Annotated in this window: 43 protein-coding genes and 3 pseudogenes (1 of these 46 running past the window's edge); 17 read left to right on the forward strand and 29 right to left on the reverse strand. The window is 69.6% G+C overall.

What is annotated here, in order from left to right; translation table 11 throughout:
- The 4 genes and pseudogenes from ND747_RS18155 to ND747_RS18170 all read right to left on the reverse strand — a co-directional run.
- A pseudogene (locus ND747_RS18155) lies at positions 1-223 on the reverse strand (transposase); the annotation flags it as partial.
- Between the two features lie 924 nt (positions 224-1147).
- Positions 1148-1987, reverse strand: coding sequence for a hypothetical protein (locus ND747_RS18160; RefSeq protein ID WP_251734822.1), 840 nt, complete (start codon positions 1985-1987; stop codon positions 1148-1150).
- Between the two features lie 214 nt (positions 1988-2201).
- Positions 2202-2696, reverse strand: a complete 495-nt coding sequence (locus ND747_RS18165) for a Pycsar system effector family protein (RefSeq protein WP_251734823.1) — start codon at positions 2694-2696, stop codon at positions 2202-2204.
- Positions 2697-2903: 207 nt separating this feature from the next.
- Positions 2904-3590 (reverse strand): Crp/Fnr family transcriptional regulator, encoded by a 687-nt coding sequence (locus ND747_RS18170; protein ID WP_251734889.1) that lies wholly within the window; start codon positions 3588-3590, stop codon positions 2904-2906.
- A gap of 1066 nt (positions 3591-4656) precedes the next feature.
- Between ND747_RS18170 and ND747_RS18175 the strand changes: the two genes are divergently transcribed.
- Positions 4657-6624, forward strand: coding sequence for a recombinase family protein (locus ND747_RS18175; protein ID WP_251734824.1), 1968 nt, complete (start codon positions 4657-4659; stop codon positions 6622-6624).
- A 17-nt stretch (positions 6625-6641) separates the two neighbouring features.
- On the opposite strand, the pseudogene ND747_RS18180 reads toward ND747_RS18175, so the two are convergent.
- The 9 genes and pseudogenes from ND747_RS18180 to ND747_RS18220 form a co-directional block, all read right to left on the reverse strand.
- Positions 6642-8126: pseudogene (locus ND747_RS18180) on the reverse strand (AMP-binding protein); the annotation flags it as partial.
- Positions 8127-8177: 51 nt separating this feature from the next.
- Positions 8178-9374, reverse strand: coding sequence for a Rieske 2Fe-2S domain-containing protein (locus ND747_RS18185; protein WP_251734826.1), 1197 nt, complete (start codon positions 9372-9374; stop codon positions 8178-8180).
- A gap of 29 nt (positions 9375-9403) precedes the next feature.
- Entirely contained in the window at positions 9404-10564 is a 1161-nt protein-coding gene (locus ND747_RS18190; RefSeq protein ID WP_251734827.1) for a thiolase domain-containing protein, read from the reverse strand.
- Positions 10561-11616 (reverse strand): lipid-transfer protein, encoded by a 1056-nt coding sequence (locus ND747_RS18195; protein WP_251734829.1) that lies wholly within the window; start codon positions 11614-11616, stop codon positions 10561-10563. The genes ND747_RS18190 and ND747_RS18195 overlap by 4 nt, the downstream gene beginning before the upstream one ends.
- Entirely contained in the window at positions 11616-12605 is a 990-nt protein-coding gene (locus ND747_RS18200; RefSeq protein ID WP_251734831.1) for an OB-fold domain-containing protein, read from the reverse strand. Before ND747_RS18200 ends, ND747_RS18195 begins: the two co-directional genes overlap by 1 nt.
- 73 nt (positions 12606-12678) lie before the next feature.
- On the reverse strand, positions 12679-14127 hold the full coding sequence (locus ND747_RS18205; protein WP_251734832.1) for an aldehyde dehydrogenase: 1449 nt from the start codon (positions 14125-14127) through the stop codon (positions 12679-12681).
- 64 nt (positions 14128-14191) lie between these two features.
- A complete protein-coding gene (locus ND747_RS18210) occupies positions 14192-15751 on the reverse strand; it encodes an AMP-binding protein (protein WP_251734833.1) in 1560 nt (519 codons plus the stop codon).
- Between the two features lie 104 nt (positions 15752-15855).
- Complete coding sequence (locus tag ND747_RS18215; RefSeq protein WP_251734834.1) at positions 15856-16755, reverse strand: SDR family NAD(P)-dependent oxidoreductase; 900 nt, start codon at positions 16753-16755, stop codon at positions 15856-15858.
- Positions 16756-16855: 100 nt separating this feature from the next.
- Positions 16856-17494 carry an aromatic ring-hydroxylating dioxygenase subunit alpha gene (locus ND747_RS18220; protein WP_251734835.1) on the reverse strand — a complete coding sequence of 213 codons (639 nt, stop codon included), beginning with the start codon at positions 17492-17494 and terminating at the stop codon, positions 16856-16858.
- Between ND747_RS18220 and ND747_RS29440 the strand changes: the two genes are divergently transcribed.
- Complete coding sequence (locus ND747_RS29440; protein ID WP_285900734.1) at positions 17493-17621, forward strand: hypothetical protein; 129 nt, start codon at positions 17493-17495, stop codon at positions 17619-17621. The genes ND747_RS18220 and ND747_RS29440 overlap by 2 nt on opposite strands.
- A gap of 72 nt (positions 17622-17693) precedes the next feature.
- Here ND747_RS29440 and ND747_RS18225 read toward each other — a convergent pair whose 3' ends face one another.
- Positions 17694-18491: a crotonase/enoyl-CoA hydratase family protein gene (locus ND747_RS18225; protein ID WP_251734837.1), complete on the reverse strand. Its 798-nt coding sequence runs from the start codon at positions 18489-18491 to the stop codon at positions 17694-17696.
- A 75-nt stretch (positions 18492-18566) separates the two neighbouring features.
- Positions 18567-19781: a cytochrome P450 gene (locus tag ND747_RS18230; protein WP_251734839.1), complete on the reverse strand. Its 1215-nt coding sequence runs from the start codon at positions 19779-19781 to the stop codon at positions 18567-18569.
- A 139-nt stretch (positions 19782-19920) separates the two neighbouring features.
- On the opposite strand from ND747_RS18230, the gene ND747_RS18235 reads away from it, so the two are divergent.
- Together ND747_RS18235 and ND747_RS18240 are read left to right on the forward strand one after the other, a co-directional pair.
- The gene (locus ND747_RS18235; protein ID WP_251734841.1) at positions 19921-20574 is read left to right on the forward strand and encodes a TetR/AcrR family transcriptional regulator; all 654 of its coding nucleotides are present in this window, start codon (positions 19921-19923) and stop codon (positions 20572-20574) included.
- 29 nt (positions 20575-20603) lie between these two features.
- The gene (locus tag ND747_RS18240) at positions 20604-21752 is read left to right on the forward strand and encodes a CaiB/BaiF CoA-transferase family protein (protein WP_285900739.1); all 1149 of its coding nucleotides are present in this window, start codon (positions 20604-20606) and stop codon (positions 21750-21752) included.
- Positions 21753-21882: 130 nt separating this feature from the next.
- On the opposite strand, the gene ND747_RS18245 is transcribed toward ND747_RS18240, so the two are convergent.
- A complete protein-coding gene (locus tag ND747_RS18245; RefSeq protein ID WP_251734844.1) occupies positions 21883-23325 on the reverse strand; it encodes a xylulokinase in 1443 nt (480 codons plus the stop codon).
- A gap of 13 nt (positions 23326-23338) precedes the next feature.
- Positions 23339-24517, reverse strand: coding sequence for a xylose isomerase (gene xylA / locus ND747_RS18250; RefSeq protein WP_251734846.1), 1179 nt, complete (start codon positions 24515-24517; stop codon positions 23339-23341).
- A gap of 114 nt (positions 24518-24631) precedes the next feature.
- Between xylA and ND747_RS18255 the strand changes: the two genes are divergently transcribed.
- Positions 24632-25867: an ROK family protein gene (locus tag ND747_RS18255; RefSeq protein WP_374216263.1), complete on the forward strand. Its 1236-nt coding sequence runs from the start codon at positions 24632-24634 to the stop codon at positions 25865-25867.
- Between the two features lie 101 nt (positions 25868-25968).
- Here the strand turns inward: ND747_RS18255 and ND747_RS29855 are convergent.
- A pseudogene (locus ND747_RS29855) lies at positions 25969-27815 on the reverse strand (MMPL family transporter).
- Positions 27812-28159, reverse strand: coding sequence for a hypothetical protein (locus tag ND747_RS18270; RefSeq protein WP_251734851.1), 348 nt, complete (start codon positions 28157-28159; stop codon positions 27812-27814). Before ND747_RS18270 ends, ND747_RS29855 begins: the two are co-directional and overlap by 4 nt.
- A 209-nt stretch (positions 28160-28368) precedes the next feature.
- Here ND747_RS18270 and ND747_RS18275 point away from each other — a divergent pair, with 209 nt between their 5' ends.
- The gene (locus ND747_RS18275; RefSeq protein ID WP_251734852.1) at positions 28369-29253 is read left to right on the forward strand and encodes an alpha/beta hydrolase; all 885 of its coding nucleotides are present in this window, start codon (positions 28369-28371) and stop codon (positions 29251-29253) included.
- A 25-nt stretch (positions 29254-29278) separates the two neighbouring features.
- On the opposite strand, the gene galK is transcribed toward ND747_RS18275, so the two are convergent.
- Genes galK through ND747_RS18290 form a run of 3 tightly spaced genes read right to left on the reverse strand, consistent with a single transcriptional unit; the run spans position 29279 to position 31691 of the window.
- Complete coding sequence (galK, locus tag ND747_RS18280; RefSeq protein ID WP_251734853.1) at positions 29279-30430, reverse strand: galactokinase; 1152 nt, start codon at positions 30428-30430, stop codon at positions 29279-29281.
- The gene (gene galT / locus ND747_RS18285) at positions 30427-31401 is read right to left on the reverse strand and encodes a galactose-1-phosphate uridylyltransferase (RefSeq protein WP_251734854.1); all 975 of its coding nucleotides are present in this window, start codon (positions 31399-31401) and stop codon (positions 30427-30429) included. Before galT ends, galK begins: the two co-directional genes overlap by 4 nt.
- Positions 31401-31691 (reverse strand): hypothetical protein, encoded by a 291-nt coding sequence (locus ND747_RS18290; RefSeq protein ID WP_251734855.1) that lies wholly within the window; start codon positions 31689-31691, stop codon positions 31401-31403. The genes galT and ND747_RS18290 overlap by 1 nt, the downstream gene beginning before the upstream one ends.
- Positions 31692-32206: 515 nt before the next feature.
- On the opposite strand from ND747_RS18290, the gene ND747_RS18295 reads away from it, so the two are divergent.
- From ND747_RS18295 to ND747_RS18320, 6 genes are all read left to right on the forward strand, one after another.
- Positions 32207-34693: a glycoside hydrolase family 2 TIM barrel-domain containing protein gene (locus ND747_RS18295; RefSeq protein ID WP_251734856.1), complete on the forward strand. Its 2487-nt coding sequence runs from the start codon at positions 32207-32209 to the stop codon at positions 34691-34693.
- 126 nt (positions 34694-34819) lie between these two features.
- On the forward strand, positions 34820-36088 hold the full coding sequence (locus ND747_RS18300) for an ABC transporter substrate-binding protein (RefSeq protein WP_251734858.1): 1269 nt from the start codon (positions 34820-34822) through the stop codon (positions 36086-36088).
- A gap of 87 nt (positions 36089-36175) precedes the next feature.
- Positions 36176-38893, forward strand: coding sequence for an ATP-binding cassette domain-containing protein (locus tag ND747_RS18305; protein ID WP_251734860.1), 2718 nt, complete (start codon positions 36176-36178; stop codon positions 38891-38893).
- The gene (locus ND747_RS18310) at positions 38890-39618 is read left to right on the forward strand and encodes an ABC transporter ATP-binding protein (RefSeq protein WP_251734862.1); all 729 of its coding nucleotides are present in this window, start codon (positions 38890-38892) and stop codon (positions 39616-39618) included. Before ND747_RS18305 ends, ND747_RS18310 begins: the two co-directional genes overlap by 4 nt.
- 263 nt (positions 39619-39881) lie before the next feature.
- On the forward strand, positions 39882-41111 hold the full coding sequence (locus ND747_RS18315; protein WP_251734864.1) for an ABC transporter substrate-binding protein: 1230 nt from the start codon (positions 39882-39884) through the stop codon (positions 41109-41111).
- 910 nt (positions 41112-42021) lie between these two features.
- Positions 42022-43239 (forward strand): ABC transporter substrate-binding protein, encoded by a 1218-nt coding sequence (locus tag ND747_RS18320; RefSeq protein ID WP_251734866.1) that lies wholly within the window; start codon positions 42022-42024, stop codon positions 43237-43239.
- 148 nt (positions 43240-43387) lie between these two features.
- On the opposite strand, the gene ND747_RS18325 is transcribed toward ND747_RS18320, so the two are convergent.
- Complete coding sequence (locus ND747_RS18325; protein WP_251734868.1) at positions 43388-43978, reverse strand: TetR/AcrR family transcriptional regulator; 591 nt, start codon at positions 43976-43978, stop codon at positions 43388-43390.
- A 410-nt stretch (positions 43979-44388) separates the two neighbouring features.
- Between ND747_RS18325 and ND747_RS18330 the strand changes: the two genes are divergently transcribed.
- The 3 genes from ND747_RS18330 to ND747_RS29860 are packed head-to-tail and all read left to right on the forward strand — an operon-like array spanning position 44389 to position 47082.
- Positions 44389-46125: a glycoside hydrolase family 3 N-terminal domain-containing protein gene (locus ND747_RS18330; RefSeq protein WP_251734870.1), complete on the forward strand. Its 1737-nt coding sequence runs from the start codon at positions 44389-44391 to the stop codon at positions 46123-46125.
- Positions 46126-46183: 58 nt separating this feature from the next.
- A complete protein-coding gene (locus tag ND747_RS18335; RefSeq protein ID WP_251734872.1) occupies positions 46184-46363 on the forward strand; it encodes a hypothetical protein in 180 nt (59 codons plus the stop codon).
- Entirely contained in the window at positions 46360-47082 is a 723-nt protein-coding gene (locus ND747_RS29860) for a TetR/AcrR family transcriptional regulator C-terminal domain-containing protein (RefSeq protein ID WP_251734874.1), read from the forward strand. The genes ND747_RS18335 and ND747_RS29860 overlap by 4 nt, the downstream gene beginning before the upstream one ends.
- A 95-nt stretch (positions 47083-47177) precedes the next feature.
- Here ND747_RS29860 and ND747_RS18345 read toward each other — a convergent pair whose 3' ends face one another.
- From ND747_RS18345 to ND747_RS18370, 6 genes are all read right to left on the reverse strand, one after another.
- The gene (locus ND747_RS18345) at positions 47178-49592 is read right to left on the reverse strand and encodes a glycoside hydrolase family 3 N-terminal domain-containing protein (RefSeq protein WP_251734875.1); all 2415 of its coding nucleotides are present in this window, start codon (positions 49590-49592) and stop codon (positions 47178-47180) included.
- Positions 49593-49691: 99 nt separating this feature from the next.
- Positions 49692-50648 (reverse strand): SMP-30/gluconolactonase/LRE family protein, encoded by a 957-nt coding sequence (locus tag ND747_RS18350; RefSeq protein ID WP_251734877.1) that lies wholly within the window; start codon positions 50646-50648, stop codon positions 49692-49694.
- Between the two features lie 26 nt (positions 50649-50674).
- Positions 50675-52234: an aldehyde dehydrogenase (NADP(+)) gene (locus tag ND747_RS18355; RefSeq protein ID WP_251734879.1), complete on the reverse strand. Its 1560-nt coding sequence runs from the start codon at positions 52232-52234 to the stop codon at positions 50675-50677.
- Positions 52235-52277: 43 nt separating this feature from the next.
- Positions 52278-53300 (reverse strand): alcohol dehydrogenase catalytic domain-containing protein, encoded by a 1023-nt coding sequence (locus ND747_RS18360; RefSeq protein ID WP_251734881.1) that lies wholly within the window; start codon positions 53298-53300, stop codon positions 52278-52280.
- Positions 53301-53363: 63 nt separating this feature from the next.
- A complete protein-coding gene (locus ND747_RS18365; RefSeq protein ID WP_251734882.1) occupies positions 53364-54545 on the reverse strand; it encodes a mandelate racemase/muconate lactonizing enzyme family protein in 1182 nt (393 codons plus the stop codon).
- Positions 54542-55528 (reverse strand): U32 family peptidase, encoded by a 987-nt coding sequence (locus ND747_RS18370; protein ID WP_374216264.1) that lies wholly within the window; start codon positions 55526-55528, stop codon positions 54542-54544. Before ND747_RS18370 ends, ND747_RS18365 begins: the two co-directional genes overlap by 4 nt.
- Positions 55529-55885: 357 nt before the next feature.
- Here ND747_RS18370 and ND747_RS18375 point away from each other — a divergent pair, with 357 nt between their 5' ends.
- Together ND747_RS18375 and ND747_RS18380 are read left to right on the forward strand one after the other, a co-directional pair.
- A complete protein-coding gene (locus ND747_RS18375) occupies positions 55886-56917 on the forward strand; it encodes a LacI family DNA-binding transcriptional regulator (RefSeq protein ID WP_285900749.1) in 1032 nt (343 codons plus the stop codon).
- Positions 56918-57267: 350 nt separating this feature from the next.
- Positions 57268-57671, forward strand: the 5' portion of a protein-coding gene (locus ND747_RS18380) for a helix-turn-helix domain-containing protein (protein WP_251734887.1). It continues 67 nt past the right edge of the window; only the first 404 of its 471 coding nucleotides appear in the window; its start codon is at positions 57268-57270; its stop codon lies off the right edge, out of view.

A 57671-nucleotide genomic window follows, 5' to 3' on the forward strand; every position in this document is an offset into this window, starting at 1 on the left:
TCTCCAGCTCGACCTGCTCCGCCGACTTCCCCGGCTTTCTCTCCGGAGCACCCGCCGGAGAGCCTGCTCTTCCCAGAGCTCCCGCGTCACGCGCCCGGGTCCACTCCACCACATGCGAGGAGAACAATCCCTCCCGCCGCAGGACCGCGCCTTTCTCGCCGTGCGGGGCGTTCTCATACTCCGCGACGATCCGCAGCTTGTACTCCGCGGTGAACACCCGCCGCGACGGACGCGGCGCCGGATCACGCGACGCCGGCGACCCGCCGGGATCCTCCTGCGACTCAGACTCCACGAACATCAGGATCTCCGATCACGCCCTCCATAGCCAGCTCACACCCGCGAGGGTGTCTCACTCGACTCTGACAGAGAGGGTCCGGCCGAGTCATCGTGGCGCGAAGAGCTCTGATCTCCGCCGTAAGCGACCGGTCTATCTGCTCCGATGCCGTGACAGCGAGCCACGCCTCATTTTCCCGCACGGCGTGCATAAGATCAACTAGTCTCTCGACGTTGTCACGGGTGAGGTTTTGAGCCAGAGTGAGATCTAGCCGGAGGCATTCTCCCCGCGCGATGCCATCAACCAGCGGCCAGCTGTGAACCGTGAATCCGGAGTGCCCCGGACCCGGCAGATCCCGGATCCGGCCTACCGTTATGTCGACCGGTGTCCCTGCCTGCTCGCTGCTGCGCCCACTCTCCGCAGCGGCTGCCCCGGTGCTCGCCGCTGCGGTGCTAGCGGCGTCAAGGATCATGAGTGCGGCCGATGACCGTCCACTCCCGGCGGAGCCGGTCAACAGAACGAAGTGGTTCCGGGTGAGGATCTCCACCGCCGAGGGAAAGCCACCCGGAGACACGAAACGTGGGCCAAGCCAACGGGGGTCGCGCCAACGCGCCTGGTGTCGGCCAGGCAACAGACTCCGGGTAACGGCATCAAAACTAGCCTCGGTTACCAAATACTGGTTGTATACGCCGATCTCCCTGGCCATGGGTCCAATGTTATTTCCCCCGGCCACGTTTGAGTGATCACCCACGTTTTTGACGCCGGCAACCCGGAGAGATTTGCGCTTGTTCCCCGTCGGGTCGTCGGAATATCCATCCATCTCGTTCGGTTCGTCCTCGAAGCGGTTCGCACTGCGGTCGGAGCCCCGCTTTGTCATCGGCTCTGGCCCCGGGGAGGCTGGCCGGAGCGTCGTGGCCGATCGCGGCGCCCGCCGAAATCACGCGAGTTCGCGACCATTGGCCCTACGTGGTCACCACCAACCACGTTGGACCCGCTGCCGACGCTGCCCACCCCTCCGATACGAATGCTGCGAAAAGTGGAGGCGTCGCGGTTTTCGGAGCTGCCGGGGAGATCCACGGGGTCGCCGGCCGAGGCTACACCCGGTACAGGGAAGCCCTCGGTCAGCAATTGCCCGGACGATCGAGGTACATGAATATATGCAACAGATTGGTATGACTTGACCGTGATGTCCATGCGGTGGAACAGGCTCTCGGGCAGCGCCGCATATCCGGAAACAACCGTATCTTCATAGGCCCGTGCCGACACGACCGCGACAACGTGGGTTGCGGCCGGATCAGACCGGTCAAGAATCCGTCGTGCCGGTTCGCTGTCCACCAGCCGGTGCACGGCGACGCGTGCGTCGCCGCTACCGTCCTCAGGGAGGTTCTGCCCTGAATCTTCCACCGGGCCTACATGTAGGCTCACCCGCATCCGCAGGTTGTGTGTAGGGACATGGCCCGGTGATGCCTGCCGGTCGCGTTCGGCGAGTTCCTCCTCCAGCGCGCGAAGAAAAGGATTTACAAGCAGTGGCGCGACGGCCGGCTTGTAGCCGCGCACCCAGCCATCTCCGGTCGAATGGTCGAACCGGGATCGGCCGACTGATCCATCAATCCCGGCACGCCGAAGTGCGGCGTCCAGAATAGCCGGAATTGACGCTGTGACGGACTGGTGATAGACGCCGCGCCTACCGCTGAAGTCTTCGAGGTCGACCACGAGCAACGCTGTGTACGGTGGTAGTTTCCGTGGCTCGCCGGGAACTGGTGCGCCATATTTCCCCCGCAAATTCGCGCTCATTCCACCCTCTCATTGTTCAGATATACTCCGAGCAGCCTCAGGCTGCCAGCATCCGTGCACTGCCCAGCCGTGGATCGTCTCGGCGTGCCGTGAATCACACCGAAGGCGTCCGGCGGGTCGACCGTCCGCTCGGTCAGAGCCCTCTGGTCAGCCAGGCCGCGAGCTCGAGGACGACCGACGCCAGCAGCGCCCACAATGCGACCCGGATCAGCACATACTTACGTTCGGCCAGCTGAGACATCATCCGGAGCTGACGGCTGCGGCCAGCGAAGTCGCCCTCGGCGGATCGGCGTAGTGAGTCCTGCAGGTCGGTGAGGCTCGGCTGCCGGTTGACTTCCAAGAAGTTCACGACGGTGGTGTCCCACGGCTCGGAGGGACCTGGCCCCAACCGCGGATAGACCGCCGCTGCCAGTAGAGCAACCCCGCAGGTCAGCGCGGCGGCCCCGAGCCACCAGAGCGCCGCGCCCGCAGGCGTGAGCCGTGTTGGCGTCCATGAGCCCGCCAGCACGGCACCAGTCCCCACACTGATGGCAACCCCGATCGTTGCCAGCAGCAGAGAGGCTTTGCTGTCGGCGAGAGCTCGCTCCTCCCGCGCAGCTTCGAGAAGCTCCCGCGCGTATTCGGCCACGGCTCGGTCAGTGGCCGGTGCACCGGGGGGCGACATCAGCGGGTCTTCCAGGCATCGACGGAACGGGCTGGCACGGCAGGTTCACGCATGACTCACTCCTGACGAAGGGTGAGTCCATGATTTAGCCGAGGCCGCGGCCAAACCCGCCAGAAGTCGCGGATCGCGGCTCCTGGATGCATGGCGGCGGTCACATCAATGGACAGCACTTCACCCGACCGGTGCAGCCCGGCGCGTCAGCTCGGCCGGGTCTAGGATGACGTAGCGGCGATAGCCCGTCGCCAGAACGGACGCCTCGCGCAGCTCCTTGAGAATCTCGCGCAGCAGCGCCTCACTGCAGCCAGCTGCCCCGGCTAGCTCTGCCTGAGTGAGCGCCACGTCGATTCGAAGCCCACGGCCGTCCGGGCGACCGTAGGCGCTGGTCAGTTCGGCCAGAATCCGAACCACTCGCACGGCAGGCCGGTCACCGCTCAGCTCAACCTGACGTCGCGTCGCGGTGGCGAGCCGGTCAGCGAGAACCCCGGCCAACGCCGTGCGCGCGGGCGGATTGCGCTGCAAGAAGGCCTCCCAGGCAGTGATGGATATCCGTCGGGTGACCACCACGTGGCAGGCGACCACCGTGGCGATCCGAACGGTGTTACCCAGCCCGGCCAACTCGCCGATGACGTCCCCGGCCACCCGAAGCGCGAGGAGGACGTCCCCCGAGCTGGACCCACCGAGCACCTTCACCATGCCACCAAGGACCAACAGCACATGGTCGCTGGTCTCGCCTTCCTGAAGCAGGTGCTCCGCGGAATCGAACCGGCGCGGGCTGCCCAGCCCAACCGCCTCGGCCGCAACCGCCTCCTCCAAACGGCCGAGGAAAGTGTGCCCCGGCCATCGTGGATGTCTGGGCATCCTCACGACCCCCTCCTCGTCGCCCGGACGAATCTCGACTGCTGAGGATAATGGAGAGCGGCTTAGTCTTGATAGCTGGATCAGCCGTCCAGCCTACGCGCTGGCCCAATCCGTTCCCGTGATCGCGGCCATGATTCCGGGAGCAAGTCGATTCGCCGTCGCCACGCACGGCGCAGATATTTCAGTAGACAGCCTTGATGGAGAAAATTTTCGCGTGACGCCAGATAGCCCTACCCGTTTACCTGCCGATTCGTTAGTAGTCGAGTTCTGAGCTTTTTCTAACGTCGTTCCCAGTCGTGTCGCTGTAGCATCGGCCGGCCGTAATAATATTCCCCGACTGCGAAGGCCATTAGGTGTGAGATCATGCCGCCACTTGCCGACTGAGATCGTGGTGGGTAGTTGGAGCAGGAGGGAGGCCCGGTGCACCCCGATCTGCAAGACCGCCAGGCCTCGCCTGATCAACACGGCGATCAGCTGACAGCGCCCGCGTTACCACCCGATCGCGTCGCCCGTATGCGAACCGCCTGATCTTGCCGAGATTTTCGGCGAACTTGGTGGAGAGGGAATTCGCCGCAACGGACCTGGTCGTCGCTATGCACATGTGCCCGCGTTATTGATGGCCACGCGGGCGGTGGTGGGCGATGCTCGGATGTTCCTGATGACGGCTGCGATGGCTTCGGTGAGGGCTGGGGCGATGTCTCGGTTGTCGAAGCTGCCCGTTATGCCAACGTCAGAGGCCCCACTACCGCCTGCCGCAGTGTCGTCGGTTTCCAGCATGCCGAGATCCGCGGTAGACCGGACTCGAGCCGAGGGAGAGAAGGGCGAGGGGCCCATCGAGGGTTCCTCGTCGGACGCGGACGGTGCGCCAGCTGGCGGGGGGCCGCTTCGGGTGATCTCACCGGACACCATGCCTGTGATCACGCCAGATGTCGCGCGGCTTCTGTTGCGTATCCTGTATACAACGCAGGCTTACCGCTCCGCCGCCGGTAACGAAGCGAGCAGCGGGCAGCCCCGTGATACGTCATCCTGATCAGTTTGCGCGCAACTACCTCAAAGGACGGCGCCCATGATCCGGTTTGCCTTCTATGGTCGGGTATCGACCGAGGACCAGCAGGACCCGGAAGCGTCCCGTAACTGGCAACTCGCCCGAGCCCGCGCTCTGATCGAGGGACACGGACAGATCACAACCGAATATTTTGACGTCGGTAAGTCTCGTTCCCTGCCCTGGAAGCGACGCCCCCAGGCCGCGCTGCTGCTACAGGCACTCCCGGATGCTGACCGTGGTTTCGAAGCGGTGGTGATTGGTGAGCCCCATCGGGCGTTTTACGGCAATCAGTTCGGCCTGACCATGCCCGTCCTCGACCATTACAAGGTCGACCTGTGGGTGCCGGAAGTCGGCGGATGTATCGACCCGACCTCCGAAGCCCACGACATGATCATGTCCGTGTTCGGGGGCATGTCGAAGGCCGAACGGAACCGGATCAAGGTTCGGGTCCGGTCGGCGATGAAGTCCCAGGCCAAAGTCGAAGGCCGCTTCCTCGGCGGCCGGCCACCCTATGGCTACCGGCTCGCCGATGCCGGGCCCCACCCCAACCCGGCCAAGGCCGCCGACGGGAAGCGTCTGCACGTTCTGGAGAAGGACCCGGTCACGGCACCCGTCGTCGAACGGATCTTCCGGTTGTATCTCAACGGTATGGGAATCTTCCTGATCGCCCAGACACTGACCGGCGAGGGCATCCTCTCACCCTCCGGCCACGACCGGCCGCGGAACTCCCACCGCGAAGGCATCGGATGGTCCAAGAGCGCTGTGCGCGCGATCCTGGACAACCCGCGGTACACCGGCCGGCAGGTGTGGAACAAGCAGCGCAAGGAAGAAGTCCTGCTCGACGTCGACGACGTCGCCCTCGGCCACGAGACCAAGCTTGCCTGGAACCAGCGGGACCAGTGGGTCTGGTCCGACCGTCCCGCCCATCCGGCGATCATCAGCGAAGCGACGTTCCTCTCCGCCCAGCAGCGGATCAAGCACCGTGGCCCGGCAGCCGAGCGCATCGGCAGTCCCGACACCCGCCATCCCTACGCGCTGCGCAGCCTGCTGTTCCACGAACAGTGCGGCCGGCGGATGCAGGGCAACTGGAACCACGGCCATGCCCACTACCGCTGCCGGTACCCGCAGGAGTACGCCCTGGCCAACCACATCGACCATCCCCTGACCGTCTACGTCCGCGAGGACAGCGTGGTCCCCGCACTCGACGACTGGCTCGCCTCCGCTTTCGACCCCGACCGGGTCGAGGCCACCCTCGCCGCACTGGAACAGGCCCAGCCCGACGACACCCCCGCCGCGGACCCGTTGCGCCAGGCGGTCGCCGCCTGCGACCGGAAGCTCACCCGCCACCGGGCGGCGCTCGAAGCCGGGGCCGACCCGGTCATCGTCACGGGCTGGATCGCCGAGGTCCAAGCCGAACGGGCCGCTGCCATAGCCGCCCTCGAACGCCAAGGCCGCCGCACCCCAGCCCGACCACGACTCACCCGCCCCCAGATCAAGAGCCTGATCGACGGACTTGGCGGGCTGCTGAAGGTCCTACGCGAGGCCGACCCGGCGGACAAGGCGGAGATCTACCGTGAGCTTGGCCTGAAGCTGACCTATGATCATGAAACCGAGATGATCACGGCCGAGGCCGCACCGAGATCATCGGTGTGCGTAGTGTCTGTGTCCGAGGGGGGAGTCGAACCATTACCCCACCACCGGTCACCCTCTCCGATGAGCTCATTCTCGCAGGTCACGTGGGAGCCCAGTGAACGACGTGTCTGCCTCTTCACCGGCGAGCCAGCAGACAGGGCCGCCCGACCCCGAACCTACGGAACCAGCTTCGGCCACGGCGTCTTCGTCCATGGCGCTTCTCCGCGGTCTCGTCGCTACTCGGCCGGCTCGGCGGACAGCTGCTGCGCGGACTGCTTGGCCCAGCGCAGGTCGACCTTGCCGGTCGGGGTCCGGGTGAGCGTGTCGACGATGTGGATCTCCCTCGGCACCTTGTAGCCGGCCACGAGGGCGACGACCCGCTCACCGTAGCGCGGGTCGGGTGCCCCGACGACCACGGCGTCCGCGACGGCGCTGTGGTCGGTGAGCGCGTTCTCGACCTCCTCGGGGAAGACCTTCTCCCCGCCGGTGTTGACGACCGAGTTCGCCCGGCCCAGCAGCACGGCCGTGCCGTCCGCCGCGATGGTGGCCAGGTCGCCCGGCAGGACCCAACGCACGCCGTCGGCGTCGGTGCGGAACGTGGCCGCCGTCTTGACCGGGTCGTTGTAGTAGCCGAGTGGGATCCGGCCGCGCCGGGCGATGCGCCCGATGGCGCCGGACCCGGGGACGACCGGACGCAGGTCGGTGTCGTCGAGAACCGCGGCGTCCTCGGCGAGGCGGAACGTGCGCGACCGACGGGACCCGCCGGTCTCGGTGCCGGTGTGGGCCGTCTCCGAACCACCGAAGACGTTGAAGATCCGCACACCGGGCAGCAGCTCACCGATCCGGTCGCGCGTCGGCTCCGACAACGGGGTGCCGCTGTTGACCAGTACGGTCAGCGCGGACAGGTCGTAGCAGTCGTGGCCGCGATCGTAGGCGTCCAGGACCGGGGCCGCCATCGCGTCGCCGACCATGGCGATGGGGTTGACCTGCTCGGCGGCGGCGATCGTCAGGATCAGGGTGGCGTCGAAGCGGCGGCCGGTCCACAGCACCACCGTGCCCGCGGCCGTGAAGGCGGTGAGGATGGCCATCGCGGCGGTGCCGTGCATCAGCGGCCCGAGCACGAAGCTGCGGGTGGGCGGCGCGGCCACGTGCCGGGTCAGGAACTCCTCGAGCGGCTCCGGGATCGACCCGTCCGGCAGTGGGCGGCGACAGCCGGCGAAGAACATGTCCTCGCCGCGCCAGATCACGCCCTCGGGCATCCCGGTCGTGCCGCCGGTGTAGATGATGAACTGGTCGTCCCCCGAGCGCGGGATGCGCACCGGTGCGGTGTCGGCGGGCTCCCGCTCGTACGCGAGCAGCGTGTACCCGGCCAGGCCGGTCCCGGTGGCGGTGGCCCCGCCTCCCTCACCCCCCTCACCCGCGGGAGCCCCGTCCTCGAGCACGACGGAGCGCACGCTGGAGACGTCCGGCAGCACGTCGGTCAGGGTGGGCAGGTAACGCCGTTCGACGACGACGCTGACCAGGTCGGCGTCGTCGAGCAGGTGACGCAGCTCCGCGGCGACGTAGCGGAAGTTGACGTTGACCGGGACCGCCCGCAGCTTCAGGCAGGCGATCATGGCCTCGACCCATTCCGCCCGGTTCATCGCGTACAGGCCGACGTGGTCGCCCGGCCCGGCCCCGGCCCCGCGCAGCAGACGCGCGGCCCGGTCGGCCCGCGCGTCCAGCTCGGCGTAGGTCAGCCGCACGTCCCCGGCCACGAGGAAGAGCTGCTCGGGCACGGCGTCGGCGACGAACTCGAAAATGTCCGCGAAGTTGACCGTCAGATCTCCGGCGTCGCTCATAAGCCCCCTGGTGGTCATGACGCACGGTGTCCGCCGGCTCCCGACAGCCGGCGACGGGCACCACGACGCTCAGCCGCTCGTAGTGGAGGTGAGGGTGCGCTGGGCCGCCGTCTCCTTTTCCGACGGGTGGGCGTCGGCGAGGTCGGCGAGGATCTGGCGGTGCGCGGCCTGACAGCCGATCTCGTTGCGGCCGAGCACGACATCGGAGTAGCCCGCGACGATGCCCTTCCCGGAGCGTTCCAGGACGACCGCGTCCTCGTCCCGGACGACGGCCTGAATCTGCGGGGTGTAATCCTTGAAGAAGGCAGCCACCTCGTCGTCGGCCAGCGGGAACCGGGACAGGACGGTGTGGCGGATGGTGCTGCTCGCCGGGCTCGGTCCGGGATAGAACTGCAGCAGCTCGCCGCCGAGCGGCGACGTGGCGATCACCGAGCACGGGTGGATGTAGTAGATGCAGGTCAGATTCTCACCGGGAAGCGGTTCCGGTTCCGCACCGAGCATCTTCAGCGGCACTCCCAGCCGGTGATGGCGGCCGAACTGGTCGAACGTCACGATGTTGGCGACGGTGCCATGGCCGACGAGTGACTGGGCATGGACATACGGGAAGTGGTACGTCTCCTGGAACGCCTCCAGGGCGCATTTCCAGTTCGCCTCGACCTTCATCTCCATCGTCGCTACGACGTCGTGGTGCTCGTAGTCCCAGCGCGCGAGCTCGGCATCCAGCGGTCCGAGCTGCCGGTGCACGTGGATCACCCCGTGCGGATCACGGACGGCCCAGACGAAACCGTTGCGTTCCTCGCTCGGGAGTTCGACGAGCCCGCGGGCGGCGGGGTCGAGGTTGTCGAACCCCTTGCGCCGGTCGGGTATCCCGACGAGGGAGCCGTCGCTGTCATAGGACCAGCCGTGGTAGGGGCAGGTGAAGCGGCGGGTACAGCCCGATCCCTCGGCAACCGTCGCGCCCCGGTGTCGGCAGGCGTTGACCAGCACGCGGACCCGCCCGTCGCCACCTCGGGAGACGATCACCGGCGTGCCCATCAGGTCGAGCGTGAGAAAGCTGCCCGGTTCGCGGACTGCCCCGCTCGGCGTCACCAGCAGCGGCGCGGAGAACGTCGTGCGCAGCTCCGCCGCCGCGATCTGCGGATCGGTGTAGTTCGCGTTCGGGATGCGCATCGTCGTCGGGGCGCGATCCCCCACTCCGGCGAGAACGGCGGCGTGCACCCGCGGGGTGAGTTCCAGGATCGGAGCCGGAATCGCGCTGGCATTCATGGCTGCACCTTTCGGGGCTGGCAACCTTCCTAGCCGAAGGGCTGGAGGTTGTTGGCGACGATCCACATGGAGAAGTACTGGCTCTGCGCGCCGTAGGCCATTCCCAGCGCGACCCTGGCGCCGTCGACCTGATGCTCACCGGCAGCGCCTCGCACCTGGTTGGCCGCCTCGGCGAACCGCAGCAGGCCCGAGGCGCCGATCGGGTTGGTCGAAAGCACCCCGCCGGAGGGGTTGATCGGGAACGACCCGCCGAGCTCGGTCTGGCCCTTGTCGACCAGCTGCCAGCCCGCTCCCTCGTCGGCGAGGTGGTGGGCCTCCAGCCACAGCGGCTCGTGCCAGGAGAACGGGACGTAGAGCTCGGCGGTGTCGATCTGCTCGCGCGGATTCGTGATGCCGGCCTCCTGGTACACGTCCTGCGCGCACTGCAGGCAGGCCTGCGGGCGCACCGGGTCACGCCCGGGGAAGCCACCGGCCTCGCTGCGCGAGGACATGCCGAGGATCCACGCCGGCGGGCGGCCGTCGGCCGCGGCGGCCCGGCCACCCTCCTCGTCGGTGATGACGACCGCGCAGGCCCCGTCGGAGGACGGGCAGGACTCCAGGTAGCGGATCGGGTCCCACATCATCGGCGAGTCGCGGACCTTGTCGATCGAGATGTCGGCGATCTTCAGGTGCGCGTAGGGGTTCTTCAGCGCGTTGAGCCGGTCCTTGACCGCCACCGTCCAGCCGATGTGCTCGGGCGCCCCGCTGCGGTGGATGTACGCGCGGACGAAGGGGGCGAAGGAGCCGCCGGCCCCCAGCGACGCACCCCGCCCACTGCCCAGGGCGAACTGGGCGTTGCCCTCGGACTGCTTCTCGAAGGCCACCGCGAGCACGGTGCGGTGCTTGCCGGCCCGCACGTGTGAGGCCGCGACCAGTCCGGTCGTGCCGCCCACGGAGCCGGCGGTGTGCACCCGGAACATCGGCTTGCCCACCGCGCCGAGCGCGTCGGACAGGTACAGCTCCGGCTTCATCACCCCCTCGAACAGGTCCGGCGCCTTGCCGAGGACGACCGCGTCGATGTCGGCCATCGTCATCCGGGCGTCGTCGAGGGCGCGGAACACCGCCTCGCGCACCAGGCCGCCGAACGACACGTCGCGCCGCTTCGACCTGTGATGGGTCTGGCCGACGCCGACCACCGCGCAGGGAATCATGACCGGCCCTCCAGCACACAGATCAGGTTTTGTTGCAGACACGGCCCGCTCGTCGCGTGAGCCAGCGCCCGGGTACCGCCGGCGAAGACGTGGTCGGCCGCATAGCCGATGCGGGCGAGCCCCGTGGCCATGATCGGGTTGGCCCGCAGGGCGCCGCCCGACGGGTTGACCGCCACCTCGTCGCCCAGCTCCAGCACGTGGCGCAGCAGCAGCTCCTCGTGCGTGAACGAGGCCTGCAGTTCGGCGACCTCGATCGGGGCACCCGTACCGAGCCCGGCCTCCCGGGCCGCGATCCGGGTGGACGGAGAGTCGTCGAGGCGGCGAAACGCCGGGTTGTGGCATTCGGTCCGGTGGTCGAAACCGGTGATGTAGGCGGGACGCTCGACGAGCTGGCGGGCCCGCTCCCCGGTCGCCAGCACCATGGCCACCGCACCGTCGGTGATGGGCGGCAGGTCATGGCGGCGCAACGGCTCGCGGACGTACTCGCCGGCCAGCAGCTCCTCGACGCTGCCCTTGCCCCGGCTGCGCACCGCCACCTCGGCCATGGCCTTCTCGTCAGCCAGACCCGCGGAGATCACCGCCCGGGCCTGCAACGCGGCGAAGGTGACCAGGTCGGCCCCCAGCGGCGCCAGGACGTAGGGATCCATCTCCATCGGGTAGATCAGCGACGGGTCGCCGGTGGACGTGCGACCCGAGCCGGTCACGACCGCGATCTCGATGTCACCCTCGTGCAGGCGCAGCCACGCCTCGTAGAGCGCCCAGGCGCCGTCCATCTCGACGTGCGAGTCGCGCTTGGGCGGCCAGGCGCCGATCGCGTCGAGGTTCGCGACGAACGAGAACGCCTGCCCGGTGATGTAGTCGCACGACCCCAGGCAGGTGAAGTCGACATCGGACCGGGTCAGGCCCAACGGCGTCAACGCGTCGGTGATGGAGGTCATGAGCATCTGGGTCTCGGTCTGGTCGGTCCGCCGCGAGATCGCGGCCTGCGCCCATCCGATGACGGCGATGTCCGTGCTCGTCCTCGCCGTTGTGGTCGTCAGCCCTGTGGTCATCAGTAGATCCGATTCACGAGGTCGGGGTCGTGGACGTCCGACTCACCACTCGGGGTCCACCCGAGCAGGCTGCCCATCGGACGGCCGATGCCACTGAACGTGTCGACCGGTGTGTCCCTGGGCGCCCACACGGCCGAGACCCGGACGCCCACGTGGATGTCGCCGACTGGCAGATCGATCACGGGCTGGTAGGTGAGCACCACATCGGTGCCGTCGAGCAGGACGAACACCCGCGCGAACTGCTCGGTGACGGTCTGCCCCGGATACTGCACCGGTTCGACCACGATGAAGTTGGTGATGGTTCCCGCGTTCGGCAGCTCGACCTCCGCGTCCGCACCGAGCTCGAGGGCGTCGACCGGGCAGTACGGCCGGTCACCTCCCACGTACACCCGGTCGCAGGTCGGGCAGCGCAGGCCGATCAACCGGTGCTCCCGGGTCGCCGCCAGGGCGTGGTCGGCCATCGCCAGCACCGGCGTGCTGTAGGTGATCGCGGCCGTGTAGTCCATCAGCTCGACCGGCTGCCCCGGCCCGCCGACATCGGTGCCGTCGACCTCGGACCGCACACCGGGCACGAAGCACGCGATGTCGGTGATGTGGCCGATGCGCTCCTCCCGCCAGCGCGGCGCCACGCGCATCCCCGCGGACACCGCTGCGGGCGATCCGGCGTCCAGCGCATGCAGCAGCGGGTTGGCGGCGCCGTCAAGGCGGATGAACGCGAACGCGAACGGCCGGTCGAGCGGATGCTGCTCGGTCGGCTCCGGTACCCAGGTCCACGACTCGACGGTGCCCGCCGGCCCGACCTCCACCAGATCCGCGGCCAGCTCGGCGCCGGTGGCGGGATCCCACTCCATCGGCGGCACCAGCACATCCGTACCGTTGCGGACGCCCAGAATGCGCTTGTCCGCGAGCGCGGTCATGAACGCACCCGTCACGGGCCCCAGCGATCGCTTGTACGGGAACGTGATGGTGCTCTCGACAAACCTGGTCACAGAACTCCTCGACCATCGACGGCGAGACGAAAAAGGCCCCGCGAAATCATTGGCTTAGCCCACCGGGTTCCGCTCAGCCCATCGGCGGAATGATGGTCTGGGTCTCGAGGAACGCCTCAAGGCCCTCGCGGCCGAGCTCACGGCCGAGCCCCGACTGCTTGAAACCGCCGAACGGGTTCAACAGGTCGAGCACCGCCCCGGAGTTGATCGCGAAGGACCCGGTCCGGATGCGCCGGCCCAGGGCGATGCCGTGCTTCACGTCGCCGGTCCAGACCGAGCCGGAAAGCCCGTAGTCCGAGTCGTTGGCGATGCGGACGGCCTCGTCCTCACCGTCGTAGGGGAGCACGGCCAACACCGGGCCGAAGACCTCCTCGCGGGCGATCCGCATCTGGTTGTCGACGTCGGCGAACAGGGTCGGCTCGACATACCAGCCCCGGTCGAGGTCAGCGGGTCGGCCACCGCCGCGGACCAGCCGGGCGCCCTCGCCGACACCGGCCTCGATGAGCCCCTCGACCCGGGTTCGCTGACGTTCGGCCACGAGCGGTCCGACGAACGTCTCCGGATCCGCGGGATCGCCGACCCTGAGCGCGCCGATCGCCGCGTCGAGCGCCGCCACCATCTCGTCATGGCGGTGGCGGGGCACGAGCACCCGGGTCTGCGCGACGCAGGCCTGGCCGCTGTTCATGAACGCCGCCGGCAGCAGACCGGGGATGGCCGTGGCCAAGTCGGCGTCGTCGAGCAGGATCGACGCCGACTTGCCGCCGAGTTCGAGCGTGCACCGCTTGAGCTGCTCGCCGCAGATCGCCCCGATCCGGCGGCCCACGGCGGTGCTGCCTGTGAACGACACCTTGTCGACTCCAGGGTGGCGGACCAGCGCCTCGCTCGCCTCCCGGTCGGCGGCGATCACGCTGACGACGCCGGGGGGCAGCCCGACCGAGTCGAGGATCTCGGCCAACAGATAGCCGGTGAGCGGCGCCTCGGGCGCCGACTTGATGACCAGGGTGGCGCCGGCGGCCAGAGCGGCACCGAGCTTCATCGCGATGATGAACAGCGGCACGTTCCACGGCGCGATGGCGGCGGCCACCCCGACCGGCTGCTTCACGACCCGGCAGGTCCGTCCGCCGAAGCCCGGCCGTCCCTCCTCGAAGGCGAAGCCGTCGGTCAGGGTGGCGAACCCGTCCAGCACGAGCGCGGACGCGTAGGTGTTGCCCGCCAGGGCGAAGCTGCGCGGCGCCCCCATCTCGGCGGTCGTCGTGTCGGCGATCTCCTGCGCCCGCGCCTTGATGGCCGCGCTGACGGCGCGGAGCACCTCGGCGCGGTCCTTGGGCGACGTATGCGGCCACGGGCCCTCGTCGAAGGCCCGGCGGGCGGCGGCGACGGCGCGGTCGACGTCGCCGCTGTCGGCCGCCGGCACTGTTGCGAGCAGGTTCTCGGTGTGCGGGGAGATGACGTCGATCGTGCGGGAACTGTGCGGGTGCACCCACGCGCCGCCGATGTACAGGGTGTCCTTCGTGATGGTCATACTTCCTCCTTCACCGAGCGCGCGGGCGCCGGCGGGACGCGGTTGGCCTCAGCGGTGGTCGTTCTCAGTGGACAAGCCGGTCGGCACCGGCCCAGTACTGTGCGCGCAGCGCCTTCTTGTCCGGCTTGCCCAACGGGCTGACCGGAATCGCCTCGACGAGGTCGATCGACTTGGGCGCGTGGTGCGAGCCCTTGTGCTGCTTCACCAGCGCGATGAGCTCCGCGGTATCCACAGTCTGCCCCGGCCGGGGCACCACGACGGCCTTCACCGCCTCGCCCCACTTGTCGTCCGGGACGCCGACGACGGCCACCGCGGCCACCGCGGGGTGCCGGGAGATCACATCCTCGATCTCGCGCGGGAACAGGTTGAACCCACCCGAGACGATCATGTCCTTCTTGCGGTCGACGATGGTCAAAAAACCCTGCTCGTCCTCGCGGCACACGTCCCCGGTGTGCAGCCACCCGCCCTCGAGCGCCTGCGCTGTCTCGTCCGGCTTGTTCCAGTAGCCCCGCATCACCAGCGGACCGCGCACGCACAGCTCACCGGGCTCGCCTCGGGCCACCTCGTGGCCGTCGTCGTCGAGCAGCGCGACCCGCGCCCAGGGGACGGACCGGCCGCAGGAGGCCAGCCTCGCCAGATCGTCGCTGAGATGCTCCTCCTTACGCAGCACGGAGACGGTCATCGGACATTCCGTCTGCCCGAAGAACTGGACGAAGATCGGGCCGAACTTCTCGATCGCCTCCCGCAGCCGGGAGGGCGACATCGCCGACCCCCCGTAGTAGATCGACTCCAGGCTTGACAGGTCCGTCTCGGCGAACCGCGGATGATCGAGCAGTGCGTAGATCATCGAGGGGACGAACATCGCGGTCGTGATGCGGTGGCGCTCGATCGCCTCGAGCACGACACCTGCCTCGAACGTCGGCAGCACGAACATCGCCGCGCCCTGCAGCTGCAACGGCACGAAGATCGACGAACCGGCGTGACTCAGCGGGGTGCACACCAGATGGCGGACCTCGTCGGGCCACTGCCACTCCGTCATCATGATCTGCGCCATCGCGGCGCTGCTGCGGTAGGTGGCCATCACGCCCTTGGGCCGACCGGTGGTGCCACCGGTGTAGGCCAGCGCCGAGATGTCCTCGGCGTCCACCTCCGGTGCCACGAGTGGCTCCGGTTCGAACGCCGCCGCGAGGCTCAGCAGGTCCTCACCGACGGCCGCCTCGCCGTAGGAGAGCAACCGCAGATCGGGCAGGCGCTCGCCAAGCGCGCGCACATGCTCGGTGAAGGACGGGTCGAACAGCAACGCCTCGATACCGGCATCGGCGAGAACATAGGCATGGTCGGCAAGCGAGCCGAGGGGATGCAGTGCGGTGTTACGGCACCCGGACACCATCACCGCACCCATCGAGAACAGCACCTCGACGCGGTTCTTCGACAGCGTCGCCACACCGGTGCCCCGCACCATCCCCCGGGACCGGAATGCCTGCACGTAGCGGCTGATCTCATCGCGCATCTGGTGGGAGGACAGCATCTCCCCACCGATGTACACCGCCGGTCGGCGGCCGTTTCTCTCCAGGGCCCTGATCAGGAGATCAGGCAGAAACATGGGACGGTACAGGTCTGTCATGGCGCGGCATCCTCCCGGCGGCGACGACATCAACGCACCCGAAGGTGCAGGTCATGCGGGTCGGGAGCCGCGAACCGGCCACCGCCCGCGGCTCCCGGAAACCGTCAACCGAGCAGGTGGCCGGGGACGAACTGGTCGAGCTCCTCCAGAGACCACGGCGGGGACGTCCGGGCGTCGCCGCGGTAGATCGCGCGGATCTCCTCGTAGTCCGACCACACGCTGATCTTGCCGCCCCGGGCGTTGAACACCCGGCCGGTGACGTTCGCGGCGGCATCCGTGCACAGCCACGTCACGATCGGTGGCACATGTGTCACCGGACCCGGGCCCGCCTTGGCACCCTCGAACACCTCATCGCTGATCTTTCCCTCCCGATGCGCCTGCTCCAGCTGGGGGACGATCACCTGGGACAGTCGCGTGGTCGCGCCGGGTGCCAGGCAGTTGGCGGTGACGCCGGCGCCCCGGTAGTCGTTCGCGATCCCCTTGACCAGGGAGACCACACCGCCCATCGCCGCCGCGAAGATCGGGTTGCCGACGGTGCCTCGCGCGCCCTCGGACGTGGCGGCGATGAACCGCCCCCATCCACGCTCGGCCATGCCCGGAACGGTTGCCCGCGCCAGCCAGAACTTCTGGGACAGGAACAGGTCGATGAACCTGTGGTAGGACTCGTCCGACGCGTGAAGATCACCGGGCAGGATCGCCCCCGCGCAGCCGACGACGATGTCGACCGGGCCGAACGCCTGCTCGGCGATACTCACCGCGTTCGCCACCCCGACCGAGCTCGCCACCGAGTCGTAGCTGGGCTCCGCCCGGCCACCCGCGGACCGGATCTCCTGCGCCGTCGCGTCCGCGGCGGACGTGCTCTCACCCTGGGCGAACTCGCTGGTCCCCAGATCGTTCACGACCACCGAGGCACCCTCGGCCGCCAGCGCGAGCGCACAGGCCTTTCCCACCCCGTTACCGGCCCCCGTCACCAGGGCGACCCTGCCCTTCAACCGGTCACTCATTCATATCTCCTCGCCATTGCGGGCCGCGAGCGAGCGCCACCCGTTTCGACATTGATCTGCATTGAGTTTCCTTCGGCCCGCCCGGCAGCGCACGCGCGTGTCAGCCGGAATGGGCGCTGAAGGCGTCGAACGACACGATGTTGCCGATCGAACCCTGCCCCACCATCGAGTTTCCGTGCACGAACGGGAAATGGTACGTCTCGAAGAAGGCCTCGAGCAGACACTTCCAGTTGGCCGCCAGCTCCACCTCCATCGGCGGGTTGGCCTGGAAGGAGGCGTAGTCGTAGCTCGCGAGCGGCTCCGCGAAACCACCCAGATGCGCCGTGACTCCCGGCGAACCGGCTGGCACCAGCCAGACGAAGCCGAAGCTCTCCGCGCTGGGCAGCTCGGCCAGGCTGAGATCGGCTGTCTGGACGTCGTCGAAACCCGGCCGGCCGGGCTGACCGACGAGCGCGCCCGCGGTGTCGTAGCTCCAGCCGTGGTAGGCGCAGGTGAACCGGCGGGTGCAGCCCGAGCCCTCGGCCACGCGGGCTCCGCGGTATCGACAGGTGTTCACCAGGACGCGGACGGTGCCGTCCTTGCCGTGGGAGATGATGACCGACCGCCCGTCGGGTAGCTGCCGGGTGAGATAGGCGCCTTCGCCACGTATGGCGGCGCTCGGGGCGAGTACGAGCGGGCTGGCACCGAGGACGTGCTGCAGCTCGGCCTGGAGAACCTCGGGGTCGCGATAGTTCCGCATGGGAATCTTCATCGTCGACTCGGCGAATTCCGTGCGACGTGCTCTCACCAGTGCGGATACCCGCGGAAAAAGCTCGGACACCGGCTTCGACGAGGTGGTCAACATGGACATAAGCATCGCCCCGTGATGTTGTGGCAGATTGTCTGCACCCGAGGAACTCCGGACCTGTGCCGCTTGCCGGTCATGGTGATGGCCTCTGTCATCGGCGTTGAAAAGTCGGTGTGCGCTTCTCGGCGAACGCCCGCGGGCCCTCTTTGGCATCCTCGGAGGCGAACACCGCGCGGCTTCGCTCCAGCTCCCTGGCGAAGCCCTCGTCTTCGGTCAGACCCGACGACTCCCGGATCGTCGCCAGGATCGCCTCGACGGCCAGGGGACCGTTCGCGCTGATCTGGTCGGCGATCTCGCGCGCTGCGGCGAGTGCCTCGCCGTCCTCGACGACGCGCCCGATCAGCCCGATGCGTTCGGCCTCCTCGGCGTGGAGGTGCCGGCCGGTCAGCAGGATCTCGGCTGCTCTGGTGTAGGAGATCTGCCGTGGCAGGCGGACCGGTGAGCCCATGTTCGGATACAGCGACCAGCGGGCCTCGGACAGGCCGAAGCGGGCGCTGCGGCCGGCCACCCGAATGTCGGTGCCGAGCAGGATCTCGGTTCCGCCGGCGATGCACACGCCCTCGACCGCCGCGATGATCGGCTTGGGTGGCCGGCCGATCTTCAGGAAGCCCCGTTCGACGTACCGCGAGTCGGTGATCCGCCGCTGGGCGAGGTCGGCGGCGCCCTCGTCGTCGGGATCGCCCGCCATCGCCCGCAGGTCGGCGCCCGCGGAGAAGTTCCCCTCGGCCCCGGTGATCACGATGCAGCGGATGGCGTCGTCGGCGGCGGCCTCGGTACACGCGTCGACGATGGTGGCGAGCATCGTGCTGGTGATGGCGTTGAGCCGTCGGGGGCGGTTCAACGTGAGCTGCATGACCGCACCGTCACGCTCGACGAGCACCTGCGCCATGGCAGTCCCCTCTCGGAATCTGGTCGACCTCGGGTTCGCGAATGCTGACGGCGCCACTCGCCGTGCCGGGTCCGGTCATGGACGGACCTCCTGGGCCCCGATCGGCCGGGTGGGGGTGAAGCGCACCGGCACACTCTCGTAGCCACTGACGAAGTTCGCGGCCCGGTGCTTCGGCTCCTCGGTGCCGACCAGCGTGAGATCGGGCAGGCGGTCGAGGAGCCGATCGAGCACCGAGCGCAGCTCGAGGCGGGCAAGGCTCGTGCCGAGGCAGTAATGGGGACCGAAGCCGAAGGCCACATGTTCGTTCGGGCTGCGCCGGATGTCGAACGTGAACGGGTCCTCGAACGCGGTCTCGTCCCGGTTGGCCGACGGGTAGAGCAGCAGGAGCTTGTCCCCGGCGGCGATCTGCTGACCGGCGAGCTCGACGTCGGTGGTCGCGGTCCGGGCCATGTTCCTGATCGGGCTGACCCAGCGCAGCATCTCCTCGATGGCCGAGGGGATCAGGTCCCGGTCGCGGCGCAGCGCCGCCCAGGTCTCGGGCGTGCGCAGCAGCTCGTAGACGCCGCCGGAGATGACGTGCCGCGTCGTCTCGTCACCGCCGTTGAGGATCAGCAGGGACTCGCTGATGATCCCGGCGTCGTCGAGGCGGTCGCCGTCGACCTCGGCATGCACCAGGATGCTCATCAGGTCGTCGGTCGGGCGCTCACGCCGGGCGTTGATGACCCGCTGAGCATAGGCGTAGTACCCGCCGCCCGCCGCGGCAGCGATCTTCATCGCCTCCTCGTCGGCCTGCCCGAGCGCCCCCATCATGGCCTCGCTCCACCGCAGCAGCTGCTCGCGATCGGCCGGGTCGACGCCCAGCTCGTTAGCGATGACGATCAACGGCAGCCAGGCCGCGATGTCCCAGACCAGGTCGCACTCGCCGCGCTCGCACACCCGGTCGAGAATCGTGTCGACGATGTTGCGGATCGACGTTTCCTTCTCCCGCACCCGCCTGGGCGTGAACCCCTTGTTCACCACCTTGCGCCGCTGCCAGTGCTCCGGATCGTCCATGTCGATCATCATGGGCATGGCCGCGTGGTCCGGCCGGATCCCGCCTGCACTGCTGAACAGCTGCGGATGGGTGGCCACGTGCTTGACCAGGTCGTAGGTGGCCACCCCCCACACCCCGGTGCGCGGGTCGCGCCACACCGGCGCGTTCGCCCGTAACCAGGTCAGCTCCTCATGCGGGTTGCGCCCCCAGAAGAAACCATCCACAAGATCAATGCGCGCTTCGATGCTGCTGCCCATGGAGCCTCCGGGTGGGTCTGGGCCGCCAGGGTGAGTCGCGATGTCGGACGTTGGGTCCGAGCTCACCTGATTACACACATGCTCACTTCGTGTATCTTGAGATAGGATTAGACCATGGATCAGCGAAAGTCAACCGGCGTTGGGGCGTAGGGGCTGGGGTGGTTCGCCGCCCAGGGACGACAGCGACGCGCGACAGCGGATCCTCGCAGCGGCCATCCGGTGCATCGAGCAGCAGGGGCCGGCCGGGACCACGCTGTCCGGCGTCGCCCTGGAGCTCGGCATCACCCGTAGGACCATCTACCGCTACTTCACCAGCACCGAGGACCTGTTCGGTGGCGTCACGGACCTCGTGCTCGACGACTGGGTTGAGCGCACGCGTGCCGTTGCCGAGCAGGCCGGCAACCCGGCCGACGTGGTGGTCGAGTCGGTGGCCTTCGTCATCGAGGGGCTGCCGAGCGAGGTCTTTCTGACGCTCCTGCTCGGCAGCGGACGGGCGGAGCTGTTCAGCCGGCGGATGTTGACGCCCACGGTCATCGTGCGATGCCGGAGGATCCTCCTGGGTGGTCGCGTCGACTGGGCCGCTCTCGGCTACGACGACGTGGCGCTCGACGAGTTCGTCGAGTTCCTGCTGCGGATCATCCAGTCCATGGTCGTGGCCCCACCCGAGCGACCTCGTTCCGGCGATGACCTACGCAGGTATCTCCGACGCTGGGTCGCGCCGGCGCTGTACGGCGCTGCGACGGACGCACCGGCCGACGGCTCGACGCGGAGTCCGGCTGAACCCCGCGGGTAGCACCACGAGAGCACGAGAGAAGGGTGACCATGACCGAAGCCCCGCAGCAGGCGACCGTCTCCGCAGGTGTCCCACCAGGTGGAGGGACGGCGCGGTCCGGTCAGGGGCCGCTTGCCGGGCTGCGGGTCGTCGAGCTGGCGGGCATCGGGCCGGGGCCGCACGCCGCCATGGTGCTCGCCGACCTCGGTGCCGACGTCGTGCGGGTGGAACGGCCGGGGACGGGGCAGCCGACGGACCAAACGCTGCGTAACCGGCGTTGGATCCGTGTGGATCTCAAGGATCCGGCCGGTCGCACGACCGTGCTGGACCTGCTAGACCGTGCGGACGTGCTGCTGGAGGGCTACCGGCCCGGTGTCGCCGAGCGGCTCGGGCTTGGGCCGCCCATCTGCCTGGCCCGTAACCCACGCCTGGTGTACGGACGCATGACCGGGTGGGGCCAGGCCGGGCCGCTCGCCGACCGGGCGGGGCATGACATCAACTACCTCTCCCTGACGGGACTGCTGCACGCCATCGGCCCGGCGGACCGGCCCCCGGTGCCGCCGCTCAACCTCGTGGGCGACTTCGGGGGCGGATCGATGTTGCTGGTGTGCGGGGTGCTCGCGGCGTTGTGGCAGCGATCGGTCTCCGGGGTCGGGCAGGTGGTCGACGCGGCCATGGTCGACGGTGCCAGCGTCCTCGCGCAGCCGATGTGGGCCTTGCGGGGAACGGGCCTCTGGACTGACGACCGGGAGGCGAACACCCTCGACGGCGCCGCCCCCTTCTACTCGACCTACACCTGCTCCGACAGCCGGTATGTCGCCGTGGGGGCCCTCGAACCGCAGTTCTACGCACTGCTGCTGGCGGGCCTCGACCTGGTTGGCGAAACCCTTCCGGGTCAGTACGACCGGGCCGGCTGGCCCGTGCTCCGAGCCCGGTTCGCCGGGGCCTTCGCCAGCCGGACCCGCGACGAGTGGGCGGCGGTCTTCGACGGTACCGATGCCTGCGTCACCCCCGTCCTGACGTTCGCCGAAGCGGGTAGTCATCCGCACCTGGCCGCCCGGTCGACGATCGTGACCGTCGGTGGGGTCGAGCAGGCGGCGCCGGCACCCAGGTTCTCCAGAACACCTTCGGCGCCGCCCCGCGCACCCGATCCCGGTGCCACCGACGCTTCGGCGGTCCTGCGCGCCTGGGCTTCATGACCAGGCTTTCCGCATGGAGGTCTACCGGCTTTCGTCGCAGGGTCGGCCGTGTACGATTTCGCCTCGCGATGCCATGCGCCTCGCGCCTGTGGCAGGCCGAGGCTGGCGTCGTGTCCTGGGTTGCCCGCGATCAGGTCTCATAGGAGGCGGCTGCGGCGCGGTACTGCTCGAGGACCGCGCGGCGGGGTTCGGCGGTGTGGGTGATCGTGTCCGGCTCGGGCCAGGCCGGTGGTCGACCCCCGCCCAGCAGGACGGTCGCAGCCTGTCGCGCGGCGCCGTCGGCGACGTACTCGCCGGGCGCCGGCGCCGCCACGGGCACACCGAGCAGGGCTGGCGCGAGGGCGCGGACCGCGGGGGAGCGTGCACCGCCGCCGACGAGGGTGACCTGGTCGATGGGCGGCCCCTGGACGCGGACCGCGGCCAGGCATCCGGCCATGAGGCACAGCACGCCCTCGACCGCAGCGCGGGCCAGGTTCGGACGTGTCATGGACGCGAGCGTCAGGCCGTGGAGCGAGCCGGTCGCGGTGGGCAGGTTGGGGGTCCGTTCACCGTCCAGGTAGGGCACGAGGACCAGGCCCTGCGCGCCTGGTCGCGCGATCAGGGCCAGGCGGCTGAGCTCGTTGTGGTCGACGCCGAGGAGCCTGCGGGTCGCGTCGAGGACGCGGCTGGCGTTGAGGGTGCAGGCGAGGGGGAGGTGGTGTCCCGTCGCGTCGGCGAAGCCGGCGACGGCCCCGGTGGCGTCGTGGGTGCCCACGGGGGAGACCACCGCGACGACACCGGAGGTCCCGAGTGAGACAAGAGCCCCGCCCGGTCGCAGGTGCAGGCCCAGTGCGGCGCCCGCGTTGTCGCCGCAGCCAGGGCCCAGGACGATGTGGCCCCAGCCGGCGGTGGGGTCACCGGACCCGATCGCCTCGTCGGGCGCCGCGACCCGCGGAAGAACGATGCCGTCGACGTCGGTGGGGTCCCGGCGCAGCGCGAGCGCAAGCAGGTCGCGGCGGTAGGTGTTGGTCCCGGCGTCGAAGTAGCCGGTGCCGGAGGCATCGGAGCGGTCGGTGCGCAGCGTGGCCAACGACGCCGCGCCGGACAGGCGCCACGTCAGCCAGTCGTGCGGCAGGGCGACCGCCGCGATGCGGGCGGCCGCGGCCGGTTCGTGTTCGGCGAGCCAGCGCAGTTTGGTGACGGTGAACGAGGCGACCGGCACCGAGCCGACCGCGGTCGCCCACCGGCGGGCTCCCTGGCCGCGGTCGCCGTCGCCGAGGTCGGCGACGAGATCGTCGGCCGCCCGGGCCGATCGGGTGTCGTTCCAGAGCAGTGCCGGTCGGATGACGTGTCCGTCGCCGTCGAGGGCGATCATGGCGTGCTGCTGGCCGGCGACCGCGACGGCCTCGACGTCAGCGAGGCCACCGGCCCGTTCGAGTGCGGTCCGCAGGGCCGTCCACCAGTGTTCGGGGTCGATCTCGGTTCCGCCGGGATGTGGCGCGGATCCCCGGCGTACGAGTGCGCCGGTGTCGGCGTCCCGGATGACGACCTTGCATGACTGGGTGGAGGAGTCGATACCCGCGACGAGTGCCATGGCGGTGGCCGGCTCAGCCGATGAGGTGCTCGATGGCCAGTTGTTGGAGCGCGACGAACCCGAAGTCCCGTTCGGCGGCCTTGTCGGGGTCGAACGGGTCGTCCGAGGCGAGCAGGTCCGCAGCGGTCTCCCCGGGGTCGAGGGTGGGTTCGGCCAGCTCGAACACGCCGGCGTAGGCCAGTGCCGCCCGCACGCGGGGGTCGGCACGAAACGCGGCCGCCTTTTCGGCCAGCAGCAGGTAACTGGACATGCAGGCCTGGGCCGATGCCCAGACTCCGGCCATGCCCTCCGTGCGGGATGGCTTGTAGTCGAAGTGGCGCGGCCCGGTGTAGCGGGGGCCGTCCGGGTAGCCGGGGAAGCCGTTCTCGAGCAGGTCGACGGTGAAGAACGCCGAGACGAGGTCACCGTGTCCGAAGACGAGGTCCTGGTCGTACTTCAGGCCCCGTTGGCCGTTCAGGTCGAGATGGAACAGTTTTCCGCTCCACAGGGCCTGCCCCAAGGCGTGGGTGTAGTTGAGATTGGCCATCTGCTCGTGCCCGGTCTCCGGGTTGAGCCCGACGATGTCGCCGTGCTCGAGCTGCGCGATCAGCGCCAGCGCATGCCCGACGGTGGGCAGGAAGATATCCCCGCGCGGCTCGTTCGGCTTCGGCTCGAGCCCGATCCGCAGATCATAGCCTTGGGCCTTGATATGGCCGGCGACGGTGTCGATGCCTTCCCGGTAGCGCTCCAGCGCGGCGAAGACGTCCTTCGACCCGTCGTACTCGCTGCCCTCCCGGCCGCCCCACATCACGAAGGTGGTCGCGCCGAGCTCGGCGGCGAGGTCGACCGCCCGCAGCACCTTGCGCAGACCGAACCGGCGTACGCCCCGGTCGTTCGAGGTCAGTCCGCCGTCCTTGAAGACCGGATGGGTGAACGTGTTGGTGGTGACCATCTCGATGACGAGACCGGCCGCGTCGGTGGCGTCCTTCAACCGGCGGCACCGGCCTCGCGCGGTGGCGTCATCGGCGTCGAAGGGGAAGACGTCGTTGTCGTGCAGGGTGATGCCCCAGGCGCCGATCTCGGCGAGCCGGTCGGCGTACTCCCATGGGTCCAGGGCCGCTCGGGTGGCGAGCCCGAACGGGTCGGTCCCGGTCCAGCCCACCGTCCACAGCCCGAAGGAGAACCTGTCGTCGCGGCTCGGCTGACGCGGCATTCCATGCTCCGATCTTCGTTTTCCCCATTTTGTATTTTCATAAAACATAATCACGCTGGTCGGTAGTGTCAACGTGTGTCCACCGTGCCGCCGCATGCCGGGCCCGCCCGTCCCGTGGCGCCGCGCCTCGCGCTGACCGGGCCTTCGTCGCCTGGCGGGGCACCGGGCGGCGCCCGCCAGGCGACGCTACGAAGGAGCAACCTGGCCCTGGTCGCCCGCACCGTTCATGCCCGCGAGGAGCCCCCGTCGCGAGCTGATGTCGCCGCGGCGACCTCGATGACCCGGGCCACCGCGTCCCGCCTGGTCGACGAACTGATCGCCGGGGGTGTCGTGGACGAGAGCGCGCGCCCGGCGACGGCCCGTCGGGGCCGACCCGCGACCCCGCTCGTCCCCGGCGCCCGGATCGCGGCGCTGGGCCTGCAGATCGATGTCGCCTTTCTGGCCGCCCGACTGGTCAACCTGCGGGGGGACGTGCTCGCGGAACAGGTCGTGCCCGGCGACTTCGTGGCCAGCGAGCCGGTGGCGACGTTGCGCCGCCTGGGAGCGGCCGGCAACCGTGTGCTGTCCGAGGTGCCGGGCGGGGTGCGGGTCGTCGGAGCCGGTCTGGCCCTGCCCGGCATCGTGTCGCGCGACGAGGGGCTGCTGCTACGGGCGCCGAACCTGGGCTGGACCGATATCCGTCCCGCGCCCTTGCTGGGCGCGCAGTCCCTGCGCGGTCTCCCGTTGACGATCGGAAACGAAGCCGATCTGGCCGCCGGCACGATCGCTGCGGTGGCGCCGGGCCGACCGGGACCGCAGACCGACTTTCTCTACGTGTCGGGTGAGATCGGCATCGGCGGAGCCGTGGTGCGGGCCGGAGACGTCGTGGGCGGCCGGCACGGGTGGGCCGGCGAGATCGGGCACGTCTGTGTGGACCCCGCCGGTCCGACCTGCCGGTGCGGTTCCACCGGCTGTCTCGAGCAGTACGCCGGCCGTCGCGCCCTGCTCGCTGCCGCCGGACTGCCGGTCACCGCCCCACCGGAACGGCTGCGCCAACGCGCGCAGGCGCGGGATCCCGCGGCCCGCCAGGCCATCTCCACCGCATCCTGGGCGCTGGCAGTCGCGCTGGCCAGCGTGATCAACGTCTTCGACATTCCCACGGTCGTCCTCGGCGGCCATCTGGCGCAGCTCGTCCCCTGGCTACAGCCGGACCTGGAGGACCAGCTGCGGAGGCGGGTGCTCTCGGCGCGTTGGTCCCCGCCCCGGATCGTCGCCGCCGAACTCCGCGCCGCGCCGGGTGCGACGGGTGCGGCCTTCGCGGAACTGGCCGCGGTGATCGCCGACCCGGCCCGCTGGATCGGGGGCACCTGACGCGACCGCTGGCGCGTCGACGCCGGACGAGCCGACCGCGCGGGACTGTCACCCGCACGGGCCAAGCAGCTGCGGGCTGGACTGGTCGGGAACCCGCGGGTTCAGCCGACGGCCGGTCTGCCCGTGCTCGGTCCGCCTGCGCTCGGTTGGGCGGCGTGGGTGAGGGCGGTGCCTTCCAGGTCGAGGTTGGGCAGGCGTCGGTCCAGCCAGTGGGGCAGGGCCCAGGCGGAGTGCCCGAGCAGGGTCAGGACGGCCGGCACGAGTGTAATCCGTACGACGAAGGCGTCGACGAGCACCCCGAACGCCAACGCGAACCCCAGAGATCTGATCACGGTGTCGGAACCGAAGAGAAGCCGCCGAACACCCCGAACATGATGAGCGCTGCCGCGGTGACGACTCGGGCACTGTTGGCCATGCCGCGGCGCACGGCCCGGTCCGGATCGTGACCACGGATGTAGTCCTCGTGGATACGGGAGACGAGAAAGACCTCGTAGTCCATGGCAAGGCCGAAGAGGATGCCGACGATGAGGATCGGCAGGAAGCTGACGATGGGGCCGGGCGTCTGGACGTCGAACAGGCTTCCCAGGTGGCCCTGTTCGAAGATCCACACGATGCTGCCGAACGAGGCGCCGATGGACAGCAGGAACCCGACCACGGCCTTGACCGGTACCAGGATCGATCGGAAGACCAGCAGCAGCAGCGCCAGGCCGACGATGACGATCAGAAACACCGGCAGCGCCGAGGTGAGCTTGCTGGACACGTCGATGTTGACGGCCGTCGAGCCGGTCACATAGGCGCTCACGCCGGACTGCTGCCGGGCCTGGGCCGCGGCGTCCCGGATGGTGGAGACCAACGCCCTGGTCTGCGCGGAGGAGGGGCGTGAGTCGGGTGTCACCGACAGGATGACGACGTCCCCGTCCTTGTTCGCGACGGGGGTGGACACCGAGGCGACGTTGGCGGCCTTCTGGAGATCGCTGCTGGCCTGCCCCGCGAGGGTGGCGGCGTCGGTGTGGCCGGGGGCGTAGATGACCAGGGTGAGGGGGCCGTTGAAACCGGCCCCGAACCCGTCGGTGAGCAGGTCGTAGGCACGCCGTTCGGTGGTGGAGGTCGGTTTGCTGCTGCTGTCGGGGAGACCGAGGCTCAGCTGCAGCAGTGGCAGCGCGATGACGCCGATGCCGACGACACACGTGATGACAGTCAGCCATGGCTTCGCGGTGACCACGGCCTCCCAGCGTTCGCCCCCGGTGGGCCGGCCCACCGCGCGCTGCTGGCGTCGGGTCAGGAAGCCGAGCTGGCCCCGGGTGACGCGCGTTCCGAGCAGCGACAGCACCGCCGGGAGCAGGGTCAGTGACAGCAGCACCGTCACGGCCACGGTGCCGGCCGCCGCCAGGCCCATCACCGTCAGGAACGGGACTCCCACGACTGCGAGGGCGCACAGCGCGATGATCACAGTGAGTCCGGCGAACACCACCGCGCCGCCGGCCGTCGCGGTGGCCAGCGCGATCGACTCCGGCACCGCCATCCCGTCGTGTAGCTGCTGGCGGTGCCGGGACAGGATGAACAGGGTGTAGTCGATGCCGGCGGCGAGGCCGAGCATCAGGGCCAGCGTCGGTGCCGTGCTGTTCAGCGACACCGCACCGGACAGTGCCGTGATTCCGAGCAGCCCCGCTCCCACCCCGAACAGCGCCATGAGCAGGGGCATCCCGGCCGAGACGAGGGAACCGAAGGCGATCGCGAGGACCACGAAGGCGATGATCACCCCGTACAGCTCGGTGTTGCTGTTCTTGGTTGTGGTGGAGACGACGCCACCCGAGTACTCGACCTGGAGCCCGGCATCGGTGGCCGGCTTCGCCGCCGCCTGAAGCGCGTCCTTGGCCTCCTGGCTGACCTGATCGGCTGACACCGCGTACGCGACGTCGACGAAGGCGATCCGGCCGTCCTGGCTCACGGTCGCCCTGTCGTACGGCGTGACCCCGATGACCTCGGGGCCTTCGCGATCTGCGCGAGCGAGGCCTTCGCCGCCGCGGTATAGGCGGTGTCGGTGACCTTGTGGCTCGGCGGGGCGGCGACGACGATGCGTGCGCTGGCACCGCCGGTGCCGAGAAACTTCCCGGCCAGCAGATCGAGGGCCTGCTGGGACTCGGTCCCCGGGATCAAGAGCGAGCTGCTTGTGGGGCCGGAGAGGGCCCCGGCGAGCCCGCCCAGAACGGCCAGCAACAGGACCCAGACGGCGAGCATCGCACGCCGATTTCGGGCGCTCCACGTGCCGAGCCTGTACAGCAGGTTGGTCATGACGGGACTCCGGGTGTCGGACCTGGGTGAGGCGTTGGACACGGTTGCCCTTATGCGCCTGCCCGTCGGCGCCCGATGGCCTGGCCGGCCGGCGCGGATGGGCACCGCCTTCGCCAGCGGAGCCTAGCCTATATTTCCCGCCCGAGAAATTTCGTCTAGGCTCCGGCGGGTGCGCCGCACTGCCCACATCCATCGAGTAGGAGTCGCGCATGGCAGGACGTTTCCGTCGTGGTCACACCGGGACGGTCGACCACGACGTGGAGATCCGCGACATCGACGTTCCGGTCGGTGACGCGTCGATTCGGACGAGGCTGTACCGGCCGACCGCGGCGGCGGGCACGACGGCGCTGCTCTGGATGCACGGTGGCGGTTTCTCCGGCGGATCGATCGACATGCCGGAAGGGGACGCGGTGTCCCGGGCGTTCGCGCGCGGGGGGGTGACCGTGCTCAGTGTCGACTACCGACGGGTGCCGCCGCTGAGCCGGGTGCGACGGTGGCGCGGCGCGGCGGCGGTGCGGTTCCCGACCCCCGTACTCGACTGCCTCGCCGCCTGGCACCGGCTCGCGGCCGAAGCGGAGTCGCTGGGGCTTGCGGCCGAGCGGATCTTCGTGGGCGGGGCGAGCGCCGGTGCCAACCTCGCCGTCATGAGCACGCTACGGGCCGCGACCGAGGGGCTGGCGGCACCGGCCGGGCTGCTGTTGGCCTACCCGCTGCTGCATCCCGTGCTGCCGGCCGGGCCGCCCGCGGCCGGCCAGGGTCTGCGTACCCGGTTGCTGGGCCGTGTCGGGCAACGCGCGGTTCGGATGATGGCAGCCAACTTCGTCGGGGCGGCGAACCTAGCCCGCGTCGCTGAGGCGTTCGCGCGACCGGCGGACCTCGACGGCCTCCCACCCACGGTGATAGTCACCGGCGAGCACGACCCGCTGCGCCCGTCGGGGGAGGCCTTCGCCGACGCGCTGCGTTCCCACCGGGTCGAGGTCGACTGTCAGCTGGAGCCGGACGTGCGTCACGGCCACCTCAACCATCCCGCCACGGTGCCCTTCGACCACACGATGTCGACCTTCAGTACCTGGCTGGCCGCACACGGCGGGTGACGGCGCAGAGCAGGTGAACGTGCGGTCAGCAGACGCGGGTCGCGCCGTGGGATGGGCGGGTTTCGAAGGCTCGTGGCGGGGTGAGGCCGTGGGTCTTGAAGGCTGCTGTCACCGCGGTGGTTGCGGTGGGGACGGCTGCGTCGGGTAGTAGGGCGATTGTGCAGCCGCCGAAGCCGCCGCCGGTCATGCGGGCGGCGTGGGCGCCGGCGTCGAGCAGGGTGTCGACGGCGAGGTCGAGCTCGGGGCAGGAGATCTGGAAGTCGTCGCGCATGGATGCCTGTGATGCGGCGAAGGTCTCGCCGAGGCCGGTCAGGTCGTTGTGGCGCAGCGCGGTCACCGTCGTCCGGACGCGGTCGATCTCGGTGACCACATGCCGGGCGATGCGCTGTTGCTCACCGACCAGTGTGGTTTCCACCGCGGTGAGGGTGGTGTCGCGCAGGGCCTGGACGCCGAGGGTGCGGGCGGCGTCTTCGCAGGTGGTGCGCCGGCGGGCGTAGGCGCCGTGGGCGTGGGTGTGGCTGATGCGGGTGTCGACGACCAGCAGGGCCAGGCCTGTGTCCTGGCCGGGTAGTGGTACGGGTTCGAAGGTCAGTGATCGGCAGTCGAGTAGTAGTGCGTGGTCGGTCTGGCCGTGCATGGCGGCCATCTGGTCCATGATGCCGACGGGGGCGCCGACCATGTCCGTTTCGGCTCGGCGGGCCGCGGCTGCCAGGGTGGTGCGGTCGGGTTCCAGGCCGGTGAGTTCGGCTGCGGCCAGTGTGACGGCGCAGGTGAGTGCCGCCGAGGAGGACAGTCCGGCTCCGGGTGGGACCTGTGAGGTGACGACGATGTCCAGGCCGGGCTGCCTGGTCTGTGGCCAGCCCAGTGCCCACAGTGCGCCCAGGACGTAGGCGGGCCAGCCGGTCACGGCGCCGGGCCGCAGGTCGTCTGTGTGTAGGGCGGCTCCGCCTGGGCGGTCCAGGGACAGGCAGGTGAGCAGGTCGTCGTCGCGCGGCGCCACCGCGACCAGCGTGGCGGAGTCGAGGGCGAAGGGGAGGACCAGGCCGTCGTTGTAGTCGGTGTGTTCACCCATCAGGTTGACCCGGCCCGGGGCGGCCCACACCCCTGCCGGGGGGCGGCCCAGGCGCGCGCGGAACTCGGTGGCGAGCCGGGCCGCGAGGGCGTCGCGGTCGTTCATGTCAGCACCGCCCGCAGGGCGGCGGCGGCCTGCTCGGGTGCCACGTCGGCCAGGAACGCGCCGCCGGCGAGCTCCGAGCCGGCCAGGTACTTGAGTCTGGTCGCGGACCGGTGCGGTGGTGCGAACTCGATGTGCAGGTGGGAGATCGGGTCCCAGTCGCGTTCGTCGTCGGTCGGCCGGGCGTGCATGGCCATCACGTAGGGCAGTGAGAAACCGAACAGCAGGTCGTAGCCCCGGGTCAGCCGTGACAGCAGGTCGGCGAGGTCGGCCCGCTCGTCCTCGCGAAGCGAGCCCAGGTCCGGTCGGTGGGTGCGCGGGACCACATGCACCTCGTAGGGGAACCGGGCCCAGAACGGGACGAACGCGATCGCGGTCGGGGCCGCCAGGACACACCGTGGACCGGCCATCTCCGCCGCGACGACATCGCATTCCACGCACCGGCCGGTGCGGTCGCGGTAGGCGATGGCGGCCCGCAGCTCGCGGGCGGGTCGGGGCGGTACCTCCGGATAGGCGTAGATCTGACCATGCGGATGGGCCAGGGTCACCCCGATGACCTCACCCTTGTTCTCGAACGGCATGACATAGGAGACGCCGGGCGTCGCGCCGAGAACGGCGACCCGGTCGGCCCAGACGTCGACAAGCATCCGCACGCGGTCGGTCGGCAGGTCGGCGAAGGTCGTGTCGTGGTCGTCGGAGTAGACCACCACCTCGCAGCGGCCGAACGCCGGCGCCACCGGGTACAACTCGGTCCCCGCCACCTCGGGCACCGGGGGGTGGGGTGACAGCGACGGGAAGCGGTTGTCGAACGTCACCACCTCGTAGGCCGCGAGCGGCACCTCGGTCAGCCGGCCGCCGGGACGGGTCGGGCACAACGGACAGCCGTCGGTTGGTGGCTTGTACAGCCGATCCTGGCGGTGGGTCGCGAACGTCACCCACTCGTCGGCGGTCGGGTCGTACCGGCGCTCGGCCATCACGCGCCGTCCACACCACGGCGAGCCTCGGCCGGGGAATCCGGACCGGCCGCCGGGAGCTGGCCAGCTGCCGGGAGGCGGTAGTAGGTGATCCGCCGACCGTCCGGGAGGGCTGCCACCCGCCGCAGCAGGCCCGTCCGGGTGCCCGGGACCTGCACGACCGATCCGGAGACACCGTCGTCCGGACCGCCGGACACCCGCGGCCTGTCCGGGCTCAGCTCGTCCGGCCGGCCCCACTCGCCTGGCCGGTCCGGCCCACGGGGCGCTTCGATGGCCTCGGGTCCCTGCACATCGTCTCCTCTGTTCCGGCCGCCTGCTCTGTGGGGCTCCGGGCGCTCGCGCGACCGGCACCGCTGCGGTCCGTCGGGTCCGCCGCCGGAGTTCGGGATCCGCTGCTGTTGACCTGCGCGCTCGGCAGCTGAGGGGGCGCCAGACGAGCAGGAGGTGAACCTGTGGCCCTGGGACCGTCTACAGCGGTGATCCCACAACGTCCAACGACTGCGGTCCGGACGCGCCGGGCCTGCCAACAGCCCATCGCCGTGACTTGACCGCCGGGATACTCGCTAGTATTTTCTCCCGCAAGGGAGATATTAGCTGCCAGAGGCGCGTTGCGGGTGGTGTTCGGCATCACAGCGAAGCGCACCCGGGGGGCGGGCGCCTGGCTGGTCCGCGGGAAGAGGGTCGCCACGGGCTCCGAGGGGCGCCACCGCAGGCGGCCGAACCGATTCTCGATCATGGTCGCCGGCTGATCCGGGGCCATCCGCCGTACGGCCCCGGCCGGCGGGCCGCGTGTGTAGGAGGCTGCATGATCCGCGAGTCGTTCAACCAGGGCTGGCGCATCAGCAGAAAGCGCGGTGACGGCTCGGAGGTGTCGGTCGGCCCGGTGACGGTTCCTTACGATGCCATGTTGTTCGAACAGCGGGACCCGAAGACCGTCAACAGTTATAACACCGGATACTTTCCCGGAGGCGTCTACCGGTATTCAAAGACGTTCCGAGCGGCGCAGGAGTGGCGTGGCCGCAGCATCACCCTGGAGTTCGAGGGTGTGTACCTGCGCTCGGAGGTGTTCGTCAACGGCCGCCTCGCCGGCGGCCGCCCGTCCGGCTACGCGATATTCCAGGTCGTGTTGGATGATTTTCTTGGCTACGGCGCCGACAACCTGGTCGAAGTCGTCGCGCACAACGACCGCGGGCCGAACGGCCGCTGGTATACCGGTAGTGGTATCTACCGGCCGGTGCATCTGCTCGTCGGCGACCGCCTGCGGATCACCCCCGACGGTCTCCGGATCAGCACGACGTCGATCGAGCGCGCCGAGGCGATTGTCGACGTCGCGATCGAGATCGTCAACGACGGTACCGAGGGCCGCACGGTGACGGCCACCACCACTCTGCGCGGCCCGAGTGCCAGCACCGGGCCGATCGAGGAGCGGCTGTCGGTCGAATCCGGCGAGACGAAGACGTTGCGCCAGCGCGTCGCGGTGCCGGCGCCGGCGCTGTGGTCACCGGAGAGCCCGCAGCTTTACACCGCGAGCGTTGCCCTGTCCGACGGCGACCAAGTCGTCGACGAGGCCGTCGCCGATTTCGGAATCCGCACGCTGGCCGTGGACGCCCGCCGCGGCCTGCGCATCAACGGCCAGCCGGTGAAACTGCGCGGGGCGGCCATCCACCATGACAACGGCGTCATCGGTGCGCACACGTTGGATGCGGCCGAGGAGCGCCGGGTCCGCATCCTGTGGGAAAGCGGCTTCAACGCGATCCGCAGCGCGCACAACCCGGTGTCCCGGGCGACCCTGCGCGCCTGCGACCGGTATGGCGTACTCGTCATGGACGAGCTCACCGACGTGTGGTGGGGGCCAAAGAGCAGCGCCGACTACTCCGCGGAGTTCGAGCAGTGGTGGGAGCGGGATCTCGAGTCGCTCGTCGCGAAGGATTTCAACCACCCGTCGGTGATTCTCTACTCCATCGGCAACGAGATCCCCGAGACCGCGACCGCGCGGGGCATCCAGCGCAACCGTGAGATGGCCGAACGCACTCGCGAGCTCGATCCGACCCGTCTCGTGACCAACTGCATCAACGGATTCCTCAACCTGATCTTTCGCAAGAAGAAGAACGAGAAATCCGAGCCGGCCGTCGCCGACCGTACGGGTGGCGACGCCCCGAACAAGAACCTCATCGCCGTGCTCAACCTCCTCATGGGGGTCCTGCATCCGGCGCTTCGCCACATCGTCCGGCTGCCGGCGGTCGATCGGCGCACCCGTGACTCCTTCGCCGCCCTCGACGTCGCCGGGTACAACTACATGGTCGGCCGCTATCGAAAAGACGCGAAGCTTCACCCCGAGCGGGTGATCGTCGGCAGTGAGACCGGGCCGACGGAGACGGTCTCGATCTGGCGCGAGATCGAGACCATGCCGCACGTCATCGGTGACTTCACCTGGACCGGCTGGGACTACATCGGAGAGGCCGAAATCGCGGTGCTCCCGTACAGCCGGCGACCGACCCTGTTCGGCCCCTGGCCGGCGCTGCTGGCGGGCGAGCCGGTGATCGACATCACCGGGCATCGCCAGACCCAGTCCTACCTCAACGAGATCGCCTGGCAGCTGCGCAAGGCCCCCTACCTCGCCGTGCAGCCGGTGAACCACTCCGGCGAGAAGCAGTACTCCAACGCCTGGCGAAGCACCAACTCCATCCACAGCTGGAGCTGGGAGGGCCACGAGGGGCGGACCGCGGTGGTCGAGGTGTACGCCGATGCCGACCGGGTGGACCTGCTGCTCAACGGGGACCTGGTCGGGAGCGCGCCAGCGGGGCCGGACAAGGACTATCTGGCCACGTTCTCCGTCTCGTACCGGCCCGGGACCCTCACCGCTGTCGCCTATAACGCGGCCGGCAAGGAACTCGGGCGGGACACTCTTATCAGTGCCGGCGTGGAGCTGCGGCTACAGGTGCGGCCCGAAAGCAGCGAGCTGCACGCCGACGGCGCCGACCTTGCCTACCTCCCGATCGCGCTCACGGACGCCGCGGGAACAGTGCGTCCCCTGGCCGACCGCACGGTCACGGTCGAGGTGACCGGTGCCGGCACGCTACTCGGGTTCGGGAGTGCCCGACCCGTCACCGAGGAGGGCTTCTCGACCGGTCGGCACTCGACCTACTGGGGACGGGCGCTCGCGGTCGTCCGGGCCGGACACGAGGCCGGCGACGTCACGGTCACCGTGACCGCCGACGGCTGCGAGCCGATGACGGTCGTCATCCCGGTGACGGCCGTGGGTCGCGCCGTCCCCGCGAAGTCCGGTGCGTGACCGGGGCGGCAGCCGGCCCCGGCCCGTCTCGTCGTGGGGCCCAGGCCGCCGCGGCGATCCATGTAACCCCTGCCTCGCCGCCCATCGATCGGCGCACGGGGAAGAACTTCTGAGAGGACAACCCAGATGCGCCGAGACATGGTGCGGAGAACAAGCCGGATGCGCCTGCGGATGTTATCGGCCGGTGTGGTGGCGCTGGCCGTCGCCGTCGTGGCGGCGAGCTGCTCATCGAGCTCCGGCGGGCCCAGCGGCAGCGGCGGTACCCGCGCGGGCGGGTCGACCTGGAAGCTGGGCAGTGACCTGACGTGTAGCGGTCCGCTCGCTTCGTCTGCCGGCCCGTACTGCGACGCGATAAAGGCGTGGGCGAAGTCGGTCAACGCCAGCGGCGGCATCAACGGGCACCAGATCGACCTGATCGTCAAGGACGACGCCGGCAACCCGGCCAGCGGGCTCAGGAACGTCCGGGAGCTGGTCGAGAAAGATCACGTCATCGCGTTGGTCGGCCTCCCGCCCGCCTATACGTTCAGTGCCTACCTCAAGGCAAAGAAGATCCCCGCGATCGGTATCATCGGCAATGCCGACTACCGGAACCCCTCGTTTTTCAACGTGGGTCTCAACCCGTTCGCCAGCGTCTTCGCGGTCAGCCAGGAGACGAGCCGGGCCGGCGTCAAGAACTTCGGCTTCGCCTACTGCGCGGAATCCGCGGGGTGCGCCCAGTCGCTGCCGATCATCCAGGCGGCGGCCGGCGGGTTCGGGCAGACCACGACGGCGGTCAAGGTCTCCTCGTCCGCTGCCGACTACACCGCACCATGTCTGCAGCTGAAGAACGCCGGAGTGCAGGCGATGCTCATCGGCGCGGGTTCCGACGTCGTTCTGCGTGTGCTGGACTCGTGTGTCGCGCAGGGTCTGAAGGCCCGGGTCGCCGTCCCGGCCCAGGCGATCGAGCCGGCTGACTGGCTCAAGGACAAGAACACAGAAGGCATGATTGGTATCAGCGGCTACGCGCCGTGGTACGACACCACGATCCCGGGCATCAAGGCCTTCCAGGCGAGCATGGCGAAGTTCGCCCCCGGCGCCGGGACCGGGGCGGCCGCCTCGGCTGCCTGGTCGATTGCCGAGGTGTTCAAGGGAGCCGCGCAGGCCGCCCACCTCGGCGACAACCCCACTTCCGCGCAGGTGACCCAAGCGTTGCACGGACTCCAAGGTTACACCGCCGATGGACTTCTTCCGCCGCTGAGCTACCCGCAGGGGGCGGAGCAGAATCTGGCCGTGTCCAACTGCTACTTCACTTTCACCATCAGGAACGCCGCGTTCGCCTCGTCGAACGGCGGTAAGTCCGAGTGCATCGACCAGCAGAAGCTGGCCCCGTTCGTGAAGCTGCTCCCAGCCAGCTGACAGATGCCGGACCGGGTGGGGCGACCGCGAGAACCGGGTCGCCCCACCCGCGATATTCGCTGCCGTGAGCACGAAAGGGTCATAGAAGTGCTGCCCTTCATCATCGCCGGACTGGTGACCGGCGCGGTCTATGGTCTCGCGGGCGCCGGTCTGGTTCTGACGTACAAGACCTCGGGCGTGTTCAACTTCGCCCATGGAGCCCTCGCCACCATCGCCGCGTACGCTTTTTACTTCCTCCACGTCCAGCACGGAGTGCCGTGGTCGCTGGCCGCCGCTCTGGTGCTGGTCGTTCTCGGCCCGCTCGGCGGGGTGGCGTTCGCCCGTTTCGCCAAGGCCCTCGCCGGCGCGAGCCTCGCGCTGCGGGTCACAGCGACGGTCGGTGTCCTGCTGCTGGTGCAGACCGGATTCCAGCTCATCTACGGGACCCAGTCCCGCAAGGTTGCTTCTTTTCTGCCGACGAACGTGGTCACGATCTTCGGCACCCGGGTCACTGCCGAAAAAATCATCATCTTCGTCGTCGCGGTGGCTGCCACCGTGGTGCTTTCGGTGTTCTTCCGCCGCGCGCGGCTGGGGATCGCGATGCGCGCCGTCGTGGACAACGCGGAGTTGCTCGATCTGGCCGGCACCAACCCCAACCGGGCCCGGCAGTGGGCCTGGGCCATCGGCATCGTCTTCGCGATGACCTCCGGTCTTCTGCTGGCCTCGTCCGTGCCCCTGGACCAGACGACGCTGACGCTCCTGGTCGTTCAGGCCTTCGGCGCCGCGGCCATCGGATCGTTCACCAGCCTGCCGATCACTTTCCTGGGCGGACTGGCCATCGGGCTGCTGGGCTCCCTCGGCACGAAGTACTTCACCAGCGGTTTTCTCGCGCAGGTGCCGGCGAGCCTGCCGTTCATCGTGCTGTTTCTGGCACTGCTGCTGTTCCCGAAGCGATGGCTTCAGTCCCGCATCCCGAGCGCCCCCGACCGTCGGGCGAACTGGATGACACCGCCCGCGCTGCAGGTGGGTGCCGGCGTCGTGATTCTCGTCATCCTTGTGCTGGTGCCCAGCTTCGCGGGTTTCCATATCGGTGACTGGACGGTCGCGCTCACCATGGTGATGCTCTTCCTGTCGCTCGGACTGCTGGTTCGTACCTCAGGACAGGTATCGCTGTGCCACATCGCGTTCACCGCGATCGGAGCCGCCGCGTACTCGCACCTGGCCGTGGATCATCACTGGCCGTGGGGCCTCGCGCTCGCCGTGGCCGGACTGGTGGCCGTTCCCGTCGGCGCCCTGCTGGCCATTCCGGCGACGCGGAACGGTGGCATCTACCTGGCCCTGGCCACCCTCGGGTTCGCCATCGCGGTGCAGCAGCTCTTCTACACCAGGAGCTTCATGTTCGGCGAGCTCAACCTCGGGCTGACGATGCCGCGCCCCGCCCTGTGGGGCCTCGACTCGGACAGGGGTTTCTACTACGTGTGCCTCGCGCTGACCGTGCTGACCGCGTTCGCGATCATCGCGCTGGACCGTGGCCGGCTCGGCCGGCTGCTGCGGGGGATGGCCGATTCGCCGGTCGCGCTGGCCACGCACGGGGTCTCGGTGAACACGACCCGGGTCCTGGTCTTCTGCCTGTCGGCCTTCATCGCCGCGGTATCGGGTGCCCTGGCCGGCATGGCACAGCTCACCGTGGCGGCGGACAACTACCAGCCGTTGACGTCCCTGACGTACCTGACCCTCATTGTCGTCACGACCGGCACCGAACCCTGGTATGCCCTGCAGGCGGCGGCGGCGCTGACGCTGGTCCCCTCGTACATAACCCTGAACAACGTCGGAAACTACATCACCCTCCTCACGAGCGTGACCGTGATCCTCTATGCGCTGACGCCGGCCTCGAAGCGCGCCGCGCCGGTCTGGCTGCGCAAGGCGATCGACCGAGTCTTCCGGCCCGATCGATCTGCTCGCGCCGGACAGTCTGGGGCGGCGCCAGCGCGAGCCGCCTCGACAGTGGCACAGGTAGCACCGCTGTCGCTGGCCGTCGAGGGACTCCGGGTGCAGTTCGGCGGCCTGGTCGCGGTCGACAACATCGATCTCGTGGCCCGTACCGGGACCATCACCGGACTCATCGGGCCCAACGGTGCGGGCAAGACCACGACGTTCAACGCGATCTCCGGGTTGGTCCATCCCACGAAGGGAGGCCTCCGGCTTGATCTCGCGGACGTGACGCGACGCAGCCCCGCGGCCCGGGCGCGGCGAGGGGTCGGGCGGACATTCCAGATCATGGAGCTGTTCGACACCATGACCGTGCGGCAGAACGTCGCGCTGGGGTTCGAGGCCGGACTGGCCGGCGGCAATCCGCTGCGCCAGGTCCTGCCGCGCAGGTCCGACGCGGCCCGGGTGCGCGTGGCGGCGGCCGGCGCACTGGAACTGTGCGACCTGGTCGACCTGGCCGACCGGCAGGTGGGAACGCTGTCCACCGGGCAGCGCCGGTTGGTGGAGCTGGCTCGCTGTCTGGCCGGGGACTTCCGGATTCTGCTGCTGGACGAGCCCTCGTCCGGGCTTGATCGGGCGGAGACCGCTCGGTTCGGCGAGATTCTTCGCCAGGTGGTGAACGAACGTGGGGTGGGCATTCTGCTCGTCGAACACGACATGGCTCTTGTCGGCGAGGTCTGCGACGAGCTCTACGTGCTCGACTTCGGGAAGGTGCTGGTGTCCGGTCCCACCGCCGAGGTGTTGTCGTCCGACGTCGTGCGCGCGGCGTATCTCGGCGGAGACGTCGAAAACACGCCGGCCACGGCTTCGCGGTCAGTGAGTGAGGTTCAGCCGTGACCGGCCCGCAGCTACGGCTTGAGGGTGTCAGCGCGGGGTACGGCCGCACAACGGTCCTGCGCGACATCGACCTGGAGATTCCCGCCGCCTCGGTGGTGGCACTGCTGGGTTCCAACGGCGCGGGCAAGACGACGCTTCTGCGGGTGGCCTCCGGCCTCACGCGTCCCAGCGCGGGCCGCATCCTGGTCGGCGACCGGGATGTGACCCGCGAGGCGCCCAACGAGCGGCGTCGCCATGGGGTGTGCCTGATTCCGGAAGGCCGCGGAATCTTCCGGTCGCTGACCGTCCGAGAGAACCTCGTCCTGCAGATCCCGCCGTGGGAGAAGGACACCTCGCTCGATTCCGCCCTGGACATGTTCCCGGCCCTCAAAACCCGCCTCGGCGACATCGCGGGCCGGCTCTCGGGCGGCCAACAGCAGATGGTGGCGCTCGCCCGCGCCTTCTTCGGGTCGCCGTCGCTCGTACTGCTCGACGAGGTCTCCATGGGCCTGGCCCCGATCGTGGTCGACACGATCTTCGAGGCACTGCACGTCCTGGCAGCCCGCGGTACCGCTCTGCTGATCGTCGAGCAGTATGTGAACCGGGCGCTCGACGTGGCGGACCACGTCTACCTGATCAGCCGCGGCAGCATCACGTTCCAGGGCAGCTCGGCTGACCTGGACCAGACCGAGGTGATGCGCCACTATCTCAGTCACGATCTGACGTCCGACCGCAGTCCGACCTGACCAGACGCGGCTGGGGTTCGGGGACGCGGAACCCACCATCGAGGACGACTTCTCGGTCCATGGGCACTCGACCTGCTGGGGACGAGCGCTCACGGTCGTCCGAGCCGAACGCGAGGCCCGCGACGCCACCGTCACCGCGCCCGGCCACGGGCTCACACCGTGGTCGTCTCGGTGACGGGTGCCGATCAGTCCGGACAGCAGCGTCCAACGATGCACAAAAAATGTGACCTGCGTTGAGGATCCTAACCCGGGAAGGCCCTGCCGTGAGAGTTCGCTCGCTGTCGGCATTATCTGCCGCGGTATTATTCCTGGCGCCGGTGGCGGGCTGCCACAGCAGTTCGGCCACCTCGGCCTCGGCCTGCAACGATCCCGGGGTTTCGAAGAACGAGGTCCGGGTCGGCCTCATCTATCCGGACAGTGGGGCACTTGCCAGAACTTTCCAGCCGATGCGCTCGGGACTGAACGCCAGGCTGGGCGTCGTAAACGAATCCGGCGGCGTGAACAGCCGCCAGGTCCACTACACCTGGGCGGATGACCGGGGCCGGGTGGACACCAATGCCGTGGTCAGTCGAAGCATTGTGGAGAAGGACCAGGCCTTCGCCGTCATCGAGGCCACCGCCGCATCCTCTGGTGGAGCCGGCTATCTCGCCGCAGAGAACATCCCGGTGGTCGGCGTCGGGGTGGAGGCCGCATGGTCGCAGTACCGGAACATGTTCACCTACGCCCTTTCCAGCAGCGCCACCCCCGCTGCGGACGTTGTGACCACCCTCGGTAAATACGCGCGCGTACAGGGCGGATCCCGTGCCCTCGTCGTCGGCGATCCCACCGGCCTCGGTGTCTCGGACAACATCACTGAACAGATGCGCGCCAGCTTTGCGTCCGTCGGTATTCCGGTTCTCTCGGCGAACGCGGACGAATCGCCCACGAACGGCCAGATCAACGAGATCATCCGCCTGATCGGCACCGAACGGGTGGACATTCTGGCCAGCACCCTGACGACCGAGACCTTCGCGCGCATCGTCGCCGCGGTCCGGCAGGCCGGGGCGCCACTCAAGGTCATCCTCGGCAACAACCAACCACCCAACGAAGCACTGCTGACACAGTACGGCCCGCTGCTCGCCGGGCTGACCACCTACGTCATAGTGTCGCCGGCATCAACCTCGCCGGCTGCCGCTGCCTACCGGGCCGCCGCAGCCCGTTTCGCCCCCGAACTGGGGGACAGTCGCGACGTTCTCGCCGAGGTCGGGTATCTCCTGGGGGATATGATCATCCGTGGCCTCGAGGCCGCCGGCCCCTGCCCCACCCGGCAGAGCTTCATCACCGGCCTGCGCGCCGTGAAGAACTACACCGCCGGTGGCCTCGTCCCGAGCGTCGACTTCGAGAAAGACTTTGGCAGGACACCCGTCTGCTACCCGTTCGCTGCGGTCAACGCTACCGGCACGGGCCTGACCATCGTCTCTCCCGATTTCTGCGGAGAACGCATCGCCCACTGACAGCGCCCCTGACACGGCTGATCCCTGCCGGATGGAAGGGGTGATGGCGGCGCCGAGCAGTCGGAACCGAAGCGGATGCCGACCGCCAGGTACTCCCGGCGGGTTATGTCCGCAGAATACTCGGCCAGCTCCTCTGCCCCGCCGCGGCGAATCCGAGCCGCTCCAGCCACCGTGAGAACAGAACGGCCAGAAGGAAACCGCGGGGCTGCCGGTAATCGAACTGGTTGATGTGCAGGCCGGAAATCCTTCACATCAAAGGTTTTCCAAAAGGTCAGGACGTCGAAAAATTCCCCCCGAGTCATCGCTGTCGAAGTTGGGATCGACGTCAACACAAATGGTCACGTCCGGCCTGATCGCTGTGATCGATGCCTGCTGGCCTGCGCCCGGGCCGCCACCCGGATCGGGACGCCGCGGGTGCGGAATGCCGAAACAACCCTTGCCGGTGGAGATACTTCAGTCGTAACGTGGCATCACATGTCGTTCCTCGCGGGACGCAGGTGGCATCGTGAAGTCCGAGGAGTCGTGAAGGTGGAGCTGACTACTGGCACGCCAGCCATGGCGATGATGATCGGGCAATCGAGGCCCGGGGAAATTTGCCGTCCGGGCGCCGTCCACGGCATTATTGCCGCGGCCGACGCGAAGTCTGCAGGAAACAGCCAGTGCGTGAGCCGGGACAGCCGGACATGTGCCCGGTCACTCTCCACGGGGTCGGACCGGTCGCCGACAGTGCAGTGCGGTTGGTTCCGGCCACAGGTCCTCCCGCCGCCAGCATCTTCTTTTGGCGACGGCAGAACAACCAACACAGAAACGAGACAGGTGCATGAGAAAATCGGGTTTTCTGCCGGGCCAGGCGCTTCGAGGGCAGTTATGCAGGCGTCCGTCAGGCCGTCGTTTCGGTGCCCTGGCGGGTGTGACGACCGCCCTGGTAATCCTCGTCGCGGCCTGCGGCAGCGGGGGCAGCACGCCGGCCAGCCCGCAGGCCTCCGCGAGTTCCGCCGACCTGCTGGGGCCGGTCGCCCGGGCGTCCGGCGCGCCGGTGCGGATCGGGCTGGTCTCGGACGGCAAGAACCAGGTCGCCGACAACTCGATCGAGTTCGCTGTTGCCAAGGCTACCGTCAAGTACCTGAACGAGCGTAAGTCGGGGATCGCCGGCCGGCCTATCGAGCTGGTGACCTGCGAGTCCGGGGCCGACCCGAGCAAGGCCTCCGACTGCGGGAACCGCATGATCGAACAGAAGGTCGTCGCTGTGATCGTCGGCGGGTCTCCGGTGCTCGCGAGCATCTGGGAGCCGTTGCACGCGGCCCATGTACCCACGCTGGTTTACAGCGGGGTCAACAAGGCGATGACGAGCGACACGGAGTCGACCTTCACGATTTCGGACGGCAACTTCGGCGCGATCACCCTGCCGCTCCAGCAGGCGAAGGACGCCGGCCTGAAGAAGGTCCACGTCGTGGTGATCGACGTTCCGGCCGCGTTGGACGGCCTGAAGAACACCGCGCCCGCGTTGTACAGGAAGGCCGGTATCGGTCTTGACGTCATCGCCGTCCCGCCGGGGACCGCGGACATGACTCCGCAGATGCAGAAAATCGCCAACGACCCCGGTCTCGTCTTCATCCTGGGGAACGACTCGTTCTGCATCAGCGCCCTGAACGGGCTGCGGGCGGTCGGGTACACCGGACCGATCTCCGCCATCTCGTCGTGCATCACGGACGCGACCCGTAAGGCGGTGTCCGGCGGCCAGCTCAAGGGAATCACGATTTCCGCGAATGTGCCCATCGGGCAGGACAATCCCTCGACGCGGCTGTACGAGGCCGTGGTGAACACGTATGGCAGTGGTATCGACACGACCCGGGCCATCGGCATGACCGCGTTCACCGAGGTTGCCGCCTTCCAGACCGCGCTGCAGGGAATCAGCGGCGACGTCACCTCGCGGTCCGTGATCGCCGCGTTCAAGGCGATGCCCGAGCGCGAGATTCCCGGCGCGCTGGGACTCAAGTTCCGCTGCAACGGCAAGGCCGATCCCACGGCCCCGTCGACCTGCGTCCGCGGCGGCATCGTGTCCGTCCTCGACGCCAAGGGCGACCCGGGGACCTACAAGCTCGTGGGCACGTCGCCGATCGGCAACTGATCCGGACACCGGCGATCTGACCGGAGCCGGTGGGGGCAGGGCCAGACAGCGCTGCCCCCACCACTCCAGGTCCTCTGCCGGTCTGGACACAGGTCATCGCCTCGCGGGGGATGGCCGAGCAGAGGCGGCCCGGAAAATCTCTCGTGCTTCAGTCCGGCCGGGCCGCGCCGATCAGCGCACGCAGGTAGCGGATGAACTGGTCGTGCGTGCCCCGCGCGCCCCCGGAGGCCAGTACGGCGGCGATGTACTCGATGATGGCTGCGCTCACCGCCGCGTACACGATGGCGACCAGTGGGTTGTCTGCGGCCAGACCAAGCTGTGCCACGAGCGCGGGCCTGGTGAGACCTGCGGCCTCCATGACGTGCGACGTCGATACCGCGCGCAGGGCGGGATTGGTCTCGAACATCGCGATCATCGACGCGGCCAGATCCACCTCGAGAGACTCGGCCTCGCCGGCAAGCCACACCTCGATGATATCGACGAAACAGAGCTCGGGATTGGCCCGGAACGTGGCGGTCAGCCGGGCGGACATGTCATTGGACGTCGACATGGCGATATCGATCTTGTTTGGGAAGTACATCGACACGGTCCGTGGGGCCACCTCGGCCGCCTCGCCGATGTCCGCGATCGTGGTGCCCTCGTACCCACGCTCGGCGAACAGACGCATCGCGGCGCGTTGGATGGCGTTGCGCCGCTTGGCCTTCGAGCGCTCGCGCAGGGACAATGTCGCCGTCTCCATCAGGCGAGTATCACCAGCAGCAATGTGGCCGTCAACAGCAAAATTGCCGGACGTGGCGCCTCCAGGGGTGCTGTACCCCGGTGGCCCCAGCGCCCCCGACGGCGCGCACCGGCGGGCCTGCGTCGATCACGTCACGGTGCGATCGGCGCCGGTTCGAGGCGAGGCGCGGCGGGGTGGCGCCAGTCGCGGTCAGCGTCGCCTCGGGAGTCCGTTGACCGCGCCGAGGCTCTCATGTGATTATTTCCGGGCGGGAAATATTAGGCGCGACCGACCGGGCCATCCAGGCGGAGATCAGACGGTCGGCCAACCGCCGCGCCCCTGAGCCCTGCACGTTGATGGTCATCCCGCAAGCCCCGGGCTCGGCCGCGGCGCGCTGAGGCGCAGGTTCACCTGCCACGGAGGGACAGATCGTGACTCGTGCCGCTGTGCGGTTCCCTTACCAGGACGCCGCCCTGTCCATCGACCGGCGTGTCGAGGACCTGCTCGCGCGGATGGACGTCAGGGACAAGGCCGGGCTGCTGTTCCAGCCGATGGCGCAGATCGGCGAGTTCGACGCGCCGGGTCCGTTTGGCAAACCGCCGACGCGTTCGCTGCTCGACCGCCGCATCAACCATGTCAACATCCTGTTCGTGCCCTCCGCCCGCGAGATCGCGCAGTGGCACAACGCCATCCAGCAACACGCCCTTCAGGACGGCCTCGGCATCCCCATCACCATCTCCAGCGACCCCCGGCATTCCTTTACCAACAACCCGGCGATGGCGCTGCTGGCCGGCCCCTTCTCCCAGTGGCCCGAGCCGCTGGGTTTCGCGGCCATCGGGTCGGCGGAACTGGTCGAGCAGTTCGCCGACGTGACCCGCCGGGAGTATCTGGCGGTCGGTATCCGCACCGCGCTGCATCCCCAGCTCGATCTGGCCACCGAGCCACGGTGGTCTCGCATCTTCGGTACCTTCGGGGCGGACGCCGACCTGGCCGCCAGGCTGGGGGTCGCCTACGTCCGGGGTCTGCAGGGCGAGCAGGTCGGACCGCGGTCCGTCTCGGCGATGGCCAAGCACTTCCCCGGCGGCGGTCCCCAGAAGGACGGTGAGGACCCGCACTTCCCCTACGGTCGGGAGCAGATCTACCCCGGCGGCCAGTTCGATCTGCACCTTGAGCCCTTCCGGACGGTCATCGCCGCCGGAGTCTCGCAGATCATGCCGTACTACGGCATGCCGGTCGGCACGCAGTACGAGGAGGTCGGCTTCAGCTTCAACCAGGGGGTCGTGACGGGGCTGCTGCGCGACCAGCTTGGCTTCGACGGCATCGTGTGCAGCGACTGGGGCATCATCTCCCACACCTACTGGGGAGTGGAGCATCTGGGCCCCGCCGAACGCCTGGCCAGGGCCCTGGACGCGGGCATCGACCAGTTCGGCGGCGAGGACGACGTCGACCTCCTGCTGGGTCTGATCGCGAACGGCACCATCAGCGAACAGCGGATCGACACCTCGGCGCGCCGCCTGCTGCGCGAGAAGTTCCGGCTCGGGCTGTTCGAGCAGCGGTTCGTGGACGCGGGCCAAGCCGATGCGATCGTGGGCGGCCCCGCGGCGCGGGCCGCGGGTCTGGCCGCCCAGGCGAGCGCGCACACCCTGCTCAAGAACGCCGAGAGCGGTCCTGCCCGGCTGCCCCTGCGCGGTTCGCCCCGTCTGTACGTCGAGGGCCTTTCGCCCGAGGCGATCGGTGAGCGGGCCCAGGTCGTCGCGACTGTCGCCGAGGCCGACGTCGCCGTGCTGCGCCTGGTCACCCCCTGGGAGCAGCGGGGCGAGCCCGGCACCTACGAGACGTTCTTCCATGCCGGCTCCCTGGCGTTTCCCGCCGAGGAAATGGCTCGGATCCAGTCGATCTGCTGGGAGATCCCGACGGTGATCGACATCTATCTCGAACGCCCCGCGATCCTCGCGGACCTCACCGACGCCACCGCGTCCCTCATCGCCAACTTCGGCGCCTCGCCGGAGGCGTTCGTGCAGGTCCTGTTCGGGGAGGCCGAGCCGCGGGGGCGGTTGCCCTTCGACCTTCCCTCCTCGATGGCCGCGGTCGAGGCAGGCCACAGCGACGTCCCCTTCGACGCGGTGAACCCGACCTTCGGCTTCGGATTCGGCCTGCGGTACACCTGACCGAGGCGAGCAGAAGAGAGCGCGAACGATGAGCCTGCGCGGTCGCGGCCTCAGGGCGATGAGGAGACCCTTCGCGCGGATACGATCCACGCAGGTGGCCGCGTTCGGCGCCGCACCGGGCGGCGTGGTCGTTCTAAGGGACAGCCTTGCGGCCAGCGGCAACTGGGAGGAGTGGTTCGCGGGTGTTCCCGTGTACGGCCTCGGGATCGACGCCTTGCTGATCGGGGAGTGCGTGTGAGCACGTCATCTCCGCCACCCGGTGCGGGTGCACGCCCCCCGGTCGCGCGGGCCCAGATCGCCCGGGCCGAGGGCCGCCGTGGACCGGGACGGCCGCCCCGCCTGAACCGCGAGCTCATCGTCGCGACCGCCGCCGAGATCGCCCCGGAGGCCCTGACGCTGCAGGCCGTGGCCGACCGGCTCGGCGTGGACCGCAAGGCCATCAACTACCACATCCCCGGCCGCGACGAGCTGCTGGCGCTGGTCGCCGAACGGACGCTGGTCGCCGAGCTCGGACAGCTTGTTCTCCCGCCGGGCGACTGGCCGCAGGCGATCCGCGTCTTCGCCGCCGGCCTGCGGGCGGCGCTCCTGCACAGGAGCGCCCTGTCTCTGTACGTCACCACGCTGCCCAGTGCCGGGGTCCTGCGCCCCGCGGACCAACTGCTCCACGCCCTGCTCGACGCGGGGTTCGACGACGCCGCCGCAAGCCGCGCGCTGACCCTCATCTGCGCGGCGGTCTTCGAGGATGCCCGGGCCGAACTGCTGGCCGAGCGCTTCGGCGAGCACCCCACCCTGACCGCGAGCAGACGTGTCCTCGCCGAGCTGCCCGACGAAGCGCTGCCCGCGATTCGCCGCGTGTTCGCCGAAAGCCACTCGTTCGGGCCGGACAGTCTTGGCTTCTATCTTGAGACCATCATCTCCGGGCTCACCCGGTGGCTCGAACAGCACCGTCAGGACTGAGACGACCACCGGCGCCGCCCCGCCCCGCGGTCGGGGCTCGCCGCGGCAACCCCGGCAGGGCGTGGGCGCCCCGAGCACCTGGACCATCGCTGGGGCTACGAGCCCTGACTCACCTCGAGCGGTGTGACGGCAACGGTGGGCAGGAAGGTCCGCTTTTCGGGCCGAAGAATCCGGCGATCCCCGACGATCCGTAGCGATCCCTCAAGTCGCCGGTCGTCGGAGGAGACACCGGTGAACAGGTCGACGACGGCGGGTTCGACCGCGACCCGGTGGTCGATGCCGCTGAAGGCGAACAGGTCGGCCGAGAGCCCGAAGACCACCCGGGAGGAGTGCCCCGGCTCCAGCTCGACCCGGGCGAAGCCACCGAGCTGCTGCGCGGGCCGGGTGACCACCCCCGCGTTGACCCGGAGGTAGAGCTGGACGACCTCGGCACCGGACCGGTCGCCGACGTTGGTCACGGTCAGCCCCACCGTGGCGGTACCGCCGGTGCTGATCTGCGCGGTGACCTCGAGGTCGGACAGCTCGAACCTGGTGTAGCTGCGGCCGAAGCCGAAGGGGTACTGCGGCGTGGCCGACAGGTCGCGGTAGTGCAGGCCACGGATCATGGCCGGCCGGCGATAGCCGCTGTCGGCGCGCTGGTAGTGGTAGAGGGGGAACTGCCCGCCGTGCCGGGGAATGGTGTAGGGCAGTTTGCCGCCGGGGTTCACCTCGCCGAACAGCGCCCGGGCCAGCGCCCGCGGGCCCGCCTGGCCGGCGAAGGTCGCCACCACCAGCGCGGCGGACTCGAGCACCGCCGGGGGCAGGGGGTAAGGCCGGCCCTGGATCAGAACGGTCACCCGCGGGGTGCCGGCTGCGGCCACGGCGGCGGCCAGCTCACGCTGGACGGCCGGCAGTTCGATGTCGGCGGTGTCGGTGCCCTCGCCCTCAGTGCCGCCGCCGATCGCGGCACTGTGGCCGCCCAGGGCAAGAACGACGACATCGGCATCCCGAACCGCCGCAACCGCCCGCGCGATCGCCTCGCCGTCGAGGTGGTCGGTCAGCCCGGTGCCGGGTTCCACGACGACCTGCGCGGCGTGCTCGGCGATCTCCTCGGCCAGTGAGCGGGTGCCGTAACGGAACCGGATGTAGCCCTCGGAGTCCAGGTCACGCGTCTGTTCGCCCTCGGGGTCGGCTTTGAAGAAGTCCATGCCGGCGAGGTTCCCCAGGCCACCGGACTCCATGAACCGGTACATGTCCCGGCCCACCGGGTAGGTGTAGGTCGCGAACTGCTGGCGGGCCTCATGCCCCAGCGGTCCGACGACGGCGACCTTCAGCCCCGGCCGTAACGGCAGAATGCTGTTGTTCTCGAGCAGGACCACGCTGCGTTCGGCCAGCTCGAGGGCCAGGTCGGCGCCTTCGGCCGTGGTCGGGGCGATCTCCACCGGGCCCTCGGGCGCGTACGGCTGCTCGAACAGGCCGAGTTCGAACTTGACCGTCAGCAGGCGCAGCACGGCGGCGTCCAGCTCGGCGACCGGAACCCGGCCGGCCTCGACCTCCGCCGCCAGTGTCTCGCCGTAGGCGAAGATGAACGGTGCCTCGAGGTCCAGGCCGGCGTGCAGCGCGTAGCGGGCGATCTCGGCTTTGTCGGTGGCGACCCGCTGGCGGTCGAGCGCGTGCTGCAGCGCCATGTAGTCGGCGACGACGAAGCCGTCGAAGCCCATCTGTTCGCGCAGCAGATCGTGCAACAGCTCGCGGGACACTCCGGCGGGGATGCCGTCCACGTCGCCGTAGGACGTCATCACCGACCGCAGCCCGGCCGCGTTGATCGCGGCCTCGACCGGGAACGCGACCACATCCCGGGTGAACCGGCTGCCCGCCTCGTAGGACGACGCGTTCAGGCCGCCCTGGCCCAGACCGAAGCCGAGGAAGTGCTTGGCGGTGGCCACCACGCCCGTTGACAGGTCCTCGCCCTGCAGTCCCTGGACGAACGCGACTCCGAACGTTGCGGCCAGCAGCGGGTCCTCGCCGTAGGTCTCGTGCACCCGCCCCCACCGCGGGTCGAAGGCGATGTCGAGCACCGGCGACAGCGCGTGCCGCAGGCCCAGCCTGATCATCTGCCGACGGATGACGTCGGTCATCTGACGGACGAGCTCGGGACTCCACGTCGAGGCCAGCCCGATCGCCGTCGGAAAGACCGGATGCCGTGGCGTCACGACGCCGCTGAGCGCCTCCACCTGGAACAGGGTCGGGATGCCCAGGCGGGTGCGCTCGACCAGGAACCGCTGGATCTCGTTGACCCCCGTCACGACGCGAGACGGGTCCTCGGTGTGCAGGGCCACTACCGCTCCGAGGCCGGTGGTCAGCATCTTCGTCGCGGCGTCCTCGAGCAGATGCCCCTCGCGCAGCAGCAGCATCGGCATCAGGCACGTCAGCTGCCGGGACTTTTCCGGGACCGTCATCTGCGCCAACAGTAAGCGGGCCCGCTCCTGGGGAGTTCTGGTCGGATCCAGATGGTCGGCGGCGCCGATCATGGCGTCCTCCTTCGTGGCGCAGGGCATCCTTATTTTTAGCATGGAAAGCATATTTGCTGCTAATGGCAATAATATGCGGTGGGTGGACCGCGGTGGTCGTCAGCCGGCGAAGGGAAGGGCGGGCAGGCCGCGGACGCCGGCGTCGATCGCGAAGATTGCTCCGGCGCCGGGGTGGCGGTCGGTGTCGGTGGCGAGCCGGGAGGTCGTGACATACAGCGTGCCCAGGTCGGGGCCGCCGAAGGCACAGGCGGTGGTCCGTGGCACGGGCAGCTCGATGACTTGGTCGAGGCTTCCGCTCCCGGTGAACCGGCAGACCGCGCCGCCGCCCCACAGCGCTGTCCAGACGCCGCCGTCCGCGTCGACGGCCAGACCGTCGGGCTGGCCCGGCCCCTGCGGGACCACCGCGAAGGGGCGCCGGCCGGTGAGTCCACCAGCGGGGTCGTAGTCGAACACGTCGATCCGGCTGGTGGGCGTGTCGACGTAGTAGGCCCGGGTGCCGTCTGGACTCCAGGCCAGGCCGTTGGAGATGGTGACCCCGCCTAGGACGACAGTGGTCGTGGCGTCGGGATCCAGGCGGTGCAGGGAGCCGGCGCCGGGTGTCTCGTCGTAGGCCATCGAGCCGCAGTAGAAACGGCCGTCCGGGTCGCAGCCGCCGTCGTTCATCCGCAGCCCGCGCGCCGCCGGCCACAGGCTTGGCAACACCCGCCAGGACACCGAACCGACCGCACCCGACCGGAAGGGCGACCCGGCGATCATACCGGCTGCGGACGTGGCTCCCGGTGCCGGCCCGGCGGCGAGGCCATCGTCGGGAGGAGGCGTGTCGGGCCTGGGCACATGGGGGAGAGGCGGATCGAGCAGGGCGAAGCCGCGTTCCAGGGCGACGACCGCCCCGCCGTTCGTTCGCGGCCGGACCGTCGCCGCGATCGTCCCGAGGTGGTGGCGCTCGACGGCACCGGTCCTCGCGTCAAGGGCGAGGACGTCGCCCGCGAGGAGGTCGACGAGGTGCAGGCCGCCCCAGGCCGGCACCCACAGCGGCCCCTCCCCGTGGGTCGTCATGGGCCCGGTTACCTGGTCAACCGTGGTCACGGCGGGGACACCGGTACCACGCTCATGGTGTCGGGCACGTCGGGCACGTCGGGCGTGTCGGTGGCGTCAGGTTGGACGAGTCGGCCGTCGAGGCGCCGCGGCAGTCGCCACGGGTTGGCGTCGCGCAGCGCCTCGGGCAGCAGGTCGTCCGCCAGGTTCTGGTACGTGACGGGGCGCAGAAACCGGCCGATGGAACTCGTCCCGACCGAGGTGAACAGCGACGTGGCCGCCGGGTAGGGGCCACCGTGCGTCATCGCGTGGGTCACCGCGACGCCGGTGGGCCAGCCGTTCCAGAGCACCCGCCCGGCCCGCTCGGACAGTTCCTGCAGCAGCGCGCGGACCAGCGCGGCGTCCTGGGGATCGTCGGCCTCGCCGTGGACGGTCGCCGTCAGCTGGCCCTCGAGCACCCGGGCGGCGTCGAGCAGCTCGGCCGGGTCGGTGTAGGTGACCAGAACGGAGGCCGGTCCGAAGACCTCGGCGGCCAGCGCGTCCGGGTCAGCGACCAGGGCCGACACCGTCGCCGTCACCAGCGACGGTCCGACCGGTGCTGGCGCGTCCGGTGCGCTCGCCGTCCTGGCTGTCGGCGCGCTGACCAGGACGGTCGCGGCCGGGTGGGCGGTCAACGCGGCCAGGCTCCGGTCATATCCGGTGTGGATGCGGTCGTTGAGCAGCGCCGCGCCCGGGCGGCCGGTCGTGGCGTCGACCAGAGCCTGCTCGGCGGCACCCGCCGGGGCGAGCAGCAGTCCGGGCTTGGTGCAGAACTGGCCGGCGCCCAGGGTGAAGGACTCGACGAAGCCGGCCCAGATCTGCGGGCCGCGGGCGCGGGCGGCTGCCGGCGTCACGAACACCGGGTTGACGCTGCCCAGCTCGCCGTAGAACGGGATCGGGTCGGGGCGGCGTGCGGCCAGGTCGAACAGCAGCCGGCCGACCCGGGCGGATCCGGTGAACGCCGCGGCCCGGATCCGTGGATCGACGAGCGCGGCCCGTCCGGTGTCGTCGCCTTCCATCAGGGCGAAGACGCCGCCCGGCGCGCCCGCGCCCGCGAGCGCCGCGCCCACCAGCCGCGCGGTGTGCCGGGACAGCTCCAGATGGCCGTGATGAGCCTTGAGTAGGACCGGGCAGCCGGCGGCGAGGGCTGCGGCGGTGTCGCCGCCGGCGACGCTGAAGGCGAACGGGAAGTTCGACGCGGCGAAGACGAGGACCGGGCCGACCGGGACCATCATCCGACGCAGGTCCGGACGTGGTCCGGTCGGCCAGGCCGGATCGGCGGTGTCCACGGCCACCTCCAGGTAACCGCCGTCGTCGAGCAGGTCCGCGAACAGCCGCAGCTGGAAGGTCGTGCGCACGAGCTCGCCACGCAGCCGCGGCTCGGCCAGGTGGGTTTCCGCGTGTGCCAGTGCGACCAGGCGGTCGGCATCCGCGTCCAGCGTGGCGGCTATCGCGCGCAGGATGTCCGCGCGCCGGCTCGGTGCCAGCGCGGCGAACGGCCGGGCGGCGGCCCGGGCCGCCGCGAGCGGATCGGTACCGGCTGGCGGCACGAGGGTCGATGGGGTCAACGGGTACTCCAGGTCTGGGTCTGTCCGGGCCCGCGGTCCGGTCTCACGGGTGGAGCAGGATCTTGGTGGCGTCGGAGGCTGGCGTGTCCAGGAGCGCGAACGCCTGCCCGGCGTCGTCGAGGGCGACCTCGTGGGTGATCACCAGCCCGGGGCGCAGCACACCCGCGGCGAACGCGCGAACCGCATGCGTCCAGGCCCGCGACGGCGCGCCGAACACCGTGTGCAGGGTGATCCCCCCGACAACGAGATCGACCGGCGCCAACGGCCGGTCCTCGGCCGCGGCCAGGCCGGTCAAGACCACACGAGCGCCGCGGTGCGCGAGCGTCGTCGCCAGGTGGGCGCTGCCGGGCGCACCGGCCGCCTCCACCACGACGTCGAAACGTCGCTGCCACCGGGTGCCCGTGGCCGCCTCGTCGGGGCTGATCAGCGTGGTCGCGCCGCAGGCGACCGCGAGATCGGCCCGGCGCGTGCGCGGGTCGACGGCGACGAGTTCGGCTGGTCCCCCCGCGGCCAGCAGCTGCGTGGCGAGCAGGCCCAGCGTTCCCGCGCCGACCATGGCGATCCGCATGCCCGGCACGGCGGCGGCGAGCAGGCATGCGGCGGCGGCACACGCCGCCGGCTCCAGCCCGGCGGCGGCGCGCAGATCGATGCCGGCGGGCAGCGGGTGCAGCAGCGCGGCCGGCACGACCAGGTGGTCGCACCACGCCCCGGGACGGGTGAAACCGGTCTCGTCATACGGGCCGTCGCACAGGTGGGTATCCCCGCGCCGGCACGCGCCACAGATCCGACACGACCGCAGCCCCTCGGCGACGACCGGCCGTCCGATCAGGGACGGGTCGACCCCGGGCCCCACGGCTTCGACGGTGCCGGACCATTCGTGGCCGGGCAGCACCGGATACCGGACGTAGCCGGCGGGACGGGTGCCGTGCAGGATCTCCCGGTCCGACCCGCAGATGCCCGCCCACGCCACCCTGACCAGTACCTCCCCGGCCGCCGGGGGCGCGGGCACCACCGGACGAACGGTGAGCTGGCCGGGCGCGTCGATCCACACGGCCCGATCAGCCACGCCCGCCACCAGCCCGCCCGATGAGACCCGTCCCGGCATCGAGCCGAACCGCGGATTGCGGCCTCACGTCGACGGCCTGCGGCCGGCCTTCGCCACCGGTCGGGTACCGCGCAGTTCCCAGCCGTCGGCGTACAGGTTGAAGTGGGCGCCCTGGGAGGGCCGGTCGCGGATGAAGTCGACATCGAGATCCACGCCCAGGCCCGGAGCCGTGGGCAGCGCGAAATAGCCGTCGACGACCTCGGGCAGGCCGGGTGCGGCCTGTTTGACCTCCTCGTCGGCGAAGTCGTTGAAGTGTTCCTGGATCTTGAAGTTGGGGGTGGTCGCGGCCAGGTGCAGGTTGGCGGCGGTCAGGACCGGCCCGCCGACGTTGTGCGGGGCGACGAGCATGTAGTGGGTCTCCGCGGTGGCGGCTAGCTTGCGGGTTTCGGCGATGCCGCCAAGATGGCCGATGTCGGGCTGGATGATGTCCGCGGCGCCGAGGTCGAACAGCTCGCGGTACTCGATCCGGTCGTGGATGCGTTCCCCGGTTGCGACCGGCAGCGCAATGCCGGCGGCGGCCTTCGCCAGCGCGCGCAGGTTCTCCGGCGGGACGGGTTCCTCGACCCAGGACGGCTCGAAGGGCACCAGCGCGGTGGCGATCCGGATCGCCTCGTGCGGGGAGAACCGGCCGTGCATCTCCACGAGGATCTCCACGTCCGGGCCGACCGCATCACGGACCGCCTCGACCAGACCGATCGAGCGGCGGCGCTCGGCGGGTTCGAGTTCGGCCCAGCCGGGGCCGAACGGGTCGAACTTCAACGCCCGGTAGCCCTGCTCGACCACCCGGCGGGCGGCGGCATGGAACTCCTGCGGCGTGCGTTCCACGGTGTACCAGCCGTTGGCGTAGGCCTTGATCCGGTCGCGGACCTTCCCGCCGAGCAGACGCCACACCGGCTGGCCCAGCGCCTTGCCCACGATGTCCCAGCAGGCCATCTCCACACACGCGATCCCGGACATGACGATCTCACCGGCCCGGCCGTAGTCACCGCGTTTCATCCGCGCGACCAACGACTCGATGTCGAATGGGTCGGAACCGAGCACGTGGTTGCCGGCGGCCTCGTCGAGGTAGCCGAGCAGGGCGCGGGTGTGCCCGAGCATCCGGGTCTCCCCGACCCCGACCAGGCCGTCGTCGGTGTGCAGCCGCACGTAGGTCAGATCCCGCCACGGTGTGCCCAGCACGAACGTCTCAAGCCTGGAGATTTTCACCGGGTCACCAGCCGCGGTGCGTCCTTCGGCTCGGTCCCGGTTCGTGGTTGTGCCGTCGGTACCGGAACCGCCAGGTCGGCCGCGGGCAGGGTCGAGCCGGTGGCCGCCGGCCCGTAGCGGGCCAGGAGTTCGAGGCCGATCTCGGCGCGGCGGACCCGTTCCCGGCCCAGCGCCACCGCCGTCGTGCTCAGATGGGTACCGGCCGGGTAGATGTTCGGGGCGTTGCGCAGCCCGAACTTCAGGTACACGGGCGCGGCGACGCGGACGATCTCCGCGATCTCGAAGTGCCGCACGAAGCCGCCCAGATCGTCGGGTGCTTCCACGTAAAGGTCGATCGGGATGTCGACGGCCGCCCGGACCGCGGCGAGCTGGGCCAGCGACAGGTCGGTCGGCACGTTGTAGGAGTCGGCGCCCAGACGGGCGGCGATCCGGATCGACGCGGGGTTCGCCAGGCCCATCTGGACGCTGGTCTTGAACCGCAGCCCGGCGGGCAGCTCGCCGACGGCGCGCATCTCGGCCGCCAGGGACAGCACCCCGAGATCGGTGACCAGGACGCCGCGGATACCTGCCTCGCAGGTGCGGCGGATGTCCTCCAGCACGTGAACCAGCTGTTCGGTGCCGCGGGCCTGGGTACCCAGGCCCGCGGCACCGGTGGCGAGCGCGGCCGCACCGGTGTCCCAGCCAGCCAGCGGTCGGGCGAACAGACTCACCTCGACCCGCGCCTCGGCGGCCGCCTGCGCGGTGTCCCGCAGCTCGCTGGCTGTCAACAGCAGGCCACCGCTGCCCTGCGAGACGCGATGCACGGTCACCCCACGCCGGCCGGCCTCGTCCAACACCGCCTCCAGCGCCGCCGGACCCTCCACGCTTGGAATCTCGACCCGAAAGGCCCCTCCGTCGGGGAACCGCCCGGCACTGCTCGGCACCTCGTGGAGGTCCGCACCAGGAAGACCCGCGGCCCGTAGGAAATCGCGCGTTCGTTCCACTCCGATGCCCTTCTCGACACAACCGGGCACGCCGTGCACGGTGTGACCGCACACATGACGGCGATCCGCGGCTATGTACGCGCGGATCATGGCTAGAAGAAGCTCGCTTGTGGATCATCTCTACTGATCCACTTTCGTTCGATGTGAACGTTAACATTCCCGTGTGCTGGTGTCCACGGGGCTGCGCGGATCCCGGCCACCAGCTGTGGCCACGGCCCGCACCGGTAGCCTGACGGCTGTCCACTGCCCGCAGGAGAGTGCGATGTGGCCCCAGACCCCTCCGCCACCGGCACGCGGATGACCAGCCAGGCGCTCGGGTCCGACCCGGTGCCCGGCAGCCCACGCACCGGGTCGGTCATGCGTGACGTCGCGAGACTCGCGGGCGTCTCCCATCAGACGGTCTCCAGAGTGCTCAACGGCCACCCGAACGTGCGCGAGGCGACCCGCCAGCGCGTACTCGAGGCGGTGGAGGCACTGGGCTACCGCCGCAACCTCGCCGCCCGCGCGCTCGTCACCCGCCGGACCGGCACGCTCGGCATCGTCGGTTTCGAGACCACCCTGTTCGGACCGGCCTCCGTGCTCTACGCGCTCGAGGACGCCGCCCGCCGCGCCGGCTACTTCGTCAGCGTCACCACGATCCGCGACCTCGACCGCCGCTCGATCCTCGACGCCCTCGAACGGCTGCGCACCCAGTCGGTCGAGGCGGTCATCGCCCTCGCGCACAAACCCGCGATCACCGCCGCCCTCGCGCAGCTGCCAGACGCGTTTCCCCGCGTCGCGGTGGGCGGATCGGGAGGCGAGGACACGGTTTCGAGCGTGCGGGTGGACAACGTGACCGGCGCGGGCCTGGCCACCCGGTACCTGCTCGACCTCGGCCACCCGACCGTGCACCATGTCGCCGGGCCAGCGGACTGGCCGGAGGCGCGCCAACGCGAGGAAGGCTGGCGCGCCACGCTGGAGGACGCCGGTGCCATGGTTCCACCGGTGCGGCCACACGACACCGCCCGTCGGGCCTGGGGGGCCGGTATCGGCTACGAGGAGGGTCGACTGCTTGCCGCGGACCCGTCGGTCACCGCCGTCTTCTGCGCCAACGACTCCCTCGCGCTCGGAGTCCTGCGCGCCCTGCATGAGGCCGGACGACGGGTACCCGACGAGGTCAGCGTCATCGGCTTCGACGATGCCCCGGAGTCCGGCTATCTCATCCCCCCGCTGACCACCGTCCGACAGGACTTCGCGGCACTCGGCCAGCAAGGCATCGCCCTGCTGCTCGACCAGTTCGATCACTCCGACCGTGCTGACCAGGCGAGGACACCACGCCAGGTGGTGCTCCCACCCGTCCTGATCCCACGGGCAAGTACCGCACCGCCCGGGCAACAGCCCCACGCCTGACACGTCCAGGATTCGGGCAGGCGGGCTGATCGCGCTGCTGTCGGGAGCGCGGGCTGGGACCAGGGCGAGCAGGGGCAGCTTCCTGAGCTGCCAGGCGTCGACCACCTGGTCGAGAATGTCCAGGGCCTGGCGCGGCTTCTCCCGGGAGCCGAGTCGGCCCGCCGGGTGGGCAGCTCCCGGGCAGCGCTCGTGGGCGCCGGGATCTCTGGCTGGCCGAAGCGCGCACTCGGCCTGGCGCCGACGTCACTACAGTAGTAGGCTGTCGTCGCTTAGTTCTGGTGTGTTTCGTGTCTGGATGAGAGGGTTGGGCCGGCAGGTCTTCCCGTCCTTCTGCCGGTCAGGACTGTGTCGTGGGTTCGCAGAAGAAGTGGCCGGTCACCTTGACCGCGGCTGATCGTGACGCGCTGGTTCGGGTGACCTCGACGGGGGTTCATCCGGCGTCGATGATCCGGCGGGCGCGGGTCCTGCTCGCGTTGGACACCTCGGTCGGCCCGGTGGCCTCCCAGGAAGAGCTCGTGGTCCGGGTCGGGGTCTCGGGTGAGACGCTGCGGCTGGTCGCGAAGCGGTTCACCGAGACCGAGGGGGATGTGTGGGCCACGATCGGCCGGAAGGAACGGGAGCGTCCCCCGGTGCCGTCCCCGGTGACCGGTGAGGTCGAGGCCAGGCTGATCGCGCTGGCCTGCTCGCAGCCACCGGCGGGTTATGCCCGCTGGTCGCTGCGGCTGTTGGAGAAGCATGTCGCGCTGGTCGATGA

Origin of the sequence: Frankia sp. R82, assembly GCF_023716925.1 — a bacterium.
Taxonomy (GTDB): domain Bacteria; phylum Actinomycetota; class Actinomycetes; order Frankiales; family Frankiaceae; genus Frankia.

Bases quoted from the DNA above. Each gene is read 5' to 3' on its own strand.
- ND747_RS18175 (WP_251734824.1), top strand. From the start codon at position 4,657: ATGATCCGGTTTGCCTTCTATGGTCGGGTATCGACCGAGGACCAGCAG.
- ND747_RS18230 (WP_251734839.1), bottom strand. From the start codon at position 19,781: ATGGGCAGCAGCATCGAAGCGCGCATTGATCTTGTGGATGGTTTCTTC.
- ND747_RS18185 (WP_251734826.1), bottom strand. From the start codon at position 9,374: ATGAATGCCAGCGCGATTCCGGCTCCGATCCTGGAACTCACCCCGCGG.
- ND747_RS18170 (WP_251734889.1), bottom strand. From the start codon at position 3,590: ATGCCCAGACATCCACGATGGCCGGGGCACACTTTCCTCGGCCGTTTG.
- ND747_RS18300 (WP_251734858.1), top strand. From the start codon at position 34,820: ATGCGCCGAGACATGGTGCGGAGAACAAGCCGGATGCGCCTGCGGATG.
- ND747_RS18350 (WP_251734877.1), bottom strand. From the start codon at position 50,648: ATGACGACCCACGGGGAGGGGCCGCTGTGGGTGCCGGCCTGGGGCGGC.
- ND747_RS18275 (WP_251734852.1), top strand. From the start codon at position 28,369: ATGGCAGGACGTTTCCGTCGTGGTCACACCGGGACGGTCGACCACGAC.
- ND747_RS29440 (WP_285900734.1), top strand. From the start codon at position 17,493: ATGGGAATCTTCATCGTCGACTCGGCGAATTCCGTGCGACGTGCTCTC.
- ND747_RS18210 (WP_251734833.1), bottom strand. From the start codon at position 15,751: ATGACAGACCTGTACCGTCCCATGTTTCTGCCTGATCTCCTGATCAGG.
- ND747_RS18325 (WP_251734868.1), bottom strand. From the start codon at position 43,978: ATGGAGACGGCGACATTGTCCCTGCGCGAGCGCTCGAAGGCCAAGCGG.
- ND747_RS18335 (WP_251734872.1), top strand. From the start codon at position 46,184: ATGAGGAGACCCTTCGCGCGGATACGATCCACGCAGGTGGCCGCGTTC.
- ND747_RS18215 (WP_251734834.1), bottom strand. From the start codon at position 16,755: ATGAGTGACCGGTTGAAGGGCAGGGTCGCCCTGGTGACGGGGGCCGGT.
- ND747_RS18245 (WP_251734844.1), bottom strand. From the start codon at position 23,325: ATGGCACTCGTCGCGGGTATCGACTCCTCCACCCAGTCATGCAAGGTC.
- galK (WP_251734853.1), bottom strand. From the start codon at position 30,430: ATGAACGACCGCGACGCCCTCGCGGCCCGGCTCGCCACCGAGTTCCGC.
- ND747_RS18195 (WP_251734829.1), bottom strand. From the start codon at position 11,616: ATGACCACAGGGCTGACGACCACAACGGCGAGGACGAGCACGGACATC.
- ND747_RS18205 (WP_251734832.1), bottom strand. From the start codon at position 14,127: ATGACCATCACGAAGGACACCCTGTACATCGGCGGCGCGTGGGTGCAC.
- ND747_RS18270 (WP_251734851.1), bottom strand. From the start codon at position 28,159: ATGACCAACCTGCTGTACAGGCTCGGCACGTGGAGCGCCCGAAATCGG.
- ND747_RS18240 (WP_285900739.1), top strand. From the start codon at position 20,604: ATGACCGAAGCCCCGCAGCAGGCGACCGTCTCCGCAGGTGTCCCACCA.
- ND747_RS18225 (WP_251734837.1), bottom strand. From the start codon at position 18,491: ATGGCGCAGGTGCTCGTCGAGCGTGACGGTGCGGTCATGCAGCTCACG.
- ND747_RS18295 (WP_251734856.1), top strand. From the start codon at position 32,207: ATGATCCGCGAGTCGTTCAACCAGGGCTGGCGCATCAGCAGAAAGCGC.
- ND747_RS18375 (WP_285900749.1), top strand. From the start codon at position 55,886: ATGCGTGACGTCGCGAGACTCGCGGGCGTCTCCCATCAGACGGTCTCC.
- ND747_RS18190 (WP_251734827.1), bottom strand. From the start codon at position 10,564: ATGATTCCCTGCGCGGTGGTCGGCGTCGGCCAGACCCATCACAGGTCG.
- ND747_RS18220 (WP_251734835.1), bottom strand. From the start codon at position 17,494: ATGCGGAACTATCGCGACCCCGAGGTTCTCCAGGCCGAGCTGCAGCAC.
- galT (WP_251734854.1), bottom strand. From the start codon at position 31,401: ATGGCCGAGCGCCGGTACGACCCGACCGCCGACGAGTGGGTGACGTTC.
- ND747_RS18345 (WP_251734875.1), bottom strand. From the start codon at position 49,592: ATGATCGGCGCCGCCGACCATCTGGATCCGACCAGAACTCCCCAGGAG.
- xylA (WP_251734846.1), bottom strand. From the start codon at position 24,517: ATGCCGCGTCAGCCGAGCCGCGACGACAGGTTCTCCTTCGGGCTGTGG.